This window comes from Pseudomonas chlororaphis (genome assembly GCA_001023535.1).
GTDB classification, from domain to species: Bacteria; Pseudomonadota; Gammaproteobacteria; order Pseudomonadales; family Pseudomonadaceae; genus Aquipseudomonas; species Aquipseudomonas chlororaphis_E.
This window is the reverse complement of record CP011020.1, coordinates 918,961-976,631: the sequence shown is the minus strand read 5'-3', so window position 1 is coordinate 976,631 and position 57,671 is coordinate 918,961. Positions and strand designations below refer to the sequence as shown.

Here is a 57,671-nt window from a genome sequence, read left to right as displayed (position 1 = left end):
AAGCTGCGGGTGGTTATCGAGAAGAAAATGTTCTCCAACACCGAGGACTTGCTGCCGGTCATCAGCTTCAACGCCAAGGCCAGCAAGGAGGACCAGCAAAAACACAACGACTTCGTCACACGCATGGTCGAACGTGGCTACACCGACAAACAGGTACGGCTGCTCTCCGAGTGGTACCTGCGGGTCCGCAAATCGCAGTAAAACAGCTGCAAGCCACAAGCTACAAGCTGCAAGGAGAAGCGCGTTAGCCCTGGCAACCGGGTAACTGCTTCTACTTGAAGCTTGTAGCTCATCACTTGAAGCTGCCCGGAGGGCCCCATGAGCTATGTGATCGACCGACGCCTTAATGGCAAGAACAAGAGCACGGTAAACCGCCAGCGGTTTCTGCGGCGCTACCGTGACCACATCAAGAAGGCCGTCGAAGAGGCGGTCAGCCGGCGTTCCATTACCGACATGGAACACGGCGAGCAGATCAGCATTCCCGGTCGCGACATCGATGAACCGGTGCTTCACCACGGCCGTGGTGGCAAGCAGACCGTCGTGCACCCCGGCAACAAGGAATTCACCAGCGGCGAGCACATCCCCAGGCCACAGGGCGGCGGCGGTGGCAAGGGGCCCGGCAAGGCGGGGAACTCCGGCGAAGGCATGGATGAGTTCGTGTTCCAGATCACCCAGGAGGAATTCCTGGAGTTCATGTTCGAGGACCTGGAACTGCCCAACCTGGTCAAGCGCAACCTGACCGGCACCGACACCTTCAAGACCGTGCGCGCCGGTATCAGCAACGAAGGCAACCCATCACGCATCAACATCATCCGCACCCTGCGCTCCGCCCACGCCCGGCGCATCGCACTGTCGGGCAGCAGCCGCGCCAAGCTGCGCGAAGCCAAGGAAGAGCTGGCCCGCCTGAAGCGCGAGGAGCCGGACAACTTCGGTGACATCCAGGACCTGGAAGCGGAAATCGAAAAACTCAGTGCGCGCATCCACCGCGTGCCGTTCCTCGACACCTTCGACCTCAAGTACAACCTGCTGGTGAAACAGCCCAATCCCAGCTCCAAGGCGGTGATGTTCTGCCTGATGGACGTGTCCGGTTCCATGACCCAGGCCACCAAGGACATCGCCAAGCGTTTCTTCATCCTGTTGTACCTGTTCCTGAAGCGCAACTACGACAAGATCGACGTAGTGTTCATCCGCCACCACACCAGCGCCCGGGAAGTCGACGAGGAAGAATTCTTCTATTCCAGGGAAACCGGCGGCACCATCGTTTCCAGCGCCCTGAAGCTGATGCAGGAAATCATGGCCGAACGCTACCCGGCCAACGAGTGGAACATCTACGCGGCCCAGGCGTCGGACGGCGACAACTGGAACGACGATTCGCCGATCTGCCGCGACATCCTGATCAACCAGATCATGCCGTTCGTCCAGTACTACACCTATGTGGAAATCACACCACGGGAACACCAGGCCTTGTGGTATGAATACGAACGGATTGCCGAAGCGTTTTCCGACACATTTGCCCAACAGCAACTGGTCTCGGCCGGGGATATCTACCCGGTCTTCCGTGAACTCTTCCAGCGCAGGTTAGTGACATGACCGCCAAAAAAGAGCAGAAGCGCCAGCCCATCTCCACCGGCTCCGAATGGACGTTCGAGCTGATCCAGGCCTACGACCGCGAAATCAGCCGTATCGCGGACCGCTATGCCCTCGACACCTACCCGAACCAGATCGAGGTGATCACCGCCGAGCAGATGATGGACGCCTACGCGTCGGTCGGCATGCCGCTGGGTTATCACCACTGGTCCTACGGCAAGCATTTCCTCAGCACCGAGAAGTCCTACAGCCGAGGCCAGATGGGGTTGGCCTATGAAATCGTGATCAACTCCGACCCGTGCATCGCCTACCTGATGGAAGAAAACACCATCTGCATGCAGGCGTTGGTGGTCGCCCACGCCTGCTACGGGCACAACAGCTTCTTCAAGGGCAACTACCTGTTCCGCACCTGGACCGACGCCAGCTCCATTATCGATTACCTGGTGTTTGCCAAGCAGTACATCATGCAATGCGAGGAGCGCCACGGCATCGATGCCGTCGAAGACCTGCTGGATTCCTGCCACGCCCTGATGAACTACGGCGTCGACCGCTACAAGCGCCCGTATCCGATTTCCGCCGAAGAAGAGCGCCGGCGCCAGAAGGATCGCGAAGAGCACTTGCAGAAGCAGATCAACGATCTGTGGCGCACCATTCCCAAGGGCGCGGACAAGTACAACGAGAAGGACAACGCGCGGTTCCCAGCAGAGCCTCAGGAGAACATCCTCTATTTCATTGAAAAACACGCGCCGCTGCTGGAGCCGTGGCAGCGGGAAATCGTGCGCATCGTGCGCAAGATCGCCCAGTACTTTTATCCACAACGCCAGACCCAGGTCATGAACGAAGGCTGGGCGACCTTCTGGCACTACACGCTGATGAACGACCTGTACGATGAAGGCCTGGTCACCGACGGCTTCATGATGGAGTTCCTGACGTCCCACACCAGCGTGGTGTTCCAGCCCGGTTTCGACAGCCCGTACTACAGCGGCATCAACCCTTACGCCTTGGGCTTTGCCATGTACCGCGATATCCGGCGCATGTGCGAGGACCCTACCGAAGAGGATCGCCGCTGGTTCCCCGAAATCGCCGGCTCGGACTGGCTATCGACGATCAAGTTCGCCATGAGCAGCTTCAAGGACGAAAGCTTCATCCTGCAGTACCTGTCGCCCAAGGTGATCCGCGACCTGAAGCTGTTCAGCATCCTCGATGACGACCAGAAGGACGACCTGCTGGTGCCGGCCATCCACGACGAAAGCGGCTATCGCATCATCCGCGAAACCCTGGCGGCGCAATACAATCTGGGCAATCGCGAGCCCAATGTGCAGATCTACAGCATCGACCGCCGTGGCGATCGCTCCCTGACCCTGCGACACCAGGCCCACAACCGCAAACCGTTGGGCGATTCCACCGACGAGGTGCTCAAGCACTTGCATCGCCTCTGGGGCTTCGACATTCACCTGGAAACCCTGCAGGGCGACCAAGTGATGAAAACCCACCATGTGCCGCCCCGCAACGAACAAGGCGAAGGGGACTACGGCCGCCTGGACCTGGCCGTCGTCCATCTCTGATCCCGTTTTCACCTCCGGAAGTCCGACGTAAAGGGTTATCCTGTCGGGCCAACGGAGGTTTTTTATGCAGATCTACAAAGTCGGCGGCGCAGTGCGCGACCGCTTGCTGGGCATTCCCGTCACTGACGTCGACCGAGTCGTGGTAGGGGCCACTGCCGATGAAATGCTCGCCAGGGGGTTTCGCCCCGTGGGAGCCGATTTTCCGGTATTCCTCGACCCGAAGACGGGCGAGGAATACGCCCTTGCCCGCACTGAACGCAAGAGCGGCCGGGGCTACGGCGGCTTCGTGTTCCATGCCAGTCCCGAGGTCACCCTCGAAGAAGACCTGATCCGCAGGGACTTGACGATCAACGCCATGGCCGAGGATGACCACGGCAACCTGACCGATCCATACCACGGCCAGCAAGACCTTGAAGCCCGCATACTGCGCCACGTTTCCCCCGCATTCGCCGAAGATCCGCTCCGTGTCCTGCGCGTCGCCCGCTTTGCCGCGCGGTACGCGCCGCTGGGTTTCAAAGTGGCGGAGCAGACCCTCGGGCTGATGCGCCAGCTCAGCGAATCCGGAGAGCTCGAAGCGCTGACGCCCGAGCGCAGCTGGAAGGAAATTTCCCGGGCACTCATGGAAGACCAGCCACAGGTGTTCATCCAGGTACTGCGCGACTGCACCGCCCTCAAGGTCTTGATGCCCGAAGTCGATGCGCTGTTCGGCGTCCCCCAGCCCGAAGCCCATCACCCGGAAATCGACACCGGCATCCACACCCTGGGCGTGCTGGAGCAGGCCGCCCGTCACAGCCAACCGCTGACCGTGCGCTGGGCTTGCCTGCTCCATGACCTGGGGAAAGGCCTGACACCCGAACACGAATGGCCCCGCCACATCGCCCATGAACACAAGGGGCTGAAGCTGATCAAGGCCGTCAACGAGCGCTTCAAGGTGCCGCGCGACTGCCAGGAACTGGCGCTATTGGTAGGGCAATATCACACCCACGGTCATCGCGCGCTGGAGTTGAAGGCATCCACGCTGCTCGAACTGCTGCAAAGCTTTGATGTGTACCGTCGGCCCCAGCGCTTTGAAGAGTTCATTGCGGCCTGCGAGATGGACGCGCGAGGACGCAAAGGGTTTGAGCGGCGCAGTTATCCACAGGCTGATTATCTACGGGGCGCGGCGGCAGCGGCTCGCGCAGTGGCGGTCCAGCCCTTGCTGGAAAAAGGCTTCAAGGGACCAGAACTGGGCGAAGCAATCAAGCGCGAGCGGCTCAGGACGTTGAAGGCGTACAAGGACGCGGCGAGCTGAGGGAAGTGGTGTATCAGTTGAATCTCTAGCAGATGTACGCCGCCATCGCGAGCAAGCCCGCTCCCACAAGAGAATCTGCGGCAAAGCCAAACGCCGTGGACACGACCCATCGCTGTGGGAGCGAGTTTGCTCGCGATGACGCTATCAGGAACGCAGCAGGGCTGAAGGCGTAAGCGGCTGCCCTCGCCATTCGAAGGCCACCGGCGCCAGTACCTGGTCGATCCGAGCTTCGTCCCACAGCGTGGCGAAACTCTTGCCGACACCAGGGTGCACCCGATCCGGCGCAATCAACGACAGGGGCCAGAGGACAAAGGCATTCTTGAGGATTTCCGCCCGCGGTAGCACCAGGCCATCGAAGTTGCCGACCTGTTCGCCATAGAGCAACACGTCGATGTCCAGCGGCAGTCCCTTGCGATCGGGGGCATAACGGCCGTTGTCAGCCTCGATGAACTTGAGGCGGCGATCCAGCTCCATCAGCGGCAAATCGGTGAAGGCCGACACGACGAAGTTGAAGAATGGCCCACTCTTGATACCCACCGGCTGGCTCTCGAACACGGCCGAACAATGAATATCCACCAGAAAACCCGCCAGGGCTTCGAGACCGGCGCGCAAATGGGTCTCACGCTCGATATTGCTGCCGAGCCCGAGAAAAACCTGAGTCAGCGACATCCGCGCTCGATCTCCACGCCAACACCGCTGGCCGCCGGGACGGCGCCAGGCTTGGTCACTTTCAGCCGCAGCCAGGTGATCTTGAATTCGTCCATGAGCGCCTGAGCCAGTCGTTCGGCAAAGGTTTCAACCAGTTGGAACTGGGCTTGCTCGGCAAACGCCTGGATACGCGACGATACGCTGGCGTAGTCGAGCGCCAGGGTCAGGTCATCGCCTGCGGCGGCCGGACGGTTATCCCAGGCAAAACTCAGGTCGAGTCGCAGACACTGCCGGATGCCTCGCTCCCAGTCGTAGGCACCGATTACCGTGTCGACTTCCAGGCCCTCGATAAACACTCTGTCCAAGCACTCTTCTCCGCAGCACGACAAGGGCGCAATGCGCCGTTAGAATCAGGGCGTCCTCGCCCGGAATAGTTAGCATGTTTTGGTTACTGGCGATTCTCGCCTACCTGCTCGGCTCGCTGTCCTTCGCCATTTTGCTCAGCCGCCTCACCGGTCGCCCGGATCCGCGAATGAGTGGCTCAGGCAATGCCGGCGCCACCAACATGCTGCGCCTGGCCGGACGCAAACTCGCCATCCTGACCCTGCTTGGCGACCTCTGCAAAGGCCTTGTACCCGTACTGATTGCCAGCCTTGCAGGGCTCTCGTTGCAACAACAGGCCTGGATCGGCGTGTGCGCCGTGATCGGCCACCTGTTCCCGCTGTATTTTCGCTTTCGCGGCGGCAAGGGTGTCGCCACCGCCGCCGGCATGCTGCTGGGCCTGTACCCGCCCGCGGCCCTGCTGGCGGTGTGCGCTTGGCTGTTGACGTTCTACCTGACCCGCACCAGCTCCCTGGCGGCATTGATCGCTACACCGCTGACCCTGCCGCTGCTGGCCTGGCAGGAACCGGCCGCGTTGCTGCCAATGACAGCGCTGGTGGCACTGATCGTCTGGCGTCACCGGGGCAATCTACGCGACCTGTTCGCCGGGCGCGAACGACATTTCTAGGCGGTGCAGGAAAAAACCCGCGGGTTCTTCCACACCCTCCTCCCCGACGCCCTACAACGGCGACAACTGCTCCATCGGCCAACGCGCCTGCACACTGATCGCCAGGCTTTCCTGCTGGCCGACCTGCAGGCGTTGACAGCCGGCAAAGGCGATCATCGCGCCGTTATCGGTGCAGAACTCCGGCCGGGCGTAGTAAACGTCGCCCTTCATGTCGCCAAGCATTTTCTCCAGCGACGTGCGCAAGGCCTTGTTCGCACTCACCCCGCCGGCGATCACCAGCCGCTTGAGCCCGGCCTGCTTCAGGGCACGCTTGCACTTGATGGTCAAAGTCTCTACCACGGCCTGCTGGAACGCCAGCGAGATGTCGCAACGGGCTTGTTCGCCGTCGTCACCAGCGCTGACGCATTGCTGCCAGGTGTTCAGGGCAAAGGTTTTCAGGCCACTGAAACTGAAATCGAGGCCGGGCCGGTCGCACATAGGGCGCGGGAATACGAAACGTCCGTCGACACCCTGGGCCGCCAGGCGGGAGATTTCCGGGCCACCGGGGTAATTGAGGCCCATCATTTTCGCGGTTTTGTCGAAGGCTTCGCCGGCGGCGTCGTCGAGGGTCTCGCCGAGCAGCTCATAGTGGCCGATGCCATCGACCCGGATCAGTTGCGTATGACCGCCCGATACCAACAAAGCGACGAACGGAAACTCTGGCGGCTGCGCCTCCAGCATCGGAGCCAGCAAATGGCCTTCCATGTGGTGCACGCCCAGGGCCGGAATACCCCAGGCAAAGGCCAGCGCCTGGGCACAGGACGCGCCCACCAGCAGCGCCCCCACCAGCCCCGGGCCGGCGGTGTAGGCAATGGCGTCGATCTCGGTCGGCACGCAATCGGCTTCGGCCAGGACCTGGCGGATCAAGGGCAGCATGCGCTTGACGTGGTCGCGCGAAGCAAGCTCGGGCACCACCCCGCCGTAGGCGCGGTGCAGGTCGATCTGGCTGAACAATGCATCGGCCAGCAGGCCGCGCTCACTGTCGTAGAGGGCGACACCGGTTTCGTCGCAGGAAGTTTCCAGTCCCAGTACTAGCATGGGTTTGCGCCTTGTAGCGGCTGAATTCGAAGGCGCGCATAATAGTCGCCGCGTTGTGCCCCGACCAGCGGTTTTCGATCAGAGGCTTTGCATTCCGAGCGTTGAGGGGTTAACATCCGCAACCCTTAAAAACCGACGTCTTCAAGTGCTCTTTTGCCGCGAGGATGTTGACCCCGGTAATGAATGAAGGTAGCTCTGGATGCCAGCCGTCAAAGTAAAAGAGAACGAACCCTTCGACGTAGCTCTGCGTCGTTTCAAGCGCTCCTGCGAAAAAGCCGGTGTTCTGGCTGAAGTTCGTAGCCGCGAATTCTACGAGAAGCCGACTTCTGAGCGTAAGCGCAAGGCAGCAGCCGCTGTTAAGCGTCACGCCAAGAAAGTTCAGCGCGAACAGCGCCGCGCCGTACGTCTGTACTAATACACAGACGTTCGTAGCAAGCTTCTGCCAAGCCCGGCCCTCAAGCCGGGCTTATGGCATTTGCGGAAAACGCTTGATGCTTCACCGTCAAAGCCGCAGACGCGACCGCGACAACCTGCTTCACCGCGTCAGACCTGGCTCTTTTGCCAGCGGTGCACGTCTCTTCTGACGAGCCTTCCAAGGCTACTGACGAGCACACCCTGATTCCTCTAACGACGATCAGCCCAAGGCACCTGCTTGCGTGCCCGCTTCATGAGCTATCCGAGGCCTGACCGGCCGTTACCGGACTCAGCACACTTATTCAAACCGTCAGATACTGATTGCCATTAACGTCAGTGGATTTTCGGCAGATACACTTCCCAACAGCGATGATGCAGACAACCCGGTCGAGCCACCGATTTACCGTGTCTCAAACCAAGCCCCGGTTACGCCTGTTGATTCCGGGCTCCTATTTCGCGCAGTGATGATGAGAACGCCATGGCCGGGCTGATTCCCCAGAGCTTTATTGACGACCTCCTGAACCGCACCGACATCGTCGATGTGGTCAGCTCTCGCGTGCAAATGAAGAAAGCAGGCAAGAACTACACGGCCTGCTGCCCGTTCCACAAGGAAAAAACCCCGTCCTTCAGCGTCAGCCCCGACAAGCAGTTCTACTACTGCTTCGGCTGTGGCGCGGGCGGCAATGCCCTCGGCTTCCTGATGGACCACGACAACCTGGAGTTCCCCCAGGCCGTCGAGGAACTGGCCAAGGCCGCCGGCATGGAAATTCCTCGCGAGGAAAGCGGCCGGCAGCACAAGCCCCGCCAACCGACCGATTCGCCGCTGTATCCCCTGCTGACAGCGGCGGCCGAGTTCTATCGCCAGGCGCTCAAGAGCCATCCCGCGCGCAAGGCGGCGGTGGACTATCTCAAGGGACGCGGCCTGACCGGCGAGATCGCCCGGGACTTTGGCCTCGGCTTTGCCCCGCCGGGCTGGGACAACCTGTACAAGCACCTGAGCAGCGACACGTTGCAGCAACGTGCCATGATCGACGCCGGCCTGCTGATCGAAAACGCCGAGACCGGCAAGCGCTATGACCGCTTCCGCGACCGGGTGATGTTTCCGATCCGCGACACCCGCGGGCGGATCATCGCCTTTGGCGGCCGGGTCCTGGGCGACGACAAGCCCAAGTACCTGAACTCCCCGGAAACCCCGGTCTTCCATAAAGGCCAGGAACTCTATGGCCTGTACGAAGCTCGCAAGAACAACCGCAACCTCGACGAAATCATCGTCGTCGAAGGCTACATGGACGTGATCGCGCTGGCCCAGCAAGGCCTGCGTAACGCCGTCGCGACCCTGGGCACGGCCACCAGCGAAGAACACATGAAGCGCCTGTTCCGCGTCGTGCCCAACGTGCTGTTCTGCTTCGACGGCGACCAGGCCGGTCGTAACGCCGCCTGGCGCGCGCTGGAGGCTACCCTGCCCTGCCTGCAGGACGGACGGCGTGCCCGCTTCCTGTTCCTGCCCGAAGGCGAGGACCCGGACACCCTGGTGCGTTCCGAAGGTACGGATGCCTTCCGCGCGCGGATCAACCAGCACGCCCAGCCGCTGGCCGATTATTTTTTCCAGCAACTGACAGAAGAAGCCGACCCGCGCTCCCTCGAAGGCAAGGCCCACATGGCCACCCTCGCGGCGCCACTGATCGACAAGGTGCCAGGGGCCAACCTGCGCATCCTGATGCGCCAGCGCCTGACCGAGATCACCGGCCTCAACAGCGAGGCGGTCAATCAACTGGTCCACAGCGCGCCCCAGGAGGCCCCGCCGGCCTACGACCCGGGCATCGACTACGACGCGATGCCGGACTTCGCCGACTATCATCAACCCCAGCAGGATTACGCTCCCCAGCAGGAGTGGACGCCGAAGAAGCCCGGCAGCGGCGGCAAGAAATGGGACAAAAAACCCTGGGACAAGAACGGCAAGCGTGGCGATCGCGACCAGCCACGTGCCCCGCGGGTCCCGGCCGCCGTCGAACCACCAACACTGGCCGCGTTGCGCACCTTGCTGCATCACCCGCAACTGGCCGAAAAAGTCGAGGATGCCGGGCATTTCGCCGCCGAGGACCACAGCAATACGCAATTGCTGGTCGCCCTTCTCGAGGCCGTGCAGAAGAACCCCAGGCTAAACTCTTTCCAGTTGATCGCGAGGTGGCACGGCACCGAGCAGGGGCGCCTGTTGAAGGCCCTGGCCGAGAAGGAGTGGCTGATTGACGGAGACAACCTTGAACAACAGTTTTTCGACACCATTACTAGCTTGTCCGCCCGCCAACGCGAGCGAAACCTGGAACAACTTCTGCGAAAAGCTCGCCAGAGCGAGCTGACCAGCGAAGAGAAAAACCAATTGCGCGACTTACTCAGCCGCAATGTTTGCGCATCAAACCCGACCTCAACTGGCGCGTGAGGTCACAGCTCAGGTATAATCCTCGGCTTGTTTTTTGCCCGCCAAGACCTTCAGTGGATAGGGTGTTATGTCCGGAAAAGCGCAACAGCAGTCTCGTATCAAAGAGTTGATCCTATTGGGTCGTGAGCAGGGCTACCTGACTTACGCGGAGGTCAACGACCACCTGCCGGAGGATATTTCAGATCCGGAACAGGTGGAAGACATCATCCGCATGATCAACGACATGGGGATCAACGTATTCGAGGTTGCGCCAGATAAGGATGCCCTTATGCTGGCCGACGCCGATACCGACGAGGCGGCCGCTGAAGAAGCAGCCGCAGCGCTGGCGGCGGTCGAGACCGACATTGGTCGCACCACCGACCCGGTGCGCATGTACATGCGCGAAATGGGTACGGTAGAACTCCTCACACGTGAAGGCGAGATCGAAATCGCCAAGCGTATTGAAGAAGGCATCCGTGAAGTGATGGGCGCAATCGCGCACTTCCCTGGCACGGTTGACCATATTCTTTCCGAGTACAACCGCGTCACCACCGAAGGTGGTCGCCTGTCCGACGTCCTGAGCGGCTACATCGACCCGGACGACGGCATCGCGCCGCCTGCCGCCGAAGTACCGCCACCGATCGACGCGAAAGCCGCCAAGGCCGACGACGACAACGATGACGAAGACGCCGAAGCCGGTGACGACGAAGAAGAAGCCGAAAGCGGTCCGGATCCGATCATCGCTGCACAGCGTTTCGGCGCTGTGGCCGACCAGATGGAAATCACCCGCAAGGCGCTGAAGAAGCACGGTCGCAACAACAAGGCGGCGATTGCCGAACTGTTGGCCCTGGCCGAGCTGTTCATGCCGATCAAGCTGGTGCCCAAGCAATTCGAAGGCCTGGTCGAGCGTGTTCGCAGCGCCCTGGATCGCCTGCGTCAGCAAGAGCGCGCGATCATGCAGCTGTGCGTGCGTGATGCCCGCATGCCGCGTGCCGACTTCCTGCGTCAGTTCCCCGGCAACGAAGTCGACGAAAGCTGGACCGACGCACTGGCCAAAGGCAAGAGCAAGTACGCCGAAGCCATTGCCCGCCTGCAACCGGACATCGTGCGTTGCCAGCAGAAACTGAGCGCGCTGGAAACCGAGACCGGCCTGAGCATTGCGGAAATCAAGGACATCAACCGTCGCATGTCCATCGGTGAGGCCAAGGCCCGCCGTGCGAAGAAAGAGATGGTTGAAGCGAACTTGCGTCTGGTGATCTCCATCGCCAAGAAGTACACCAACCGTGGCCTGCAATTCCTCGACCTGATCCAGGAAGGCAACATCGGCCTGATGAAAGCGGTGGACAAGTTCGAATACCGTCGCGGCTACAAGTTCTCGACCTATGCCACCTGGTGGATTCGTCAGGCGATCACTCGCTCGATCGCCGACCAGGCCCGCACCATCCGTATCCCGGTGCACATGATCGAGACGATCAACAAGCTCAACCGTATTTCCCGGCAGATGCTGCAGGAAATGGGTCGCGAACCGACGCCGGAAGAGCTGGGCGAACGCATGGAAATGCCTGAGGACAAGATCCGCAAGGTACTGAAGATCGCCAAAGAGCCGATCTCCATGGAAACCCCGATCGGTGATGACGAAGACTCCCATCTGGGTGACTTCATCGAAGACTCCACCATGCAGTCGCCGATAGATGTCGCCACCGTAGAGAGCCTCAAGGAAGCGACCCGCGAAGTACTCTCGGGCCTCACCGCACGTGAAGCCAAGGTACTGCGCATGCGCTTCGGCATCGACATGAATACCGACCACACCCTTGAGGAAGTCGGTAAGCAGTTCGATGTGACCCGTGAGCGGATCCGTCAGATCGAAGCCAAGGCGTTGCGCAAACTGCGCCACCCGACGCGAAGCGAACATCTGCGCTCCTTCCTCGACGAGTGACCCCCAAAACCCCCGGCCCTGCCGGGGGTTTTGCCATGTGTCGATAAAAACCCTCCGTTACGCCCTCCCCGCCCTGTTGGCCGTCTACACTCGAAACATCCTCCCCGAACCATTGACGAGACAGTGATGCCCAGACTGACGGCCGCGCTTTTGTTGTCATTGATGACATGGACCGCAACAGCTGGCGCGTTCACGCTCACCGACGAGGAGCAACGCTGGCTCAAGGACCATCCCGACCTGCGACTGGGCATCGATGCCTCCTGGCCGCCGTTTGAGTTTCGCGACGACCAGGGTCGTTACCAGGGCCTGGCCGCCGACTACGTCGACATCCTCCGCGAGCGGCTGGCCATCAAGATCGTCCCGATCGAGCCGGCCACCTGGACGGAGGTGCTGGAGCAGGTCGTACAGGGCAAGATCGACCTTCTGCCGGGCATCATGTCCACCCCCGAACGCCAGAATTACCTGGCCTTCACCCGTCCCTACCTCGACTTCCCCATTGTCATCCTGGCCCACCGCGGCGGCGCCCAACCCCATAAACTGGAAGACCTGTACGGGTTGAAAATCGCCGTGGTGGAGAACTACGCTCCCCACGAGCTGTTGCGCAATCATCACCCCGACCTGAATCTGGTGGCGCTGCCCAACGTCAGCTCAGCCCTGCAAGCCCTGGCGACCGACGAAGTGGACGCCGTGGTCGGCGACCTGGCCTCCAGCGTCTGGAGCCTGCGCCAACTCAAGCTCGAAGGCCTTTATGTCAGCGGGGAAACGCCCTACCGCTACCAATTGGCGATGGCCGTCCCACGGGACAGCAAGATCCTGGTGGGCATCCTGGACAAGGTCCTGGCTGACATGAGCCCGGCCCAGGTCAGCGAGATCCAGGCGAAATGGGTCGGCAATGTACATGACTACCGCCAGTTCTGGTCGGACCTGGTGGTCTACGGCCTGCCGGCTCTGCTGCTCCTGGTGGGCATCCTGGCGGTGGTGATTCGCATCAACCGTCGTCTCAGCTCGGAGATCGCCCGGCGCGTCGAGCTGGAGCAGGAGTTGCGCAGCAGCGAATATCATTACCGCGGACTGGTGGAAAGCCTGTCGGCCATTGCCTGGGAGGCCCGGGTCAGCGACTTCACCTACAGCTACGTGTCACCCCACGCCGAAGAACTGCTGGGCTACCCACTCGCCCACTGGCTGATCCCGGGGTTCTGGCGCAATATCATTCACCCGGCCGACCTGACCAGGGCCGAGACCTATTGCAACCAGGAAGTGCTCGCCGGCCGCGACCATTGCATCGATTACCGCGTACTCACCGCCGACGGCCGCTGCCTGTGGGTGCGCGACATCGTCAGCCTGATCGAACATGCCCATGAACCCGTGATGCGCGGGCTGATGATCGACATCAGCGAGGCCAAGCGCACCGAGGAAGCCTTGCGCCTGTCCGAACAGAAATTCGCCTCGGTGTTCCGCCAGTGCCCGGACATTCTGGTGATTGCGCGCCTGCTCGACGGCTGCCTGCTGGAGGTCAACAGCGCTTTCGAGGAGCAGATCGGCCTGAGCGCCGCCGAGGTGGTGGGTCGGACCGCGACCGACCTCGACATCTGGGGCATCCAGGGGGTGGGGCCGAGCCTGTTGCAACGTCTGCAGGCCGGAAGCATCCGCAACCTGGAGATGCCCTTCCGCCGCAGCAACGGCCAGGCGTTCACCGGGCTGATTTCCGCCGAGCCGTTTGACCTCGACACCACGCCGGCCCTGGTCGTGGTAGTGCGCGACATCAGCCAGTTGAAGGAAACCCAGCAACAGTTGCAGACCTCCGAAGAGAAGTTTGCCAAGGCGTTCCACGCGTCACCGGATGGCTTGCTGCTGTCCCGGCAAAGCGACGGCCTGCTGATCGAGGTCAACGAAGGCTTCAGCCGCATCACCGGCTTCAACAGTGCCTTATCGGTGGACCGCTCGACCCTGGACCTCGGCATCTGGGTCAATCTCAACGAACGCAAACAGATGCTCGACCTGTTGCAGCGCGACGGTTTCGTGCGGGATTTCAGTTGCCATATCCGGCGCAATGACGGGCAGATCCGGCTCTGCGAAGTGTCCAGCCGACCGCTGCCCATCGGCGACGAAGACTGCATGCTGACCATCGCCCGGGACATCACCGAACGCCACTTGATGCAGGAAAAGCTGCAACAGGCGGCCACCGTGTTCGAAAGCACCGCCGAAGGCGTGTTGATCACCGATACGCAACAACACATCAGCGCCGTGAACCGCGCCTTCACCGAAATCACCGGCTACAGCGAGACCGAAGCCTTGGGCCATACACCGCGCCTGCTGGCTTCCGGCCTGCATGACAGCGCGTTCTACGCCGCGATGTGGCACCAGTTGACGGCGGAGGGGCACTGGCAGGGGGAGATCTCCAACCGGCGCAAGAACGGCGAGCTGTACCCCAGCTGGCTGACCATCAGCGCGGTGCGCAACCGGGAACAACAGATCACCCATTTCGTGGCGGTGTTTGCCGACATCTCCAGCCTCAAGCATGCCCAGGCCCGGCTTGATTACCAGGCTCACCACGACCCGCTTACCGGCCTGCCGAATCGCACCCTGTTCGAAAGCCGCCTGCTGACAGCCTTGACCAGCCAGCAGGAGCAAGGCGGCCAGGGCGCGGTGCTGTTTCTCGACCTGGACCGTTTCAAGCACATCAACGACAGCCTCGGGCACCCGGTCGGCGACCTACTGCTCAAGGGCATCGCCGTGCGCTTGCGCGAGCAACTGCGTGATATCGACACCGTGGCTCGCCTGGGCGGCGACGAGTTCATCATCCTGCTGCCCGGCTTGCAGCAACCCAGCGACGCCGAGCACATCGCCCAGAAGCTGTTGAACTGTTTTACCGCGCCATTCCAGGCCGGCGAACACGAGTTCTTCATCAGCGCCAGCATCGGCACCAGTCTTTATCCACAGGACGGTTGCGACGTTGCCACGCTGGTCAAGAACGCCGACGCGGCGATGTACCGCTCCAAGGCCAAGGGCCGCAACCGGGTGGAAAGCTACACTCGCGACCTCACTGCCCAGGCCAGCGAGCGCGTGGCCCTGGAGCACGAGCTGCGCCGGGCGATCGAGCGCAATGAACTGTCGCTGTCCTTCCAGCCGAAAATCAGCCTCGCCGACAACCGACTGGTGGGGGCCGAGGCGCTGATTCGCTGGTACCACCCGACGTTTGGCGACGTGCCGCCGGAGCACTTCATTCCCCTGGCCGAAGAAAACGGCATGATCCTGCAGATCGGCGATTGGGTACTGGAGCGCGCGTGTCGGCAACTGTGCGAATGGAACAGCACCTACGAAAGCCTCGGCCCGTTGTCGGTCAACCTGGCCGGCGCCCAGCTACGCCAACCCAACCTGCTGGGGCGCATCGAACAATTGTTGCGGGAGAACCAGCTCGAACCGGGTCTGTTGCAACTGGAAATTACCGAAAACTTCATCATGAGCCAGGCTGAAGAAGCCCTGATGGTGCTGCACCAACTGAAAAAACTCGGCGTGCAACTGGCCATCGACGACTTCGGCACCGGTTATTCCTCCCTGAGCTACCTCAAGCGTCTGCCGCTGGACATCCTCAAGATCGACCAGTCCTTCGTCCGCGGCCTGCCCGACGACCCCCACGACGCCGCCATCGTACGGGCCATCATCGCCCTGGGCCGCAGCATGCAATTCACCATCATCGCCGAGGGCGTCGAGACCCTGGCCCAACAGCAGTTCCTCACCGAAGAAGGTTGCGAACAAATCCAGGGCTACATCGTCAGCCTGCCGCTGTGCGCCGCCGAGTTCGCCGCCACGTTTCTGCGTGTGACCGTATCGGATTATTCGGATAGCACAGCCGAGAAACCGTCGCTATAATCCGCGGCCTACTGAGGGCCTATAGCTCAGTTGGTTAGAGCAGAGGACTCATAATCCTTTGGTCCACGGTTCAAGTCCGTGTGGGCCCACCAAATTGAAAGCCGCGCATTGCGCGGCTTTTGCGTTTTTGAGAGGGTGGTTGCCTCGTTCCTCCCTCCCCTCCCAGAGACGTCCATCATCGCCAGCCCCAGCCTCCCCCGACTGTTTCTCGATCTGTTCTGGCAACTGGGCATCCTGGTGGTGCCGGCCTTTTTCGTCACGGTGATGCCGCCGGTGTTGGCCTTGCTGACGGTGCTGTTGCTCGGCGTGTCGATGGGTCTGGCGGTGCGCCTGGGCTTTCGATCGACCGCCCGAGGCCTGGCCCGATTGACAATTGGCGCGGTGTTTGGCCTGGGCTTCAGCCTGGGCAGGGCGCTGCCCGAGTGGTGGGGCATCCTGGCGGCGATCGCCGCGATCATCGGCGGGCTCGCGGGCGTCAGCACGTGGGAGCGGCGCCTTGGCCTGGTGGTGGAACCGGTCAAGGGCCCGAGTGCCTGGGGTGGCGGCGAGCCGCAGTTGACGCCCGAGGGCGAGCCGATCCGGACGTTCAATCACAGTGAAATCGCGATGGGGGGCCCGACCTATTGCGACTACCTGTTCCCCGACGGTGTGCTGTTACAAGGTCTCGGGTCTTCGGCGGTGTTCTCGGCGGATGGACGTTACTTTGCGGCAACCGCACCGTCCCGGCAGGCTTGGGGGTTAGTCGTGCTTGACCGCCAGCAGCGGCGGGTCTATCGCTGCGACAACAGCGAGTTCTGGGAATTGGACACGCTGGACCTCAACGGGCTGGCGGGTCGCCACAGCCCGCTGGTGGACGATGGCGCCCGCCAGGCCCGGCTCGATGAATTGCTGCAAACCGCCCGCGTTGCCGAACTGGTACCCGTCGCCGACCTCTGGCTGGAACCTGGCAGTTACCCGGACGCTATCGCGCACACCATCGAGTGCCGCTCTGCCGACGGGCAACACTGCCTGACGGGCAGGCTTTCACTGCCTCCGGCGTTTCGCGACCTGCCCCAACCCCTGGCGCCGCTGGTGTCACCGCGCTATGCCATCAGCGTCAATGAGCAGCCCTCCGGCCTGTTGATGGCCGCCGATCCGGCCATTGTCTGGAGCTCCGATCAGCGCGCTCTGGTGTGCCAGGCCCAGGAGCAGGGCGACAGTTCCGAGGGCGACCGGTACTGGTTGTGGCACGCCGACCAGGGCTGGCGCGCCCTTCCCTCGCCTTGGGTGAAGCATGACGTTGAGCCATCCTTTTACTGGAGTGACGTGCTCGGTCTCGACGCCCATCATGTGCGCATAGGTGCGTACCTGGATTACCCACGCCCGTCCCTTGGCCGGCATGGTTATCGCCTCGACAGCATCCACGGCGATACCGAAATCCAGGCAGGTCACGATGCCCAGGGTCGCGTGCAGGTGGCCGAGTTTCAGTTGACCCGGATGAGCATCGTGCTGCCGTTGGACAGTGAGGGCCGACGAGGTGACGCGTTCATCGAGACACAGCCGTTGCTGGGTGGCCTCTGCGCCCACCTGACCTGGCTGACCGACAATCACGCCGGCATGGGCGCTTATCGTTGCCAGATCGGTGACTGGCAACTGCCTGGGCGCTGGCTGCTGGATCATCGGGTGTCGGACTGCGGACGGTATCTGGCGCTGTTGCCTTTTGCCGAAACAATGACGTTGGCCACCCATGCGGTGGTGGTCGATGTGCCGGCACGCAGCCTGTTGCAAGGACCGCCCCTGTGGGTGGCCCGCGTGCTTGATTTCCGTAATGGCGTGCTGAGCCTGGCGACGATTGCCGGCCGCCTGGGCCAGGACCTTGAAGGCAATGCACTGCAACGCTTCGACATCCCTGCGCCACCGGTCGGCAGCGATCCGTCGTTCTTTCATCCCGACGAGCGATCCCGGCTGTTCTACAACGCCGTAGAGCTGCGCGTGACCGGCTCTCAGCTACACAGCGTCGACCCCTGGCGCCAAGTGGATCGCCCCCAGGTGGCCAATGCCGACGGCGATTTTATCCAGCCCGCACCGGGAGGCCAGGACGCCGCCTGGCTGTTCGGCAGTGAAACGGAGTACGGCGACAGCTGGATCCGCGCCAGCTCGCCACGGCTCGGCGGCCACCTGCTGACAGCCTCTGGCTGCGCGCTGAACGAGCTGGCGCCTTCAATGATCTGGTCACCGAAAGGCCGCTATCTCGCCCTGACCCGCATGGCGACAGATGTAACCGAGCTTTGTGGCCACTATCGAGGCTGGCAGTTGCTGCTGCTCGATGTCCAGGAACACACGCTGCGGGTGCACCCGCAATGGCTGGGCAACCGTCCGCTGTTCGAACGCTTCGGCAACGATCATGTGCAAGTCCGGTGTTTCGAACGGGATTGGGCAGCCGAGGACGATGATGACCCGGGCTCCGTGCGGTCCTTGCCGCTGGCCGCGCTGCTGCAATTGCCGGTTGAACCGCTGGTCTGCCAGGACGGTATCTGGCTCAGGGCCACGCAAACACACTTGGCACCTGCCTGGCGCGCGCTGACATTACCGGCCATCGGCTATTTCCAGCCAGAGAACCTGTAACATGTTCGCCCACAACGCCCACGCCGGAGCCCGCCTTGGCTGACACCCGTCCCCCCGTCCTCGACGAAATCGACCGCCAACTGATCGCGGCCCTGCAAATCAATGCCCGGGAAAGCGTCGCCATGCTCGCCCGGCAACTGGGCATCGCCCGGACGACCGTGACCTCACGACTGGCGCGCCTGGAAAAGACCAAGGTCATCACCGGATACGGCGTGCGCCTCGGCCAGCGGCTGATTGATGGCGGCTTGCAGGCCTACGTCGGCATCAAGGTCCAGCCGCGCTCCGGCAAGGACGTGCTACGGCGCCTGAGCGCCATGGCCCAGGTCCAGCAGTTGTGTGCCGTCAGTGGCGAGTTCGATTATGTGGCCTGGCTGCGCACCGACTCGCCAGAACAGCTGGATCAGTTGCTGGACCAGATCGGCAGCGTGGACGGCGTGGAAAAGACCACCACCTCGATCATCCTCAGCAGCAAGATCGACCGGGGCCAGCCGCTCTAGAACCCGCACTTGTGAGCGCGCGGCTGCTCGTGATTGCGTGAGACCAGGCAGTGCCTGCATCGCAGACATACGCCCTTCGTGAGCAGGCTCGTTCCCACGGGAAGGATTTTTGTCATTAAGACTGTCAAATACGTCAAATCGACTCATCACACATAAAAATGACGACATATTGTGTCTTATTAACGTATCTCCCACTCCCTAGAATGGCTGGCATCTTTCCTATACTCAGACGCGAGCTTTGCGTCGAGTCGCCCATCAAGGTCCGCCATGAACAAGCACAATCGCCATCCAGCAGACGGTAAGAAACCCATCACTATCTTCGGGCCGGACTTCCCTTTCGCTTTTGACGACTGGATCGAGCACCCGGCGGGGCTGGGCAGCATTCCTGCCGAGAACCTGGGTGCGGAGGTGGCGATTGTCGGGGCCGGGATCGCCGGGCTGGTGGCGGCGTACGAATTGATGAAGCTGGGCCTCAAGCCCGTGGTCTATGAAGCGTCGAAAATGGGTGGGCGGCTGCGCTCCCAACCATTCAATGGCGCCGAAGGGGTGATCGCCGAGTTGGGCGGCATGCGTTTCCCGGTGTCTTCCACGGCGTTCTACCACTACGTCGACAAGCTGGGCCTGGAAACCAAGCCGTTTCCCAACCCGTTGACCCCAGCCTCGGGCAGCACGGTCATCGACCTCGAGGGCCAGACCTACTACGCCGAGAAAATGGCCGACCTGCCGGCCTTGTTTCAGGAAGTGGCGGACGCCTGGGCCGACGCCCTGGAGGATCGCTCGCGCTTCGGCGAGATCCAGCAGGCGATCCGCGACCGCGACGTGCCGCGCCTAAAGGCACTGTGGAACACCCTCGTCCCCCTGTGGGATGACCGCACGTTCTACGACTTCGTGGCCACTTCCAAGGCCTTCGCCAAACTCTCTTTCCAACACCGCGAGGTGTTCGGCCAGGTCGGTTTCGGCACGGGTGGCTGGGATTCGGACTTCCCCAACTCGATGCTGGAAATTTTCCGCGTGGTGATGACCAACTGCGACGATCACCAGCACCTGGTCGTCGGTGGCGTCGAGCAAGTGCCCTACGGCATCTGGAAGCACGTGCCGGAACGCTGCGCGCACTGGCCCCAGGGCACCAGCCTGAGTTCGTTGCACCTGGGCGCTCCGCGCAGCGGCGTGAAGCGCATCGCCCAGGCCGCCGACGATCGCTTCAGCGTGACGGACGTCTGGGGCGACACCCGCGAATATGCCGCCGTACTGGTCACCTGCCAGAGCTGGCTGCTGACCACCCAGATCGAATGCGAAGAGGCGCTGTTCTCGCAGAAGATGTGGATGGCCCTGGACCGCACCCGCTACATGCAATCGTCGAAGACGTTCGTGATGGTCGACCGGCCGTTCTGGAAGGACAAGGACCCGGAAACCGGCCGCGACCTGATGAGCATGACCCTGACCGATCGCCTGACCCGCGGCACGTACCTGTTCGACAACGGCGACGACAAGCCGGGGGTGATTTGCCTGTCCTACTCCTGGATGAGCGATGCGCTGAAAATGCTCCCGCACCCGGTGGAGAAACGGGTGAAGCTGGCCCTCGACGCGCTGAAAAAAATCTACCCCAAGGTGGACATCGCCGCGCGGATCATCGGCGACCCGATCACCGTGTCCTGGGAAGCCGACCCGCATTTCCTCGGTGCCTTCAAGGGCGCCCTGCCCGGCCACTATCGCTACAACCAGCGCATGTACGCGCATTTCATGCAGGACGACATGCCGGCTGAACAACGCGGGATCTTTATCGCCGGCGATGACGTCTCATGGACACCCGCCTGGGTTGAAGGCGCGGTACAGACCTCGCTCAATGCCGTGTGGGGAATCATGAAGCACTTCGGCGGAAAGACCCACGCCGAGAACCCGGGGCCAGGCGATGTGTTCCATGAGATCGGTCCGATCGCCCTGCCTGAATAAAAGGAGTTGTCGATGCGCGTAGCCCTCTATCAATGCCCACCGTTGCCACTGGATCCGGCCGCTAACCTGCAACGCCTGCACCAGATCGCGCTGGAAGCCAGGGGCGCCGATGTGCTGGTGCTGCCGGAGATGTTCCTGACCGGCTACAACATCGGCGTCGACGCGGTGAACGTATTGGCCGAGGTCTATAACGGCGAATGGGCGCAACAGGTCGGCCGCATTGCCAAGGCGGCCGGGCTGGCGATTGTCTATGGCTACCCCGAACGCAGCGAAGACGGGCAGATCTACAACGCGGTGCAATTGATCGACGCCCAGGGCGAACGCCTGGCCAACTACCGCAAAAGCCACTTGTTCGGCGATCTCGATCACGCGATGTTCAGCGCCGGGGACAATGCGCTGCCGATCGTGGAGCTCAATGGCTGGAAGCTCGGCATGTTGATCTGCTACGACCTGGAGTTCCCGGAGAACGCCCGGCGCCTGGCCCTGGCCGGTGCCGAACTGATCCTGGTGCCGACCGCCAATATGCAGCCTTATGACTTCATCGCCGATGTCACCGTGCGCGCCCGGGCCATCGAGAACCAGTGTTTCGTGGCCTACGCCAACTACTGCGGCCACGAGGGTGAACTGCAGTACTGCGGCCAAAGCAGCATTGCCGCGCCGGATGGCAGCCGGGCCGCGTTGGCGGGGTTGGACGAGGCCTTGATCGTGGGGGAACTGGATCGGCAAGTGATGGACGACGCTCGCACAGCCTACAACTACTTGCACGATCGCCGCCCAGAGCTTTACGGCGACTTGCACAAGCACTGACACGGTCTAATCCGCTAGCATGAGCGCATCTCTGTCCTGGAAGCGCTCATGCCGGCCCCCGATTCCCCTCGCCTGACTCCTGAAACCCTGGCCAACGGCCTGCAGGTGACCGTGCGTCACGTCCCTGGCCTGAAGCGCAGCGCCGCCGTGCTGCGGGTGGCGGCCGGCAGCCATGACGAGCCCCTGGCCTGGCCTGGAATGGCGCATCTGCTCGAACATCTGTTCTTCCTGGGTACCCAGCGTTTCCCCGTCGGCGAGAACCTGATGGCCTACGTGCAACGGCACGGCGGTCAGGTCAACGCACGCACCAGCGAACGCACCACCGACTTCTTCTTCGAAGTCCCCCCAGCGGCCTTCAGCGGCGGACTTGAACGGCTCGGGGACATGCTTACGCATCCGCGCCTGGATGAAGCCGATCAGTTGCGCGAACGAGAAGTGCTCCAGGCTGAGTTCGTCGCCTGGTCCCAAGACGCGACCGCCCAGCGACAGCTTGCCCTGCACAATGGGCTGTCGGCGACCCATCCGCTACGCGGCTTTTATGCCGGCAACCGCGACAGCCTGGCGGTTTCTCAAGCCGAATTCCAAGCGGCCTTGCACAGCTTCTACCAACGGTTTTACCAGAGTGGCCAAATGCGCCTGAGCCTGGTGGGCCCGCAGAGCGTCGAGGCGCTGATGGCGCTGGCCGAACAATTCGGTGAGCAACTGCCAAGGGGCGAAGCGGTGCGCAGGCAACTGCCGCCGCCGTTGATGGCAACGGCCCAGCCTCACTATCAACAGCTCGACAATGACAGCCTCGACCTGCTGTTTGCCTTCGAACAACTTCCTGACGCCTCGCCCCAAGCCCTGGCGTTTCTCTGCACGTGGCTGGAATCCAGCAAGCCGGGCGGCCTGCTGGCAGCGTTGCGTCAGCGTGGCCTGGCGGACAGCCTCAAGGCCAGCGTGTTGCATGAATTTGCCGGGCAAGCGCTGTTGCACCTCGAACTCAAGCTCATCGCTGATCAAGCGTCGAACGACATCCAGGCGTTACTCCACGATTGGCTGGGTTTCTTTGCCGCCCAGGATGACTGGGCGTCGTTGCGCAGCGCGTTCAGCGCCCGCTTGCAGCGTCGTCAGGAAACCGGTTCGGCGTTGCAACTCGCTCGCTGGGACAGCGAAGGGCTCGATGTGCCCCTGACGGAGCACGACCTCGCGAGGCTCAGGGAAATCCTCAGGCAATTGCACCCGGCCACTGATGTGATCGGCGAATGGCATTTGCCCGAGCCCAACCCCTTCCTGCAAACACCCGACGAAGCGCCCCGCGCCGGCCTGATACGCGGCCAGACCAGCGCCCATCGCGGGTTGCGCACCTTCGCCCAGGACCGCTCCCGGGGCCGCCGGGAGCGCTCGCCCATGTCGTTCAGCCCGGCGCTGGCGAACCACAACCGCGAAGGCGTGGTGTACCTGCGCTGGCGCTTGACCACCCAGGCACCGCCGGACCTTCAGACCAGGCTCGACCGACATCTGCACGACCTGTACGAGGATGCCCGCCAGGCCGGCGTGGACGTCACCTTCGAGCCGTCCGGCCACCAATGGCTGTTGAAACTGGTGGGCCTGCAAGCGCCCATGCCGTCGGTGCTCGAACATGTGCTGGCGAAACTGGGGGAGCCGCTGCCAACGGCCCGCGCCGCACACGAAGCGCCGCCGATGCCGATTCGACACCTATTGAAGGCCCTGCCGGGGTGTTGCAGCCGTTTATCGGTACCGCCATTGCCCATTGGGGCTCGCGATGAGGACCTCTGGGCAAGCGCCCAGTGGGATGGACTGGCCGTGGGGCTTTCAACGGTGGCTCAAGGGGCAATGGGCCCGGTGCTGGCCCGGGTGCCGGGCATCGGCAGCCAGGACTCCGATCCGCTGAAATGGCCCGCAGGGCGGCGCCTATGGAAAAACCTGCAGACCCATGGCGACGAACACGCCGTGTTGTTGTTTTGTCCGGCACCCACTTCGACGTGGTCGGACGAGGCCGAATGGCGGCTGTTGGCGCAGTTGTGCCAGGCGCCGTTTTATCAGCGCCTGCGGGTCGACCTGCAACTGGGCTATGGCGTGTTCAGTGGCTTGAAACAGCTCGACGGGCACACCGGCCTGCTGTTCGGCGTCCAGTCACCCCATGCGTGCGCCACGACACTGATCGGGCATATCGAGCAGTTCCTCAATGACCTGCCGGACTTGATCGAGCAGACCGAGGACCTGGCCCTGGGCAACTCGCAACGCAGCCTCGCTGCCCAGCTCCAGGGGGATGTCCTGCCGGCTCCGCAAGCGGCCGAGCTGCTCTGGCAAGCCCGGCTGGCCGGCCACCCGTCGGATTACCCCCAACGCTTGCCTGAGGCTCTCCAACAGGTGGATCGGACGCGGTTGATGGCAGCCGCCCAGCGCCTGATCGATGCCGAAGGCAGCTGGTTTTGCCTGGCCAACGGGGCCGGCGGGGGTTCGCCGTGGCAAAGCTGGGACTGATCGTTACCGGCGCTGCAAAGAGCTTTCTCCGAGAATCGCGGCCTGGAAATTGTTTAATTTAGTAACATAGTCGCCTAAGCATCTGAACATCTCCGAACGGAGGTGGACTATATGTATAGATCCCAACCGTCTCACCCCAACCAAAGGAGTATTCCCATGTCCTGGTCCAAACCCGCATATATCGACCTGCGTATCGGTTTCGAAGTCACCATGTACTTCGCCAGCCGTTGATCGTTGCAGGCACTTGAGCACGCAGCACAACGCCTCGGTCAACCGGGGCGTTTTTATTTTGGTTTGCAGATGGAGTGGCCATGTTTGTCCAGATTCTAGGTTCCGCCGCCGGCGGCGGTTTCCCCCAGTGGAACTGCAACTGCGTCAATTGCGCAGGTTTTCGCAACGGCAGCCTGCGGGCCCAGGCGCGCACCCAGTCGTCCATCGCGATTTCCGATGACGGCGTGAGTTGGGTGTTGTGCAACGCTTCCCCGGACATTCGCGCGCAACTCCAAAGCTTCGCCCCGATGCAGCCTGGCCGGGCCCTGCGGGACACCGGCATTGGCGCCATCATCCTGATGGACAGCCAGATCGACCACACCACCGGCCTGCTCAGCCTGCGCGAAGGCTGCCCGCACCAGGTGTGGTGCACCGACATGGTCCATGAGGACCTGAGCACCGGTTTCCCGCTGTTCAACATGCTGACCCACTGGAACGGCGGGTTGAGCTGGAATCGTATCGAGCTCGACCAGAGCTTCACCATCGCCGCCTGCCCGAACCTGCGTTTCACGCCACTGCCCCTGCGCAGCGCCGCGCCGCCCTATTCACCGCACCGCTTCGACCCGCACCCGGGCGATAACATCGGCCTGATCGTCGAAGACCTGCGCACCGGCGGCAAGCTGTTCTACGCTCCGGGCCTGGGCAAGGTCGATGGGCCGCTGCTGGAGATCATGGCCGGCAGCGACTGCCTGCTGGTGGACGGCACAATGTGGGACGACGATGAGATGCAACGCCGTGGCGTCGGCACCCGCACCGGCCGCGAGATGGGGCACCTGGCCCAGAACGGCCCCGGCGGGATGCTGGAGGTGCTGGAACAACTGCCCAATCAGCGCAAGATCCTTATCCATATCAACAACACCAACCCGATCCTCGATGAAGACTCGCCCGAGCGGGCCGAGCTTGTACGCCGAAAGATTGAAGTGTCTTACGACGGAATGAGTATTGAGTTGTAAGAAGGGCGGAACCAATGTGAGGTGAGCTTGCGGTGAGTCAGTCAACGCTTGTGCTGGCTGAGAGGACGCCTTCGCGAGCAAGCTCGCTCCCACACTGGTTTTGCTGTGAATCGGATATCCAATGCAACTCGAATTACTGTGGGAGCGAGCTTGCTCACGATGGGGCCAGCCCTGACGCCACAGACCCCACGGGCATTTCCCGGAGAATCAAAATGACTGACACCCCCCTGTCCCCCGCCGAGTTCGAAGCGGCCCTGCGTGCCAAGGGTGCGTATTACCACATCCATCACCCGTATCACGTGGCGATGTATGAAGGCCGCGCCACTCGCGAGCAGATCCAGGGCTGGGTCGCGAATCGCTTTTACTACCAGGTGAACATCCCGCTCAAGGATGCCGCAATCCTGGCCAATTGCCCGGACCGGGAAATCCGTCGCGAGTGGATCCAGCGCCTGCTCGACCATGATGGCGCGCCCGGCGAAGACGGCGGTATCGAGGCCTGGCTACGGCTGGGCCAGGCCGTGGGCCTGGACCCCGATCAACTGCGCTCCCAGGAGCTGGTGCTGCCGGGGGTGCGCTTCGCCGTGGACGCCTACGTCAACTTTGCCCGCCGGGCCAGTTGGCAAGAAGCCGCCAGCAGCTCGTTGACCGAATTGTTCGCCCCGCAGATCCACCAGTCGCGCCTGGACAGCTGGCCACAGCATTACCCGTGGATCGACCCGGCCGGCTATGAGTACTTCCGCACCCGCCTGGGCCAGGCTCGCCGCGATGTCGAACATGGGCTGGCAATTACCCTGCAGCACTACACCACTCGCGAAGGCCAGGAGCGCATGCTGCAAATCCTCCAGTTCAAACTGGACATCCTCTGGAGCATGCTCGACGCCATGAGCATGGCCTACGAATTGAATCGCCCGCCCTATCACAGCGTGACCGGAGAACGGGTGTGGCACACAGGAATCCCCCTATGAGTTTCGACCGCAGCAAAACCCCTCGCTGGCGTCCCGGCTATCGCTTCCAGTACGAACCGGCACAGAAAGGCCACGTGCTGCTCTATCCTGAAGGCATGATCAAGCTCAACGACAGCGCGGCGCTGATCGGCGGTCTGATCGACGGCGAGCGGGATGTCGCGGCCATCATCGGCGAACTGGCCAAACAGTTCCCGGACGTGCCGGAACTCGGTGACGACATCGAGCAATTCATGGAGGTCGCCCGTGCAGAACACTGGATCGAACTTGCCTGAGGCCAGCGGCCTGCCGGCCAAACCCGAAGTCGGCCTGCCGCTGTGGTTGCTGGCGGAGCTGACTTATCGCTGCCCGCTGCAATGCCCGTACTGCTCCAACCCGCTGGACTTCGCCGAACAAGGCAAGGAGCTGAGCACCGAGCAGTGGTTCAAGGTGTTTCGCGAAGCCCGGGAAATGGGCGCCGCGCAACTGGGTTTTTCCGGTGGCGAGCCGCTGGTACGCCAGGACTTGGCCGAGCTGATCGGCGAGGCCCGCAGGCTGGGCTTCTACACCAACCTGATCACCTCCGGCATCGGCTTGACCGAGCAGAAGATCAGCGACTTCAAGAAGGCCGGCCTGGACCATATCCAGATCAGCTTCCAGGCCAGCGACGAACAGGTGAACAACCTGCTGGCCGGCTCGAAGAAAGCCTTTGCGCAAAAACTCGAAATGGCCCGGGCGGTGAAGGCCCACGGTTATCCGATGGTGCTGAACTTCGTCACCCACCGGCACAACATCGACAGGATCGATCGCATCATCGAGCTGTGCATTGCCCTGGAAGCCGACTTCGTCGAGCTCGCCACGTGCCAGTTCTACGGCTGGGCGCAGCTCAACCGCGTCGGGCTGCTGCCCACCCGGGAACAATTGGTGCGCGCCGAGCGCATTACCAACGAGTATCGCGCCAAGCTTGAGGCCGAAGGCCACCCGTGCAAGTTGATCTTCGTCACCCCGGACTACTACGAGGAACGCCCCAAGGCCTGCATGAATGGCTGGGGCAGCCTCTTCCTGACCGTCACCCCGGACGGCACCGCTTTGCCCTGTCACGGCGCCCGACAGTTGCCGGTGCAGTTTCCCAATGTGCGCGACCACAGCATGCAGCACATCTGGTACGACTCGTTCGGCTTCAACCGCTTTCGCGGCTACGATTGGATGCCCGAGCCCTGCCGTTCCTGCGATGAAAAGGAGGAGGATTTCGGTGGCTGTCGCTGCCAGGCCTTCATGCTCACGGGCGATGCCAGCAACGCCGACCCGGTGTGCAGCAAGTCCGAACATCACGGGGTGATTCTCCAGGCTCGCGAAGACGCCGAGCACGCCACCCAGACCATCGAGCAACTGGCCTTTCGCAATGAACGAAACTCACGCCTCATCGCCAAAAGCTGATCCGTTCAGCGCCGCCCAGGCCGTTGCCGCCGGCACCGACTTCGCCGAGCTGCGGGTAAGCCCGCTGGGCCTGTTCTGGAATGAATACCGGCCTGGCGACGGGGCCTGCCGGATCTGGCATTGGCAAGGCGCCCAGGCACGATGCCTGACCCCGGACGGGTTCAGCGCCAACAGCCGCGTCTACGAATACGGCGGCGGCGCGTTTTGCCTGGACGACGAGGGCGTGGTGTTCGTCAATGAGACCGACCAGCAGATCTATCGCCAGGCACTGGGGGCCGAACGCCCCGCGGCACTGACCTCGGGCGACTGTCGCCATGGAGACCTCAGCGTCGCCCGCGGCCAGGTACTGGCGGTGGAGCAGCAGGCCGATCGGCATCGGCTGGTGGCCATCGGCCTGGCGGACCGTCAGCGTCAATTGCTGGCCGAAGGCGCGGATTTCTACGCCTCGCCGACCGTCAGCGCCGACGGCCAGCGACTGGCGTGGATCGAATGGAGCCGGCCGCATCAGCCCTGGACGGCCACGCGATTGATGCTGGCCGAACGCAAGGGCTCGGGGTGGGGCGAGCCACGCTGTGTGGCCGGCGATGCTGCCGAAGAGTCCATCCAGCAGCCACGTTTCGATGCTTCGAATCGTCTTTACTGCCTGACCGATCGCGGCGGTTACTGGCAGCCCTGGATCGAATCGGCCGACGGCTTGCAACCACTGCCCGCCGCTCAAGCCGATCACGCACCGGCGCCGTGGCAAATGGGTGGTTGCACCTGGCTGCCGCTGGACGAACACACTTACCTGGCGAGTTGGACCGAAGCGGGGGTTGGCCGGCTGGGCCTGTGTTGCAGCGGGAACGCAAGCCAGGACTACACCGGCGCCTACACGCGCTTTCGCAGCCTGGCCCTGGACGAGCAGTTCATCTATGCCATCGCCGCCTCGCCCACCCTACCGTCAGCGGTGATCGCGATCGAGCGGCACAGTGCCGGCGTCGCGGTGCTGGCCGGCGGCGTCGCGCCACTGCCCGCCGCGCAGGTCAGCCGTCCGCGCACGTTGCGCTACCCCAGCGGTGCGGGTCAGGCCCATGGCTTCTTTTACCCGGCCATGGACAGCCAGGAGAAGCCGCCATTGGTGGTGTTCATCCATGGCGGTCCCACCTCGGCCTGCTACCCGGTGTTCGATCCTCGCATTCAGTATTGGACCCACCGCGGCTTCGCCGTTGCCGACCTCAATTACCGTGGCAGCAGCGGCTATGGCCGGGCCTATCGACAAGCCTTGCACCTGAATTGGGGGGTGGTGGATGTCGAGGATGCCTGCGCGGTGGTCGCCTACCTCGCCGAGCAGGGCCTGGTCGACGGTGAGCATGCGTTCATCCGTGGCGGCAGCGCCGGCGGCTACACGGCTCTTTGCGCCCTGGCGTTTCGAGAGGTGTTCCAGGCCGGCGCCAGCCTCTATGGCGTCAGCGATCCTGTCGCCCTGGCGCGCGCCACGCACAAGTTCGAAGGCGATTATCTGGACTGGCTGATTGGCGACCCGCAACGGGACGTCGAACGCTACCGCTCACGCACGCCGCTGCTACACGCGGATCGAATCCGCACACCGGTGATCTTCTTTCAAGGGGAACTGGATGCCGTGGTCGTGCCACAGCAGACCCGCGATATGGTCCGTGCGCTGGAGGACAACGGCGTCACGGTCGAGGCCCATTACTATCCGGATGAACGCCACGGTTTTCGCAAGGCGGTGAACCAGGCCCATGCGCTGGAGCATGAGTGGTTGTTCTATCGCAAGGTGATGGGCGGCGTTGTCTAGGGAAATGAAGAAGTTGTGGGAGCTCGCTCCCACAGGGTTCTCGATGAAATTGTTCAGCGCTTGGCGATGATATAGACCGCGTGAACGATGCCTGGAATGTAGCCCAGCAGCGTCAGCAGGATATTCAGCCAGAAAGCCCCGCCGAAGCCCACTTGCAGGAATACGCCCAGCGGCGGCAGCAGGATGGCGATGATGATACGAATAAAATCCATGGGTTGGCTCCTGGTTGATCATGGCTACGTTGCCATATAGCTCATTGACACCTGACCGCTCGTCAGGGTTCAGAGACAACCGAAAAGAAGCCCCGGATAAAAACGCGGGCAAAAGAAAACCCCGCCGAGGCGGGGCTTTGCAGACTGTTTCCCTGACATCCATTTCACTCCGCCTTCCTGGCAGAATCCTACGTGTCCGTGCTGTAACTTTTGCGCATCCTGCGCGACGTCCATGTGAAGTAGATTAACGGTGGATCCAATCCGCCGGTAGAGGGAAAACGCCAGCACGATGTGTAAGCAAATGCTTACACATCGCCTCCGGGTCAGAACTGTCCGGCGTCCAGCAGGAACAACGATTCGCTACCGGCCTTCACACTGGCGCTCAGGGAATGAATGCGCGGCAGCAGGCGGGCGAAATAGAAACGCGCCGTGCCCAGCTTGCTCGCGTAGAAATCATCCTCGCCTTCCTTGCCCAGGGCGGCCTTGGCCATCAACGCCCACATGTAGGCGTACGCGGTGTAACCGAACGCCTGGAGGTATTCCACCGACGCAGCACCAATTTCATTGGGGTTGGTTTTCGCCTGGTCCAACAGCCATTGGGTCAGCTCGTCCAACGTGCCGAGCGCCGCGTTCAGCGGCTGGGTGAACTCGGCCAGGTCGCCGCTGGCGGTAGCGGTGAAGTGGCGGATCTCATCGGCGAACAGGCGATAGAACGCGCCGCCACTGCCGACGATCTTGCGCCCGACCAGGTCCAGTGCCTGGATACCGTTGGTGCCCTCGTAGATCTGGGTAATGCGCACATCACGCACCAGTTGCTCCTGGCCCCACTCACGAATGTAGCCGTGGCCGCCGAAGATCTGCTGGCCATGGACGGTGGTCTCCAGGCCCAGGTCGGTCAGGAACGCCTTCGCCACCGGTGTCAGCAACGCCACCAGGTCTTCGGCGCGCTTGCGGGTGGCCGCGTCTTCGCTGAATTTGGCGGTGTCCAGTTGCATCGCCACGTAAGTGGAGAATGCCCGGCCGCCCTCGTTCGAGGCTTTCATGGTCAAGAGCATCCGACGCACGTCGGGGTGAACGATGATCGGGTCGGCCGCCTTGTCCTTGTTCTGCGCGCCGGTCGGCGAACGGCTTTGCAGGCGGTCACGGGCGTATTCGATGGCGTTCTGGTAGGAACGCTCACCGGTGGCCAGGCCCTGGATACCCACGCCCAGGCGTTCGTAGTTCATCATGGTGAACATCGCCGCCAGGCCCTTGTTCGGTTCGCCGACCAGGTAACCGACCGCGTCGTCAAAGTTCATCACGCAGGTGGCGGATGCCTGGATGCCCATCTTGTGTTCGATCGAGCCGCAGTGGGCGGCGTTGCGCGCGCCCAGGCTGCCATCGGCATTGACCAGGAACTTGGGCACCAGGAACAACGAAATGCCTTTCGGGCCCGCTGGCGCGTCCGGCAACTTGGCCAGCACCAGGTGGATGATGTTTTCGGTGAGGTCGTGTTCGCCGCCGGTGATGAAGATCTTCGTGCCGCTGACCTTGTAGCGGCCATCCGCCTGAGGTTCGGCCTTGGTGCGGATGATCCCCAGGTCAGTACCGGCGTGCGGCTCGGTCAGGCACATGGAGCCCGCCCAGACGCCGGCGTACATGTTCGGCAGGTAGGCCGCCTTCAGTTCTTCGCTGGCGTGGGCGTTGATCGACAGGCAGGCGCCGGCGGTCAGCATCGGGTACAGGCCGAAAGACAGGCTGGCGGAGTTGACCATTTCCTCGACCTGGGCCGAGACCGCCTTGGGCATGCCCATGCCGCCGTACGCCGGATCACCGCCGACACCGACCCAACCGCCTTCAGCGTACGTCTTGTAGGCCTGTGGGAAACCGGCCGGCGTGGTGACTGTGCCGTCAGCCCAATGGCAGCCTTCTTCGTCTGCGGCACGGCTGAGGGGCGCGATACTTTTGCTGGTGACTTTGCCGGCTTCTTCGAGAATCGCTTCGACGGTTTCGGCGTCGACGGTCTCGGCCAATGCCGGCAACTCGGCCCAGAGTTTTGCGACCTCGAACACTTCATTGAGGACGAAGCGCATATCGCGCAGGGGCGCTTTGTAGTCAGCCATGGCAAACCTCGCAGGATCTAAACAGTTGGTTCGTAAGAAAACGGTTTTTGCAGTGGCCGGAGTGTACCTCAACAACTTTTACGACACATAGGGTCAACGTGTGACTTTATTGTTATTTTTAGTCACTAACGATTCGACGGGCGCAAGCGCCCCCGCCAAGCCTGTTGCTGCCACTCAGAAGGCAAACGACTCCGCCGGCAGCTGCATCAGGCAATCGCTGCCCGCCTCGACTGCGGCCCGATGAGCGGCAGTGCGCGGCAGCAGACGCTTGAAGTAGAACTCGCAGGTCGCCAGTTTGCTGCGGCAGAAATCGCCGTCACCGTCGCCGCGCTCCAGATGCGACTGGGCGACCAAGGCCATGCGCAACCACAGGTAGGCCAGGATGATGTAACCGCTGTACATCAGGTAGTCGACGGACGCGGCGCCCACCTCGTCCGGGTTTTTCATCGCGGCCATGCCCACCTGAGTGGTCAGCTCGCCCCACTGTCGGTTGAGCCCGTCGAGCTGCGCGACGTAATCCTTGAGCTGCGGATGTTCGGCGTTCGCGACACAGAACGTGTGAACGATCTTGGTGAACCCACGCAACAACTTGCCTTGGCTGCCCAACACCTTGCGGCCCAGCAGGTCCAGGGCCTGGATGCCGTTGGTGCCTTCATAGATCGGCGCAATGCGGCAGTCCCGCACCAGTTGCTCCATGCCCCATTCGCGAATGAAGCCATGCCCGCCAAACACCTGCATGCCGTGGTTCGTCACCTCGAGCCCGGTGTCGGTCATGAAGGCCTTGCAGATCGGCGTGAGGAAGGCCAGCAGGTCCTCGGCCTCCTGGCGAGCCGCCTCGTCGGCGCTCAGGTGCGCGGTGTCGAGCAACTGCGCGGTGAAGTACGTCAGCGCCCGGTTACCTTCATTGAAGGCTTTCATGGTTAGCAGCATCCGGCGCACGTCCGGGTGGACGATGATGGGGTCGGCGGGTTTTTCCGGGGCCTTGGGGCCGGTCAGCGAACGCATCTGCAAGCGGTCGTTGGCATAGCCGATGGCGCCCTGGAAGCTGGCCTCGCCCAGGCAGAGGCCCTGCATGCCGGTGCCGAGCCGGGCGTGGTTCATCATGGTGAACATGCAATTGAGGCCTTTGTTCGGCTCGCCGATCAGGAATCCCTTGGCCTCGTCGAAGTTCAACACACAGGTGGCCGACGCCTTGATGCCCATCTTGTGTTCGATCGAGCCACAGGACACGCCATTGCGCTCGCCGGCTTCACCCGTGGCGTCGGGCAGGAACTTGGGCACGATGAACAACGAAATGCCTTTGGTCCCGGCCGGCGCGTCTGGCAGCTTGGCGAGGACCAGATGGACGATGTTCTCGCTCATGTCGTGTTCGCCGGCGGAGATAAAGATCTTGCTGCCGGTGATCCCGTAGCTGCCGTCGGCCTGGGGCACGGCGCGGGTCTTGATGATGCCCAGGTCGGTGCCGCAGTGGGCTTCGGTAAGGCACATGGTGCCGGTCCATTGGCCAGCGGTGAGCTTGCTCAGGTAGGTCTGTTTCTGGGCTTCGGTGCCGTGGGCGTGGATGGCCGACATCGCGCCGTGCGTCAGGCCCGGGTACATGCCCCATGAAGTGTTGCTGGAGCCGACCATCTCGCTGATGACCAGCCCCAGGGAACTGGGCAGGCCCTGGCCGCCATACGCCGGATCCGCCGCGAGCCCGTGCCAGCCGCCTTCCACGTATTGGGCGAACGCCTGCTTGAAACCTGCCGGCGTGGTGACGACACCGTTGTCGAAATGACAGCCCTCTTCATCACCGGAGCGATTAAGAGGCGCCAGCACGTTCTCGCAGAACCGGGCGCCCTCTTCGAGGATCGCGTTGATCATGTCCGGGCTGGCATCGCTGGCTCCCAGTTCGGCGTAACGGCCAGGGAAATCGAAGACGTGATCGATCAGAAAGCGCATGTCGCGCAACGGGGCTTTGTACTCGGGCATGGTGGTGTTCTCCGGTAGCAGATCGTTTCAACCTACTGCCGGCCACCGAGGGCCACAATCACAGTCCAGACGCTGAATGCGCCGTCATCACTCAACCCGCGGCAGTTTCCATGCGCACCGCGCCGCGGCGGTTCTGGCCAAAGGCGACCACGCAATTACGCCCCGCGCCCTTGGCGTTATAGAGTGCCTGGTCGGCAGACTTGAGGACCTCTTCCGGCGTGCGCTGCTCGAGCCGTTCCGCCACACCGATGCTGATGGTCACCGATACGCTGGAGGCACTGCCGCCGGCTCGCCGCTGTCGGCCCTGCTGATCATCCTGGGGACGACTGTCGGGGTTGCGCAACTGGATGCTGTAGCTCTCGATGGATTGGCGGATGACCTCCAGGTGAGGCATGCACTCATCGAGGGTCTTACCGGCAAACACCAGCGCAAATTCCTCGCCGCCATAGCGATAGGCCCTACCGCCGCCACCGATTTTCGACAGTTTGCTGGCCACCAGGCGCAGCACCTGGTCACCCACGTCGTGGCCGTGGGTGTCGTTGAATTTCTTGAAATGGTCGACGTCGCTCATCGCCAGCACATAGTTGCGCCCCAGGCGCTGCATGCGCTCGTTCAGCGCCCGGCGTCCCGGCAAGCCGGTCAGTTCATCGCGGAAGGCCATTTGATAGGCCTCGTGGGCGACGGCGGCGGCGATCATCAACATCACCTGGCTGCACATGATGTTCAGGGTAAACGGCAGGATGAAGGTCTTCGGCAACATCCAGAACAAACCCAGCAACCCCACCAATTGCGCGGCATGCAACGGCCGGGGATTGCGCCAGTATTGCCAGGCCAGCAACGAGAAGGCCGCGATGAACACCGGGTAGGACAACTGGATCAGGCTCATCCAGGCCCCGTGCAGGGCCGGCCAGCGGATCTCCGAAAGCCACAGCAGCAGCGCCTGGGGAAAGCTCTGCTCCAGGGCCAGCGCCACGCTGCCGAAGATCAGCAGCACCGCGAACCGCGCCACCATGTCCTGGAACAGATGGGTGCGCTCCTGCCACGCGGCGAACAGGCCGAACAGCAGCGGCAATAGCAGGCAGACGAGGTGGAACACCAAGGCAGCGTCTTCACGCACCTTGCCGTTATCGCGGTAGAAGTCGGTCTGGGTGTCCAGCAGGAAGTAGGCGATGTACACCGTGACCATCAAAAACAGTTCACGCTGGCGCCGGTACACCGAGCAATACGCCCCGCCCAGCAGCAGCACCAACGTTGGCAGGACATTGAACAGCGAGGTGAAGAAAACGTTGAGGTCCTTGACGTAGGCCGCCGCGAGCCCCGCCAGCAATAGCAGCAATGAGGGTAGGAAATGGCTGAAACGTACAGCGGAAGAACGCGGCAAGGGTAAAGCTCCGACCCGGCTGACCAAAGATGGCATTGTGCCTGCTATTACCGCAACAAGGCACGCAGGATGTGACAGATGTCACACTGCCATCGCTGTAACGGCAGGGGAGAAAGTTTTCTTAAGGTTTGGCTGGATGAATATTGTTTCAGGGTCGCCTTTGATCCTTTGCAGGCGCTCGCTCGCCGGGATATTCATGGCGAACATGAAAAAGCCGCTGCGTCCCGAAGGAGGCAGCGGCTTTTCAGAGGAACCGCGTAAGGCTTAGTAGCCCAGCGCGAAGTCTTCTTCTTTCATGTCCATCAGGTTGTTGGCACCCGACAGCATGGCCGCCACGTGGGTACGGGTACGCGGCAGGATGCGCTGGAAGTAGAAACGCGCAGTCTGCAGCTTGGCGGTGTAGAACGCCTCTTCGGTGGTGCCGGCGGCGAGTTTTTCCGCTGCGAGGCGTGCCATGTCGGCCCAGAAGTAGGCCAGGCAGGCGTAACCGGAGTACATCAGGTAGTCCACCGACGCCGCACCGACTTCCTCGCGGTCTTTCATGGCGGCCATGCCGACCTTCATGGTCAGTTCGCCCCACTCCTTGTTCAACGCAGCCAGAGGCCCTACGAACTCCTTGACCGCTTCGTTGCCTTCGTTGCCCTGGCAGAACTTGTGGACGATCTTGGTGAAGCCCTTGAGCGCTTCGCCCTGGGTCATCAGCACTTTACGGCCCAGCAGGTCGAGGGCCTGGATGCCGGTGGTGCCTTCGTACAGCATCGAGATACGGCTGTCGCGAACGTTCTGCTCCATGCCCCATTCGGCGATGAAGCCGTGGCCGCCATAGATCTGCACGCCGTGGTTGGCCGATTCGAAACCGACCTCGGTCATGAACGCCTTGGCGATCGGCGTCATGAACGCCAGCAGCGCATCGGCCTTTTTCTTCTCTTCCTCATCGACGCCGTACTTGACGATGTCGACCTGCTTGGCGGTGAAGTAGACCATCGCCCGGTTACCTTCGGCGAAGGCTTTCATGGTCAGCAGCATGCGACGCACGTCAGGGTGGACGATGATCGGGTCGGCCGCCTTGTCCGGCGCTTTCGGGCCGGTCAGGGAACGCATTTGCAGGCGGTCACGGGCGTATTTCAGGCCGCCCTGGAAACCGATCTCGGCGTGGGCCAGGCCTTGCAGCGCGGTGCCCAGGCGTGCGGTGTTCATGAAGGTGAACATGCAGTTCAAGCCTTTGTTCGCCGGGCCGATCAGGAAACCGGTGGCCGCGTCGAAGTTCATCACGCAAGTGGCGTTGCCGTGGATGCCCATCTTGTGTTCCAGGGAACCACAGTTCACCGCGTTGCGCTGGCCGAGGGTGCCATCGGCGTTAGGCAGGAACTTCGGCACGATGAACAGCGAGATACCCTTGGTACCGGCCGGTGCGTCCGGCAGGCGTGCCAGTACGATGTGGACGATGTTGTCGGCCATGTCGTGTTCACCGGCCGAAATGAAGATCTTGGTGCCGGTGACCTTGTAGGAACCATCGGCCTGAGGCTCGGCCTTGGTGCGCAGCATGCCCAGGTCGGTGCCGCAATGCGGTTCGGTCAGGCACATGGTGCCGGTCCATTCGCCGGACACCAGCTTGGTCAGGTAGGCCTCTTGCTGCTCGGGCGTACCGTGCTCGGAAATGGTGTTCATCGCGCCATGGGACAGGCCCGGGTACATGCCCCACGACCAGTTGGCTTCACCGACCATCTCGCTGACGGCCAGGCCCAGGGACTCCGGCAGGCCTTGGCCACCGTGCGCCACGTCATGGGCCAGGCTTGGCCAGCCGCCTTCGACGAATTGCTTGTAGGCCTGCTTGAACCCGGTCGGGGTCTTCACGCCGGACTCGCTCCAGGTGCAGCCTTCGAGGTCGCCCACACGGTTCAGCGGTGCCAGCACCTGCTCACAAAACTTGGCGCCTTCTTCGAGAATGGCGTCAACCATGTCCGGAGTTGCGTCCTGGCAAGCCGGAAGGCTCTGATAATGCGCCTCGTAACCGAGCAGTTCGTCACGTACGAAGCGAATATCACGCAAGGGGGCCTTGTAGTCAGGCATAGCGATAAACCTCTGCTGATGTAACCGGGAATGAACGACCGCGTGGATTTGTTGTGACGGTCAAACAGTTGTTTGAAACATACGTTTACGCCCAAACCTTGTCAAGGCCCGATCTTTTGCCATTCGTCATCGGCTGTGGAAAATCTCGGGCACGGGCATTCGGTGACGCGGAAGAACCCGCGACACGCCTGGGAAAAGATTAGTTGAGTAAGAAGACCTTAGAGACAAAAACGCCGCGAATCATCGCGGCGTTCCGGTCAATCCAAGGGACAGAATCAGGCGAAGGTGTCGATCAACGTCCCGAGCATTTCGTCGGAAGCCTTGGCGACGTTCACGCCCAGTTGCACCTGGAACTTGCCTTGGGACATTTCCACCATGTTGGCGGCCACATCCGACTGCTGGCTGCGATCGACCGACCGCAGGCGATCCACCTGGACTTCGGATGACTGGCTGGTGACCGAGCGCTCGATCGTGTTGTTGGCGACCTGGCCGGCTGCCAGATCGACACGGTTCTGCCCTGTCTGAATCGTGCTCAGACCGGCATAGAACGCGGTATTTCCTGAGATTTGCATGACAGAACTCGTCTTCTTGAAGGGTCGACAATGGCCATTGAATCAGAAGGGCGCGGAAAAGGCCCGACAAAAACACTAATGGCACACTGCCTTATCATAGGGAAAACCCTAATCCAACAGGTCGAGGTGCAAGTGATCGGCGACGATTTCGGCCGTCACGCCCTTGATTTTCGGGACCCGCCCCAGGCACGGCGCGGGGAGGCGCTCGGCCAGGGTGGCGAGGTTTTCTTCCAGGCGCGAGGTCTTGGGGTCGATGATGTTCGCCACCCAGCCGGCCAGTTGCAGGCCGTCCCGGGCGATGGCCTCGGCGGTCAGCAACGCATGGCTGATGCAGCCCAGGCGCACGCCCACCACCAGGATCACCGGCAGGCCCAAGGCCATGGCCAGGTCCGAGAGATTATCCTGGTCGGCCAGCGGCACGCGCCAGCCACCGGCGCCTTCGATCAGGGTGAAATCGGCGCCCAGGGCCAGCACGTCACGCATCGGCCCCAGCAACGATTGAACGGTCAAGGCCACGCCCGCCTCCCGCGCCGCCAGATGCGGCGCGATGGCCGGTTCGAACGCCACCGGATTGACCTGCGCATAAGCAAGCGGCACCGAGCACTCGGCCAGCAATGTTAGGGCGTCGGCATTGCGCAGGCCTTTGGGCGTGACCTCGCAACCGGACGCCACGGGCTTGCCGGCGGCGGTGCTCCTGCCGGCCTGTCGCGCCGCGTGCAGCAGCCCCGCCGCGACAGTGGTCTTGCCCACGTCGGTGTCAGTGCCGGTGATGAAATAGGCCTGGCTCATAGCGGTTTCTCCAAAACGGCGTAGACCACCTGGTAAGTCGCCGGCAGCCCTTGCGCCTGGCGAAACTGCTCATACGCCTCGACCAGCGCCAGGATCCGCGCCCTGCCCGTCAGGCCTCCGGGTCGACCTGGGTTCAGATTGTGCGCACCCAACGCTTTCAGTTCGTGGGTCAGGCTGCGCACATCAGGGTAGTGCAGGACATGGGGACGGCTTTCAAGGCTGAGCACATTCAGGCCGCTGGCGGCGCACAGCTGCTGGTAGGTGTCGAACCCGCGGAAACGGTTGACGTGCACCAGGCCATCCACCTGACGCCAGCTGTCGCGCAGTTCGTACAACGTACCGACACACAGGCTGGTAAAGGCCAGCACACCGCCGGGTTTCAGGACACGTCGGGCCTCACTCAACACCGACGCGAAATCCGCACACCATTGCACCGCCAGGCTGGAGAACACCAGCTCGCAACTCGATGCCTGCAAGGGTAGCCGCTCGGCGTCAGCGGCGACAAAATGCGCGGCGCCGCCTTGTGGGCGGGCGTGGTTCAGCATGCCTTCGGCAATGTCCAGCGCCAGCCCGCCCGCCTCGCCAAAGCGCGCCGCCAGCGCCCGGGTGAAATACCCGGTGCCACAGCCCAGGTCTACCCAACGCGGTGGGGTGAGCGATGGCGGCAACCGCTCCAGCAACTGTTCGCCCACGTCACGCTGCAACGCTGCAACGCTGTCATAGCTCGTCGCCGCCCGGGAGAACGAAGCCGCCACCTGACGCTTGTCCGGTAAGGCACCGGGTAATGTCACGAGAGACAAATCAGTCATCACCGCACTCGTGCAAAAAAGCCTGGATAGCCCCCGCCACACCGTGGGGGTCTTCCAGGAGGAATCCATGGCCGGCCTGTTCGATCAGGCCGATTTCGACATCCGGCAACAGCGCGAGCAATTCACCCGCCGCTTCGGCCGGCACCAAGGCATCGAGCCCGGCGAACAGGTGCAGTTGCGGCCCCCGAAAGCCCTGCAACGCGGCGCGGGTATCCAGTTGCGCCAGCACCTGCAACCCGGCGATCAAGACCTCGGGCGAGGTGTTCGGTGCACCGGCCAGCAGCAAGCGCGACAACCCGCGCGGGTCGCTGCACCCCTGGGCGCACAGCATGCTGAAGCGCTTGAGGGTCTGGCGCGGATCGTCGGCACACCCGGCCACAAACCCATTGAAAGTGTCTGCCGCCATCGCGTTCGACCACTGCTCTTGGGCGACGAACGCGGCGTTGCTGGCCAGGGTCAGCAGGCCACAGCAGCGCTCGCCGCGCCGCGCCGCCAGTGCCGAGGCGAGCATGCCGCCAAGGGACCAGCCGCCGAGCCAGGCATCCTCGGGGATGGCGGCGTCCAGCTCGTCGAGCCATTCGTCAGGATCACTCGACGCCAGCGCTGGCAACGGTTCGATCTCCACCCGCAGGTGCTCATCGAGCCCTTGCAGCGCAGCCGCCACCGGCTCCAGCGGTGAAATGCCCAGGCCCCAACCGGGCAGCAGGATCAGTCGATCACGCATGGCTGGGCTCCTTTCGCAATTGGGCAAAACAATCGGCCAGGGCTTCGAGCAGGCGCTGCACCTGAACCTCGCTGTGGGCGGCCGTCAAGGTCACGCGCAAACGGGCGCTGCCGGCCGGCACGGTAGGGGGACGGATGGCGGTGACCATCAGCCCGCGCTCACGCAACATTTGCGACAGGCGCAGCGCGTGTCCCGCATCGCCCACCAGAATCGGCTGGATCGGCGTGAAGCTGTCCATCAACTGCAGGTCGATCTGCTCGGCCCCCTGGCGGAACTGGCGGATCAGCACCTGCAAGTGCTCGCGTCGCCAATGCTCGCTGCGCAGCAACTCAAGGCTCTTGAGCGTGGCGCAGGCCAGGGCCGGCGGTTGGCTGGTGGTGTAGATGTAGGGGCGGGCGAACTGGATCAGGCTCTCGATCAGCTCTTCACTGCCGGCGACGAACGCCCCGGCGGTGCCGAACGCCTTGCCCAGGGTACCCACCAGCACGGGGACGTCGTCCTGGCTCAAGCCGAAGTGCTCGACGACGCCGCCGCCCTGGGCGCCCAACGGGCCGAAACCGTGGGCATCGTCGACCATCAGCCAGGCGCCCCTGGCCTTGGCTTCACGGGCCAGGGCCGGCAGGTCGGCAATGTCGCCGTCCATGCTGAACACGCCGTCGGTGACCACCAGGGTATTGCCGGTGGCTTTCTCCAGGCGAGTGGCCAGGCTCCGGGCGTCGTTGTGCAGGTAACGGTTGAACCGTGCGCCGGACAACAACCCGGCGTCGAGCAACGAGGCGTGATTGAGCCGGTCTTCCAGCACCGTGTCGCCCTGCCCCACCAGCGCGGTCACCGCGCCGAGGTTGGCCATGTAGCCGGTGGTGAACAGCAAGGCCCGGGGCCGGCCGGTCAAGTCAGCCAGGGCTTCCTCTAGGGCGTGGTGCGGGCCGCTGTGGCCGATCACCAGGTGGGAAGCCCCGCCACCGACGCCCCAACGGGTCGCACCGGCGCGCCAGGCTTCGATCACCTGCGGGTGGTTCGCCAGACCCAGGTAGTCGTTGTTGCAGAACGCCAGCAACGGCTGGCCGTCCACCAGCACCTCCGGCCCCTGCGGACTTTCGAGTAATGGGCGCTGGCGATAGAGGTTTTCGGCACGACGGGCAGCCAGGCGTGCGGCGAGATCAAAGGACATGCAGGCCTCAACTGTTTAAAGACTGGCCAAAGCCCCTTGTGGGAGCGAGCTTGCTCGCGATAGCGGTGTGTCAGTCGACATAAATGTGAATGTTCCATCGCCATCGCGAGCAAGCTCGCTCCCACAGGGTCTTGCATTCCAATCCGGGTATCGGAGAGTGGTCAAACCGCCGCGTTGTAGAACTGCTCGCTGCTCTTGTGCTCCACCAGCGCCTGTTCAATCGCGGCCTGGTGCACTTCGTCGGCGTGCTCTTCACGGGCTTCGGGCTGGATGCCGAGGCGGGCGAACAGTTGCATGTCCTTGTCGGCCTGCGGGTTGGCGGTGGTCAGCAGTTTGTCGCCGTAGAAAATCGAGTTCGCGCCGGCCAGGAAGGCCAGGGCCTGCATCTGCTCGTTCATCGCTTCACGGCCGGCAGACAGGCGCACATGGGACTTGGGCATCAGGATCCGCGCCACGGCAAGCATGCGGATGAAGTCGAACGGATCGACGTCCTCGGCGTTTTCCAGCGGCGTGCCGGCGACCTTGACCAGCATGTTGATCGGCACCGATTCAGGGTGCTCCGGCAGGTTGGCCAGCTGGATCAGCAGGTTGGCGCGATCGTCCAGGGACTCGCCCATGCCGAGGATGCCACCGGAGCAGATCTTCATCCCCGAGTCACGCACGTAGGCCAGGGTTTGCAGGCGCTCGCTGTAGGTGCGGGTGGTGATGATGCTGGTGTAGAACTCCGGGGAGGTGTCGAGGTTGTGGTTGTAGTAGTCCAGGCCAGCCTGGGCCAGCGCCTGGGTCTGCTCTTGGTCGAGCCGGCCCAGGGTCATGCAGGTTTCCAGGCCCATGGCCTTCACGCCCTTGACCATCTCCAGCACGTAAGGCATGTCCTTGGCCGAAGGATGCTTCCAGGCCGCGCCCATGCAGAAACGGGTCGAACCAATGGCCTTGGCGCGCGCGGCCTCTTCGAGGACCTTCTGCACTTCCAGCAACTTCTCTTTATCCAGCCCGGTGTTGTAGTGGCCGGACTGCGGACAATATTTGCAATCTTCCGGGCACGCGCCGGTCTTGATCGACAGCAGCGTGGAAACCTGGACGCGGTTGGCGTCGAAGTGTGCGCGGTGCACGGTCTGCGCCTGGAACAGCAGGTCGTTGAATGGCTGGACGAAGAGTGCTTTGACTTCGGCCAAAGACCAGTCATGACGCAGGTTGGCAGTGGTGCTGGCGCTCATGGGCAATTCCTTGATTATGCTTGGCTGGCGCCTTGGGTTTACGCAATACCCACAGGCGCGACACGGATGTTCGGCATATTTAAGGAAGAGTCATGCGCTGTCAACCACGATACGAAGACCAGGTTTACATCTGGTTAAAAAACAAACAATTCTGCCTGTTATGCGGGGATACCACTGACACACCGCAGCCGATCTGCACGCCGTGCGAAGCCGACCTGCCCTGGCTTGGTGATCAATGCAGTGTCTGCGCTTTGCCGTTGCCCATGGCCGGGCTGCGTTGTGGACAGTGTGCCGCACAGCCGCCAGCATTCGAGCGGGTACTGGCGCCCTGGGCCTATGACTTCCCGGTGGACAGTTTGATCACCCGCTTCAAGCATCAAGCGAAATGGCCCCTGGGCCGGCTGATGGGCGAGCTGTTGGCGCAGTCGCTGCAACACCAGTTCGACGAAGGCCTGGAGCGCCCCGACGCGCTGCTGCCGGTGCCCCTGGCCGCGCCGCGCCTGCGCCAGCGGGGCTTCAACCAGGCTGCTCTGCTGGCTCGCTGGCTCAGCCAGCCGTTGGGCCTTGCGTGCGAAGAACACTGGCTGCGCCGCGTCCAGGACACTCCCGCACAGCAGGCGCTCGATGCCAAGGCACGGCGGCAAAACCTGCTCCGGGCCTTTGCCTTGTCCCCCGAGGCGCAACTGCGCAACCGTCACCTGGCACTGGTGGACGATGTGCTCACCACCGGTGCTACCGCCCAGGCCCTGGCGCGCCTGCTGCTAGAGGCCGGCGCGGCGCGGGTGGACGTGTATTGCCTGGCGCGCACGCCGAAAGCGGCGGAGCCGGCTTGACGCGCGGCGCCCAAGCCGCCAACGTCGGCCCATCACTCCTGCACGCAGTTTTTCGTCATGTCATTGCCTACGCTCCTGACCCAACACATTGCCCGCCGCCCACAACGCATCGCCTTGCTTCAGCACATCGCCGAACAAGGCTCGATCACCCGCGCCGCCAAGAGCGCGGGCCTGAGCTACAAGGCGGCGTGGGACGCCATCGATGAATTGAACAACCTGGCGGACCAACCGCTGGTGGAGCGCAGTGTCGGCGGCAAGGGCGGTGGCGGCGCCAGGTTGTCCGAGGAAGGGCAACGGGTGTTGCGCCTGTACCTGCGCCTGCAAACCTTGCAGGCGCAATTGCTCGAAGCAAGCGAAGACGCCGCAGACCTGGGCCTGCTGGGCCGCCTGATGTTGCGCACCAGCGCGCGCAACCAGTTGCACGGCAAAGTCATCGGGATCGAAGCCATCGGCCACAACGACCGGATACGCCTGGAGCTGGCCCGGGGGCTGGTCATCGAGGCACGGATCACCCACGACAGCACGGTCCGCCTGGAACTGGCGATCGGCACCGAAGTGGTCGCCCTGATCAAGGCCGGCTGGCTGGAGCTGCACCCCGCCGGGCAGCCGGCCATGGCGGGTGACAATGCCCTGCAAGGTCTGATCGAGCAGGTCGCCGCCGCTGAAAACGGCCCCAGCGAGGTGCGGATCGGCTTGCCCAACGGCCAGACCCTCTGCGCCCTGGCCGATCCGCTGCAATTGCGTGAACGACAGCTGGAGGTCGGCGGCGCGGTGCAAGTGAGGTTTTCGCCCACGAATGTGCTGCTCGGCACACCGCTGTAGCGCGCTGCAACAATAGCTTCATCGACCCGCTTTAAGGTGACTGCCAAAACCAGCAGGGAGCCTGAAATGAGCCTACTAGAAGAAAACCAATCCACCGACCTGGAAAAGATCGTCGGCCTCAGCCGTCGTGGTTTCATCAGCGCCGGCGCCCTGTGTGGCGCCGCCATGTTCCTGGGCGGCAACCTGCTGAGTCGCAGCGTCATGGCCGCCGCCGTGAGCGAAGGCAACAGCAGGCTGCTGGGTTTCAACAGCATCGCCGCCGCGACCACCGACACCATCACCCTGCCGCCAGGCTACAAGTCCTCGGTGCTGATCAGTTGGGGCCAGCCGCTGCAGAAAAACGCACCGGCGTTCGACCCCAGCGGCAACGGCACCGCCCGCGCCCAGGAAATGCAGTTCGGCGACAACAACGACGGCATGAGCCTGTTCCCGTTCCCCGGTGACAACAACCGGGCGCTGATGGCGATCAACAACGAATACACCAACTACCGCTACCTGTTCGCCCACGGCGGCCAGCCGCAATCGGCCGAGGACGTGCACAAGGCCCAGGCCAGCGAAGGCGTCTCGGTGATCGAGGTCCAGCGCCGTCGCGGCGGCCAGTGGCAGTTCGTCCAGGAGTCGCGCTACAACCGCCGGATCCACGGCAATACGCCGATTCGCCTGCGCGGCCCGGCGGCCGGTCACGAGTTGCTCAAGACCAGCGCCGACAAGAGCGGCAAGAAAGTGCTGGGCACGTTCCAGAACTGCGCCAACGGCATGACGCCGTGGGGCACTTACCTGACCTGCGAAGAGAATTTCACCGATTGCTTCGGCAGCAGCCAATCCGACTTGCAGTTCGATGAGGCGCAAAAACGCTACGGCGCCACCGTCACCAGCCGCGAGATCAACTGGCACCTGTTCGATCCGCGCTTCGACCTGGCGAAAAACCCCAACGAACTCAACCGTCATGGCTGGGTGGTGGAAATCGACCCGTTCGATCCAGACTCCACCCCGGTCAAGCGCACCGCCCTGGGCCGCTTCAAGCATGAAAACGCCGCGCTGGCGCAAACCAATGACGGTCGCGCCGTGGTGTACATGGGCGACGATGAACGCGGTGAGTTCATCTACAAGTTCGTCAGCCGCGAGCGCATCAACCCCCGCAACGCCAAGGCCAACCGCAACCTGCTGGACCATGGCACCCTGTATGTGGCGCGCTTCGACGCCGGCGACGCCAACCCCGATCATCCCAAAGGCAAGGGCCAGTGGATCGAGCTGACCCACGGCAAGAACGGCCTGGACGCCAGCAGCGGTTTCGCCGACCAGGCCGAAGTGCTGATCCATGCCCGCCTGGCCGCCAGCGCCGTGGGCGCCACGCGCATGGACCGTCCGGAGTGGATCGTGGTGAGCCCGAAAGACGGCCAGGTCTACTGCACCCTGACCAACAACTCCAAGCGCGGCGAAGATGGCCAGCCGGTGGGCGGGCCGAACCCGCGGGCCAAGAACGTCTACGGGCAGATCCTGCGCTGGCGCACCAGCCGCGACGACCACGCCTCCAAGACCTTCGACTGGGACCTGTTCGTGGTCGCAGGCAACCCGACGGTCCATGCCGGTACGCCAAAAGCCGGGTCGTCGAACATCACCCCGCAGAACATGTTCAACAGCCCCGATGGCCTGGGCTTCGACAAAGCGGGTCGGCTGTGGATCCTCACCGACGGTGACGTCAGCAACACCGGCGACTTCGCCGGCATGGGCAACAACCAGATGCTCTGCGCCGACCCCAACAGCGGAGAGATCCGCCGCTTCATGGTCGGGCCGGTGGGTTGCGAAGTGACCGGCATCAGCTTCGCGCCGGACCACAGGAGCCTGTTCGTCGGGATCCAGCACCCTGGCGAAAACGGCGGTTCGACCTTTCCCGAGCACCTGCCCAACGGCAAGCCGCGTTCATCGGTGATGGTGATTACCCGTGAGGACGGCGGGGTGATCGGCGCGGTCTGACATTTGCTTTTGTGGCGAGGGAGCTTGCTCCCGCTTGGGTGTGCAGCGCCCATAAATATCTGGGGTCGCTGCGCAACCCAGCGGGAGCAAGCTCCCTCGCCACGAAGCTGATTCAGGACTGACAATCAATCCAGACTGCTTTGCGCTACCATGCTGGGCCGGACGCGGCAGCCCTGCCGCTGCGCAGGAGTCAGCATGTCCCATCCGTTTGAAACCCTCACCCCCGATCTCGTACTCGACGCCGTTGAAAGCCTGGGCTTGCTCAGTGATGCCCGGGTGTTGGCACTCAACAGTTATGAGAACCGTGTCTATCAGGTCGGTATCGAGGACGGCGAGCCGCTGATCGCCAAGTTCTATCGCCCTGCGCGCTGGACCAATGAAGCGATCCTGGAAGAACACCGTTTCACGTTCGAACTGGCCGATTGCGACGTGCCGGTGGTGGCGCCATTGGTTCATGACGGCGTCAGCCTGCACGAACACGCAGGCTTTCGCTTCACCCTGTTTCCCCGTCGTGGCGGCCGTGCGCCGGAGCCGGGTAACCTCGACCAACTCTACCGCCTCGGGCAACTGCTCGGACGCCTGCACGCCGTGGGCGCCAGCCGCCCGTTCGAGCACCGCGAAGCCTTGGGCGTGAAGAACTTCGGCCACGATTCCCTGGCCACGGTGCTGGACAGCGGCTTCGTCCCGCGCAGTCTGTTGCCGGCCTACGAGTCGGTCGCCAGGGACCTGCTCAAGCGTGTCGAAGAGGCCTACGCCGCCACACCCCACCAGACCATCCGCATGCACGGCGACTGTCATCCCGGCAACATGATGTGCCGCGATGAAGTGTTTCACATCGTCGACCTCGACGATTGCCGCATGGGCCCCGCGGTCCAGGACCTGTGGATGATGCTCGCCGGCGACCGCCAGGCCTGCCTGGGGCAGTTGTCGGAATTGATGGACGGTTACCAGGAGTTCCACGACTTCGACCCTCGGGAACTGGCGCTGATCGAACCTTTGCGCGCCCTGCGCCTGATGCACTACAGCGCCTGGCTCGCACGCCGCTGGGACGACCCGGCCTTCCCCCGCAGCTTTCCGTGGTTCGGCAGTGAACGCTACTGGGGCGACCAGGTGCTGGCCTTGCGCGAGCAACTGGCGGCACTGAATGAAGAGCCGTTGAAGTTGTTCTGATGGGTTTCAGCTGTCACCGCGCCCCGTGTGGGAGCGGGCTTGCTCGCGACGCCGGAGGAACATTCAATATCCATCTCGACTGACCCACCGCTTTCGCGAGCGAGCCCGCTCCCACAGAAGGATCTGTGGCGGGGCCAGGACGTTCACAAAGGTTCACACCCAACCTGACAAATCTCCTTACAATCACTTCTTTGTTAGCTGCCTAAGCAAGGATTCTGCATGCAAGCCGCCAACCCGCGTCGCGGGTACATCCTGGGCCTGACCGCCTATATCGTCTGGGGATTGTTCCCCATCTATTTCAAAGCCATCGCCAGCGTGCCAGCCGTGGAGATCATCATCCACCGCGTCCTGTGGTCGGCGCTGTTCGGCGCGGCATTGCTGCTGGTCTGGAAGCATCCGGGCTGGTGGCGCGAACTGCGGGACAACCCACGCCGACTGGCGATCCTGGCCCTGAGCGGTACGCTGATCGCGGTCAACTGGCTGACCTACGTCTGGGCGGTGAACAATGGGCGGATGCTCGAAGCGAGCCTGGGCTATTACATCAATCCTCTGGTGAACGTGCTGCTGGGCATGCTGATCCTGGGTGAACGGCTGCGGCCCATGCAATGGGTGGCGGTGGGGTTGGCGGCGGTGGGCGTGGCGCAGCAGGTCTGGCAAGTGGGCAACCTGCCATGGGTATCGCTGGCGTTGGCGCTGACCTTCGGTTTCTATGGATTGATCCGCAAGCAGGCGCCGGTCAAGGCCCTGCCGGGGTTGGTGGTGGAAACCTGGATGCTGGTGCCGATTGCCGTGGCCTGGCTGCTGCTCAACCCGGCGGCCACCAGTGCCCAGGCTGCTTTCTGGAGCACTTCCGAAGCCTGGTGGCTGGTGGCCGCAGGCCCGGTGACGCTGGTTCCGCTGGTGTGCTTCAACGCCGCGGCCCGGCACCTGCCCTACACCACGCTGGGGTTCCTCCAGTACATCGCCCCGACCTTGGTGCTGCTGCTGGCGGTGACACTGTTCGGCGAGCACCTGTCGTCCAGCACCCTGGTGGCGTTCCTGTTCATCTGGGCGGGGCTCGCGGTGTACAGCATCGATGCCGTGATCAGCCTGCGTCGGCGCAACTGATCAAAAAACGCACAAACGTGCGCAGGCCCCGTGCAACGTGGCCTGCGCTGATTCTTCCCAAGGTTATCCACAGCGTGGTCCCCGCCGTTTGTGCACAAGCCCTTGATAATCGGTGATTTTTTGATCATCGCCGGCTAAGGCCCAGCGGGCCTGGGCTGGCGCCGGGTCTCTACAGGTTATCCACAGGCAGGCTCAGGTTTTCCTTGGATAACCCGCTTCACGCTTCGTCGCTGAGCTTGAGCTCCACCATCAATTCATCGGCCAGGGTCTCCAGGCGTTCCTGCAATGTGTCCAGCGACAAGGCCAGCGGCACGCCAAGGATTGCCTCGGCGTGAAACAGCAACTCGCTGCTCATGGGGGCCGGTCGCACATGGGTGACCAGCCGCTCGACATTGACCCCTTGCTCGCTCAGCAGCCGGGTGATGTCGCGCACGATGCCAGGCCGATCGTTACCCACCAGCTCCATGACAATGGGTTTCCAACTGCACGACGCCTCGGCGGCGCTCTCGGCGATCAGCACGCGGATGCCGTGGACCGATAGCCCCTGCAAGGCCTCGATCAACGCCCCATGGGCCTCGGCGGGGGCGCTGAGGCGCAGGATCCCGGCAAACTGCCCGGCCAGGTGCGACATGCGACTTTCCAGCCAGTTGCCGCCGTGCTCGGCGATGCAATCGGCGATGCGCTCGACCTGCCCGGGCTTGTCCGGGGCAAAAACAGTGATAACCAGATGGTCCATGGCGCAGCCCTCTTGTGGTGAGAAGCAGGAGTATAGAAGTGCACATCAAACTTGTGGCGAGACTTGCCAAGCGAACAATCGTGTACAAGTTTCAAGATTTATCTGGAACAATCCATCTGTTTTTTGAGAACATCCGATGCCTCGTCGTGACTGTACGCCTTTAGTCGGTCGCAGAACGACGCATTTAGTCTGATTTTCACAACCGCAGTTGATCATGTAGTATGCCGCAGCGAGCACTACATAACGTTGGACCGATGTCTGCTTAAGGCGCAGTCGCATCCCTGAAAGCCCCGTCAGCAAGGCCAAGAGCCCTTTGATAGGTCCCACCCAGCCGCCAGCGATGGCATGTACTGGTACCGGGGTTTGTGGTTTAAATGTCCCGAGGCTTCATTGTCAAAATCGAAGAGCTGAAAAGCGAAATAGCTGAGCAGAGTGAGGCAAGCAATGACTGAACACGTTCAAGTCGGTGGCCTGCAGGTCGCCAAAGTCCTGTTCGACTTCGTGAATAACGAAGCCATTCCCGGAACCGGCCTCACCGCCGACGCATTCTGGGCCGGTGCCGACAAGGTCATCCATGACCTGGCACCGAAGAACCAAGCCCTACTCGCCAAACGCGACGACTTCCAGGCACGGATCGATGCCTGGCATCAGGCCCGTGCCGGCCAGGCCCACGACGCCGTGGCTTACAAAGCCTTCCTGCAAGACATCGGATACCTGCTGCCAGAAGCGGCGGATTTCCAGGCCACGACCCAAAACGTCGATGACGAAATCGCCCGCATGGCCGGCCCGCAGCTGGTGGTGCCGGTGATGAACGCCCGCTTCGCCCTCAACGCCTCGAATGCCCGCTGGGGTTCGCTGTACGACGCGCTGTACGGCACCGACGCCATCAGCGAAGCCGACGGCGCACAAAAGGGCAAGGGCTACAACAAGGTTCGCGGCGACAAGGTCATCGCCTTCGCCCGCGCCTTCCTCGACGAAGCAGCCCCCCTGGCGGCCGGCTCCCATGTCGACTCCACCGCCTACAAGATCGTCGACGGCAAACTGGTGGTCACCCTCAAGGGCGGCAGCAACAGTGGCCTGCGTGACGATGCTCAACTGATCGGTTTCCAGGGTGATGCCGCGGCGCCGGCCGCCGTGCTGCTCAAGCACAACGGCCTGCACTTCGAAATCCAGATCGACGCCAGCACCCCGGTCGGCCAGACCGACGCGGCTGGTGTGAAAGACATCCTGATGGAAGCGGCGCTGACCACCATCATGGACTGCGAAGACTCGGTCGCCGCCGTCGACGCCGATGACAAGGTGGTGATCTACCGTAACTGGCTCGGCCTGATGAAGGGTGATCTGTCGGAGCAAGTGACCAAGGGCGACCAGACGTTCACCCGCACCATGAACGCCGACCGCGCCTACACCACCGCCGACGGCTCGGGCCTGACGCTGCACGGTCGCTCGCTGCTGTTCGTGCGTAACGTCGGGCACCTGATGACCATCGACGCGATCCTGGACAAGCACGGCAACGAAGTACCGGAAGGTATCCTCGACGGCCTGATCACCAGCCTGGCGGCGATCCACAGCCTCAACGGCAACACCTCCCGCCGCAACAGCCGCACCGGCTCGGTGTACATCGTCAAGCCGAAGATGCACGGGCCTGAAGAAGCCGCCTTCACCAACGAGCTGTTCGGTCGTATCGAAGACGTGCTGAACCTGCCGCGCAACACCCTCAAGGTCGGGATCATGGACGAGGAGCGCCGCACCACGGTCAACCTCAAGGCCTGCATCAAGGCAGCCAGCGAGCGCGTGGTGTTCATCAACACCGGCTTCCTGGACCGCACCGGCGACGAAATCCACACCTCGATGGAAGCCGGCCCGATGGTGCGCAAGGCCGACATGAAGGCCGAGAAGTGGATCGCCGCGTACGAAAACTGGAACGTCGACATCGGTTTGAGCACCGGCCTGCAAGGTCGCGCACAAATCGGCAAGGGCATGTGGGCCATGCCCGACCTGATGGCGGCGATGCTCGAACAGAAAGTCGCCCACCCAATGGCCGGCGCCAACACCGCCTGGGTGCCGTCGCCGACCGCCGCTGCCCTGCACGCCCTGCACTACCACAAGGTCGACGTATTCGCTCGCCAGGCCGAACTGGCCAAGCGCACCCGCGCGTCGGTGGACGACATCCTGACCATCCCGCTGGCCGCCAACCCGAACTGGACACCGGAGCAGATCAGGAACGAACTGGACAACAACGCCCAGGGCATCCTCGGCTACGTGGTGCGCTGGATCGACCAAGGCGTGGGTTGTTCCAAGGTGCCGGACATCAACGACATCGGCCTGATGGAAGACCGGGCGACGCTGCGCATTTCCAGCCAGCACATCGCCAACTGGCTGCGCCATGGCATCGTCACGCAGGACCAGGTGATGGAAAGCCTCAAGCGCATGGCGCCGGTGGTGGATCGCCAGAACGCCAACGACCCGCTGTACCGCCCGCTGGCGCCGGACTTCGACAGCAACATCGCCTTCCAGGCGGCGGTCGAACTGGTGATCGAAGGCACCCGCCAGCCTAACGGCTACACCGAGCCGGTGCTGCACCGCCGCCGTCGTGAGTTCAAGGCAGCCAATGGGTTGTGATTGAGCGGTAGCGATCAATGAGAAAGGCCCTGATCTTGCGATCAGGGCCTTTTTTGTTTGCCGTGCGGACCGATCGCCACAGGCTAGAGGTCCATCCCCAACTCCCGCTTGACCAACCCCAACAATTTCTCCGTATCGATGGGCTTGAGCAGGAAGTCCACCACGCTCAGGTGCATGGCTTCGATGGCGTCCTTCACGTCGGCGTCTCCGGACACCAGGATGATCGGCAACGCGGCACGCTCGGACTCGCGCACCAGGCGGACCAGTTCCAGGCCATCGACATTGCCCATGCGCAGATCAGTGATTATCAGACCGATCGACGGCTTGGTTTCCAGCATCTTGAGTGCCGTTTCACCGCTGGCGGCGGTCATGCAGTGAATCCCGTCCAGCGCCAGAATTTCCGACAGCAGTTCACGGGCGTCCTTGTCGTCATCGACGATCAAGACTCGCTGCGGCGGCAGGTCGGGTTCCAGCATGACGGCACTCAGCGCCTCGCGCTCGGCGTCACTCAAAATATCGTGGTCGGACATGGGGCTCTCTACGTTCTCGAATCATTCCCTTGGCAAGTGGTCAGACATCGTTGCAAGGCGCTTCAATGTGCACTTCGTCGGATTTTTTTCCAAGAACATTTAATGAAGTTTTTTTAAGGCCCTCACAGGGCATTTCCCCCCGGTTTCGCCCTATCGCGGGCGACCTAGACTTACGTCCAATGGGCACCCCGCGCTCAGGGGCCGACCATGGGAGAACAGATCCGACCACAACAATTCGAAAAAGATTGCGTAATGGCTATGAAAAAAGCGGACGCCTTCACCCAGGCAGGGAAAACCGCGGTGTTGCAAAACATCCAGGGGACACTGCAGTTTCTCCAGCGCTTCCCGCCGTTCAACCACATGGAAAATGCCCACCTGGCGTACCTGGTGGAGCAATGCCTGCTGCGTTTCTACGCCACTGGCGAAACCATCATCAAGCCGGCCGATGGCCCGGTGGAACACTTCTACATCGTCAAGCAGGGCCGGGTAGTGGGCGAGCGTCCGCATTCGGCCAAGGGCGGTACCGAGACCACCTTCGAAATCACCACCGGCGAGTGTTTTCCCCTCGCCGCCTTGCTCGGCGAGCGCGCCACCCGCACCGAACACCGGGCCGGCGAGGACACGTTCTGCCTGCAACTGAACAAACAGGCCTTCATCAAGCTGTTCGCCCTCTCCGGGCCGTTTCGCGACTTCGCCTTGCGCGGGGTCAGCAGCCTCCTGGACCAGGTCAACCAGCAGGTCCAACAGAAATCCGCGCAGACCCTAGGCACGCAGTACTCCCTCAATACGCGCCTGGGTGAACTGGCGATGCGTCACCCAGTGAGTTGCAGCCCCGACACGCCCTTGCGCGAAGCCGTGAAACTGATGCACGAGCAACAGGTTGGCAGCATCGTGGTCGTGACGGAACAGAAGACGCCGGTCGGGATTTTCACCCTGCGCGACCTGCGGCAAGTGGTGGCCGATGGGGCCGGGGATTTCTCCCAGGCCATCGCCGGGCACATGACTCAGGCGCCGTTTTTCCTGTCGCCGGACCACAGCGCCTTCGACGCCGCGATTGCCATGACCGAGCGTCACATCGCCCACGTCTGCCTGGTCAAGGAACAGCGCCTGTGCGGCGTGGTGTCCGAGCGCGATCTGTTTTCCCTGCAACGAGTCGACCTGGTGCACCTGGCCCGTACCATCCGCAGCGCACCGAAGGTGGAAAACCTGGTGGCCCTGCGTGGCGAGATCGGTCAACTGGTGGAGCGCATGCTCGCCCATGGCGCCTCCTCGACCCAGATCACTCACATCATCACGTTGCTCAACGACCACACGGTGTGCCGGATCATCGAACTGACCCTGGCCGACAAGGGCGACCCCGGCGTACCGTTCAGCTGGTTGTGTTTTGGCAGTGAAGGTCGCCGCGAGCAAACCCTGCACACCGACCAGGACAACGGCATCCTCTTCGAAGCCCGGGACGCCGCCCACGCCGCGCAGATCCGAGGCCTGCTGCTGCCCATCGCCCAACAGATCAACCAGAGCCTGGCCCTGTGCGGCTTCACGCTGTGCAAGGGCAACATCATGGCCGGCAACCCCGAGCTGTGTCTGTCCCGCGCCGAATGGGCCCGGCGCTTTGCCGCGTTCATTCGCGAGGCGACGCCGGAGAACCTGTTGGGCTCGAGCATCTATTTCGACCTGCGGGTGGTCTGGGGTGACGAACAAGGTTGCGAACAATTGCGCCAGCAGATCCTCGACCAGGTGGGCGATAACCGTCTGTTCCAGCGCATGATGGCCGACAACGCGTTGCGCCATCGCCCGCCGGTGGGGCGCTTCAGAGAGTTTGTGCTCAGCCGCAAGAACGGTGAAAAAGCCACCCTCGACCTCAAGGTGCAAGGCCTGACGCCTTTCGTGGACGGCGCCCGTTTGCTGGCCCTGGCCAATGGCATCGGCGCCAACAACACCTTGGAGCGCTTGCGGCAACTGGTCGCCCGCCAGGTGATCGAACCCCTCGACGGCGCGGCCTATGAAGAGGCCTATCACTTCATCCAGCAGACCCGCATGCAACAGCATCAACTGCAAACCCGCGAGAACCTGCCGTACTCCAACCGCGTCGACCCCGACAGCCTCAACCATCTGGACCGACGCATCCTGCGCGAATCCCTGCGCCAGGCCCAACGTCTGCAAAGCAGCCTGAGCCTGAGGTATCAGCTGTGAGCCTGTTTTCCTGGCTGCGCCCGGCCCAGCCGTCATTGCCGGACGCCTTGCAGCAACGCCTGGCAGACCTGCCGTCGGCTGCCGCCCTGGGTGAATGCAGCCTGCGGGAACAGCGTTGGGTGGTGCTGGACCTGGAAACCACCGGGCTGAACCTCAACAAGGACCAGGTGCTGTCCATTGGCGCAGTGGCCATCGAAGACGGCGCGATCGATTTCGGCCAGCAGTTCGAACGCACCTTGCAATGCGACAAACAAAAGCTCGGGCCCAGCGTGTTGATCCATGGCCTGGCGCCGAGCACGATTGCCGCTGGCAGCGAACCGGCCGAAGCGTTGCTGGCGTTCATGGAGTACGTCGGCGACAGCCCGTTGCTGGCCTTCCACTCACCCTTCGATGCCCACATGCTCGGGCGCGCATTGAAGGATCACCTGGGCTATCGCTTGCAGCACCCGTTCCTCGACGTCGCGGACCTGGCCCCGATGCTCTGCCCCCAGGTCGCCCTGCGCCAGGCGGGCCTGGACGACTGGATCGACGCGTTCAAGCTGCAGGTGCAGGAGCGCCACAACGCCAGCGCCGACGCCCTGGCCACGGCGGAACTGGCGCTGATCCTGTTCAGCCGCGCCCGCCAGCAACAGATCCCCAGCCCGCTGGCGTTGCAGCAGCGCCTGGGCCAATGGAAACGCCGGCAGCAGGCGCCTTCGATCTAACCCCTGTTCGGAGAACACCATCGGCCCTGTGGGAGCTTGCTCGCGATGGCGTACTGTCGGCCGACACTGATATGAGTTGATCGCTCATCATCGCGAGCAAGCTCGCTCCCACACCCAACAACCCCAGAAGCCCCACCCGACCAGTGCCAATTGCTTTCGCTCTGCCGCCTCTGTCACAATCGCGAACAATTCTCGTTACTTAAAACATCGGTGATGCTCCGTGTCGTCAGTTCCTAGCCCTCACAGTGATCTGGTTGGTGCGTTGTACCGTGACCATCGCGGTTGGCTATTGGCCTGGTTGCGGCGCAACGTGGCCTGTGCACAACGGGCCGAGGACTTGAGCCAGGACACGTTCGTGCGCCTGCTCGGCCGCGACCAACTGACCACGCCTCGCGAGCCGCGGGCGTTCCTGGTGGCGATCGCCAAGGGGCTGCTGTTCGATTATTTCCGCCGGGCAGCCCTGGAGCAGGCCTACCTCACCGAGTTGATGCTGATCCCCGAATGCGAACAGCCGTCGCTGGAAGAACAGCAGATGATCCTCGAAGACCTCAAGCACATCGACCGGCTGCTCGGCCAGTTGTCGAGCAAGGCTCGCGCTGCCTTTCTCTACAACCGCCTCGACGGTCTCGGCCACGCCGAGATCGCCCAGCGCCTGGGGGTTTCGGTGCCACGGGTACGGCAATACCTGGCCCAGGGCATTCGCCAGTGCTACATCGCCCTGTATGGCGAGCCGACATGAACCCAGCCTGCGCCAAACCGGTATCGGCTCGTGTGCTGGATGCCGCCATTGCCTGGCAGTTGTCGCTGGATTCGGGCAGCGCCCAGGAGCGCGAGGCCTTCGCCCGCTGGCATGCCGCCGATGAAGAACATGCCCGCGCCTGGCGGCAGTTGGGCATGCTCGACCAGCGTTTCAGCGTCGCCAGCGGGCCGGCGCGGGCCGCATTGTTGCAATCGCGCACGACCCTCCGGCGACGGTTGCGCAAGATGGGCAGCGGCCTGGCCAGCCTGGTCGCAGTCGTCGGCCTGACGCTGTTCGTCGCCGAGCGCTACCTGTCGCTGGACTATTGGCTGGCCGACCAGCGCACCGCCACGGGCGAACAACGCACCCTGCGCCTGGCCGACGGAACGGTGGTCAACCTCAACACCCACAGCGCGCTGGACGTGCGCTTCGATGCCCGGCAGCGACGCATTGTCCTGCAGGAAGGCGAGATCCTGGTGGAAACCGGCCACAACGACCCGCGTCCCTTCATCGTCGAAACCCGCGAAGGCCGCCTGCGTGCCTTGGGCACGCGGTTCCTGGTCAAGCGAGAAGACCAGGGCACGCGCCTGAGCGTGTTGCAATCGGCCGTGGCCGCGCACCCCCAGGCAACGGACGAAGAGCAGGTCCTGCGCGAAGGCCAGCAAGTGCTGATGCGCCGCGACGGGCTCGGGCCGACGTTGGCGCTGGGTCCCGGCGCAGACGCCTGGACCCGCGGCATGTTGGTGGTCGACAACGCCCGCCTGGAGGATCTGGTGCACGAACTGGGGCGCTATCGGCGCGGCTACCTGGGCGTCGAGCCGCAGGTCGCGGACCTGCGCATCACCGGCAGCTTCCCGCTGCACGACACCGACCTGGCCTTGGCGGCGCTGCTGCCGACCTTGCCGGTGCAGGTCGAGCACATTACCCCCTGGTGGACCCAGTTAAAGCACCACGAAAAATCAACATCACCTTTATAAGCGCTCGTTTTTAGGCCCAATCGTTCTTACGACCTGTCAGAGTTCCCAGTTGGCATGGATCTGAAGGGGCTATCCAATATTCCAGGATCGAAATCAACAAACCCTTCTCCCCAAGCGGTACCGGAGTTTTGGTTCGGACTGGAAGCCGTCATGTCACCTTCAACAAGTACCCCCTGTGTGTTCATGTTTCCCGGGCAAGGAAGCGACCCGAGCGGCTCGCTCCTCAATTTGTATCGGACGGGCGCTGACACCCGACGTTGCATCGATGACGTTTTTACAGCGGTGGAGGCTGGTTTCTCCTGCCTGGAACCGGACGCAGGGGTTCATTTCGGTGAACTGCACCGATTGCTGCTGACCAAGTCTCACCCGGCCTCCCTGCCATATGGCCTCAACCCGTTCGGACAGTTTGTCGCTTCGGTGTCGCTGTTCCAGGTACTCGGCACGCTCGGTTTGCGCCCTCATGCCTTGGTCGGGCACAGCCTCGGGGAAATCGCTGCGACGGTATGTGCGGGGAGCTTCGATATCGCCCAGGGTCTCCAAGCGGTCAATGCGCTGAATCATGCCTGTCGGGAGCTGCAGGGGCGAGGAGCAATGGTGTGGGTGGCTGCATCGGCACAGGACACTCATCGCTTGATCGAGGACAGCGGCCTGCAGGAGCTTGCCATCGCCTGCATCAACACCGCGAACCAAAC

45 protein-coding genes, 1 tRNA gene and 1 pseudogene (2 of these 47 only partly in view) are annotated in these 57,671 nt (G+C 62.8%); 31 read left to right on the top strand and 16 right to left on the bottom strand.

What is annotated here, in order from left to right:
* From VM99_04195 to cca, 4 genes are all read left to right on the top strand, one after another.
* On the top strand, window positions 1–201 hold the 3' end of the coding sequence (locus VM99_04195; protein ID AKJ97288.1) for a serine/threonine protein kinase. It extends 1,722 nt beyond the left edge of the window; the window shows 201 of its 1,923 coding nt (coding positions 1,723–1,923); its start codon lies beyond the left edge, outside the window; the stop codon is at window positions 199–201.
* Window positions 202–318: 117 nt separating this feature from the next.
* A complete protein-coding gene (locus VM99_04190; GenBank protein ID AKJ97287.1) occupies window positions 319–1,590 on the top strand; it encodes a hypothetical protein in 1,272 nt (423 codons plus the stop codon).
* Window positions 1,587–3,152 (top strand): SpoVR family protein, encoded by a 1,566-nt coding sequence (locus VM99_04185; protein ID AKJ97286.1) that lies wholly within the window; start codon window positions 1,587–1,589, stop codon window positions 3,150–3,152. The genes VM99_04190 and VM99_04185 overlap by 4 nt, the downstream gene beginning before the upstream one ends.
* 64 nt (window positions 3,153–3,216) lie before the next feature.
* Window positions 3,217–4,443 carry a 2', 3'-cyclic nucleotide 2'-phosphodiesterase gene (cca, locus tag VM99_04180; protein AKJ97285.1) on the top strand — a complete coding sequence of 409 codons (1,227 nt, stop codon included), beginning with the start codon at window positions 3,217–3,219 and terminating at the stop codon, window positions 4,441–4,443.
* A gap of 144 nt (window positions 4,444–4,587) precedes the next feature.
* On the opposite strand, the gene VM99_04175 is transcribed toward cca, so the two are convergent.
* Both VM99_04175 and VM99_04170 read right to left on the bottom strand, forming a co-directional pair.
* The gene (locus tag VM99_04175) at window positions 4,588–5,112 is read right to left on the bottom strand and encodes a 2-amino-4-hydroxy-6-hydroxymethyldihydropteridine pyrophosphokinase (GenBank protein AKJ97284.1); all 525 of its coding nucleotides are present in this window, start codon (window positions 5,110–5,112) and stop codon (window positions 4,588–4,590) included.
* Window positions 5,103–5,456 carry a dihydroneopterin aldolase gene (locus tag VM99_04170; protein AKJ97283.1) on the bottom strand — a complete coding sequence of 118 codons (354 nt, stop codon included), beginning with the start codon at window positions 5,454–5,456 and terminating at the stop codon, window positions 5,103–5,105. Before VM99_04170 ends, VM99_04175 begins: the two co-directional genes overlap by 10 nt.
* 74 nt (window positions 5,457–5,530) lie before the next feature.
* Here VM99_04170 and VM99_04165 point away from each other — a divergent pair, with 74 nt between their 5' ends.
* Complete coding sequence (locus VM99_04165) at window positions 5,531–6,100, top strand: glycerol-3-phosphate acyltransferase (GenBank protein ID AKJ97282.1); 570 nt, start codon at window positions 5,531–5,533, stop codon at window positions 6,098–6,100.
* Between the two features lie 51 nt (window positions 6,101–6,151).
* On the opposite strand, the gene VM99_04160 is transcribed toward VM99_04165, so the two are convergent.
* Window positions 6,152–7,177, bottom strand: a complete 1,026-nt coding sequence (locus VM99_04160; protein AKJ97281.1) for a UGMP family protein — start codon at window positions 7,175–7,177, stop codon at window positions 6,152–6,154.
* Window positions 7,178–7,376: 199 nt separating this feature from the next.
* On the opposite strand from VM99_04160, the gene rpsU reads away from it, so the two are divergent.
* The 15 genes from rpsU (at window position 7,377) to VM99_04085 (ending at window position 29,554) form a co-directional block, all read left to right on the top strand.
* On the top strand, window positions 7,377–7,592 hold the full coding sequence (gene rpsU, locus VM99_04155; protein AKJ97280.1) for a 30S ribosomal protein S21: 216 nt from the start codon (window positions 7,377–7,379) through the stop codon (window positions 7,590–7,592).
* A 477-nt stretch (window positions 7,593–8,069) separates the two neighbouring features.
* Window positions 8,070–10,028: a DNA primase gene (locus tag VM99_04150; protein AKJ97279.1), complete on the top strand. Its 1,959-nt coding sequence runs from the start codon at window positions 8,070–8,072 to the stop codon at window positions 10,026–10,028.
* A gap of 67 nt (window positions 10,029–10,095) precedes the next feature.
* Window positions 10,096–11,943, top strand: coding sequence for an RNA polymerase subunit sigma-70 (locus tag VM99_04145; protein AKJ97278.1), 1,848 nt, complete (start codon window positions 10,096–10,098; stop codon window positions 11,941–11,943).
* 126 nt (window positions 11,944–12,069) lie between these two features.
* A complete protein-coding gene (locus tag VM99_04140; protein ID AKJ97277.1) occupies window positions 12,070–15,813 on the top strand; it encodes a diguanylate cyclase in 3,744 nt (1,247 codons plus the stop codon).
* Window positions 15,814–15,828: 15 nt separating this feature from the next.
* Window positions 15,829–15,905, top strand: a tRNA-Met gene (locus tag VM99_04135).
* 43 nt (window positions 15,906–15,948) lie between these two features.
* Window positions 15,949–18,417, top strand: a complete 2,469-nt coding sequence (locus VM99_04130) for a hypothetical protein (protein ID AKK01693.1) — start codon at window positions 15,949–15,951, stop codon at window positions 18,415–18,417.
* A 35-nt stretch (window positions 18,418–18,452) separates the two neighbouring features.
* Entirely contained in the window at window positions 18,453–18,914 is a 462-nt protein-coding gene (locus VM99_04125; GenBank protein AKJ97276.1) for an AsnC family transcriptional regulator, read from the top strand.
* Window positions 18,915–19,181: 267 nt separating this feature from the next.
* A complete protein-coding gene (locus VM99_04120; GenBank protein AKJ97275.1) occupies window positions 19,182–20,864 on the top strand; it encodes an amine oxidase in 1,683 nt (560 codons plus the stop codon).
* 12 nt (window positions 20,865–20,876) lie between these two features.
* Entirely contained in the window at window positions 20,877–21,671 is a 795-nt protein-coding gene (locus VM99_04115) for a carbon-nitrogen hydrolase (GenBank protein ID AKJ97274.1), read from the top strand.
* A gap of 48 nt (window positions 21,672–21,719) precedes the next feature.
* A complete protein-coding gene (locus tag VM99_04110) occupies window positions 21,720–24,158 on the top strand; it encodes a pyrroloquinoline quinone biosynthesis protein PqqF (GenBank protein AKJ97273.1) in 2,439 nt (812 codons plus the stop codon).
* Window positions 24,159–24,469: 311 nt separating this feature from the next.
* Window positions 24,470–25,381: a pyrroloquinoline quinone biosynthesis protein PqqB gene (locus VM99_04105; protein AKJ97272.1), complete on the top strand. Its 912-nt coding sequence runs from the start codon at window positions 24,470–24,472 to the stop codon at window positions 25,379–25,381.
* Between the two features lie 212 nt (window positions 25,382–25,593).
* Entirely contained in the window at window positions 25,594–26,346 is a 753-nt protein-coding gene (locus VM99_04100) for a pyrroloquinoline quinone biosynthesis protein PqqC (protein ID AKJ97271.1), read from the top strand.
* On the top strand, window positions 26,343–26,618 hold the full coding sequence (locus VM99_04095; GenBank protein ID AKJ97270.1) for a pyrroloquinoline quinone biosynthesis protein PqqD: 276 nt from the start codon (window positions 26,343–26,345) through the stop codon (window positions 26,616–26,618). Before VM99_04100 ends, VM99_04095 begins: the two co-directional genes overlap by 4 nt.
* Window positions 26,590–27,759 carry a pyrroloquinoline quinone biosynthesis protein PqqE gene (locus VM99_04090; GenBank protein AKJ97269.1) on the top strand — a complete coding sequence of 390 codons (1,170 nt, stop codon included), beginning with the start codon at window positions 26,590–26,592 and terminating at the stop codon, window positions 27,757–27,759. The genes VM99_04095 and VM99_04090 overlap by 29 nt, the downstream gene beginning before the upstream one ends.
* Window positions 27,725–29,554 (top strand): peptidase S9, encoded by a 1,830-nt coding sequence (locus VM99_04085; protein ID AKJ97268.1) that lies wholly within the window; start codon window positions 27,725–27,727, stop codon window positions 29,552–29,554. Before VM99_04090 ends, VM99_04085 begins: the two co-directional genes overlap by 35 nt.
* Before the next feature lie 53 nt (window positions 29,555–29,607).
* On the opposite strand, the gene VM99_04080 is transcribed toward VM99_04085, so the two are convergent.
* From VM99_04080 to VM99_04030, 11 genes are all read right to left on the bottom strand, one after another.
* Window positions 29,608–29,766, bottom strand: a complete 159-nt coding sequence (locus tag VM99_04080) for a membrane protein (GenBank protein AKJ97267.1) — start codon at window positions 29,764–29,766, stop codon at window positions 29,608–29,610.
* 323 nt (window positions 29,767–30,089) lie between these two features.
* The gene (locus VM99_04075; GenBank protein AKJ97266.1) at window positions 30,090–31,868 is read right to left on the bottom strand and encodes an acyl-CoA dehydrogenase; all 1,779 of its coding nucleotides are present in this window, start codon (window positions 31,866–31,868) and stop codon (window positions 30,090–30,092) included.
* Between the two features lie 174 nt (window positions 31,869–32,042).
* On the bottom strand, window positions 32,043–33,839 hold the full coding sequence (locus tag VM99_04070) for an acyl-CoA dehydrogenase (GenBank protein ID AKJ97265.1): 1,797 nt from the start codon (window positions 33,837–33,839) through the stop codon (window positions 32,043–32,045).
* Window positions 33,840–33,930: 91 nt separating this feature from the next.
* Entirely contained in the window at window positions 33,931–35,220 is a 1,290-nt protein-coding gene (locus VM99_04065; protein ID AKJ97264.1) for a diguanylate cyclase, read from the bottom strand.
* A 264-nt stretch (window positions 35,221–35,484) separates the two neighbouring features.
* The gene (locus VM99_04060) at window positions 35,485–37,290 is read right to left on the bottom strand and encodes an acyl-CoA dehydrogenase (protein AKJ97263.1); all 1,806 of its coding nucleotides are present in this window, start codon (window positions 37,288–37,290) and stop codon (window positions 35,485–35,487) included.
* Between the two features lie 275 nt (window positions 37,291–37,565).
* Window positions 37,566–37,862 carry a pyrroloquinoline quinone biosynthesis protein PqqE gene (locus tag VM99_04055; GenBank protein AKJ97262.1) on the bottom strand — a complete coding sequence of 99 codons (297 nt, stop codon included), beginning with the start codon at window positions 37,860–37,862 and terminating at the stop codon, window positions 37,566–37,568.
* A gap of 108 nt (window positions 37,863–37,970) precedes the next feature.
* A complete protein-coding gene (locus VM99_04050) occupies window positions 37,971–38,651 on the bottom strand; it encodes a dethiobiotin synthetase (GenBank protein ID AKJ97261.1) in 681 nt (226 codons plus the stop codon).
* Entirely contained in the window at window positions 38,648–39,460 is an 813-nt protein-coding gene (locus tag VM99_04045) for a malonyl-CoA O-methyltransferase (protein AKJ97260.1), read from the bottom strand. Before VM99_04045 ends, VM99_04050 begins: the two co-directional genes overlap by 4 nt.
* On the bottom strand, window positions 39,453–40,184 hold the full coding sequence (locus VM99_04040) for a transporter (GenBank protein ID AKJ97259.1): 732 nt from the start codon (window positions 40,182–40,184) through the stop codon (window positions 39,453–39,455). The genes VM99_04045 and VM99_04040 overlap by 8 nt, the downstream gene beginning before the upstream one ends.
* Complete coding sequence (locus VM99_04035) at window positions 40,177–41,355, bottom strand: 8-amino-7-oxononanoate synthase (GenBank protein AKJ97258.1); 1,179 nt, start codon at window positions 41,353–41,355, stop codon at window positions 40,177–40,179. The genes VM99_04040 and VM99_04035 overlap by 8 nt, the downstream gene beginning before the upstream one ends.
* Window positions 41,356–41,516: 161 nt before the next feature.
* Window positions 41,517–42,572, bottom strand: a complete 1,056-nt coding sequence (locus tag VM99_04030) for a biotin synthase (GenBank protein ID AKJ97257.1) — start codon at window positions 42,570–42,572, stop codon at window positions 41,517–41,519.
* Window positions 42,573–42,664: 92 nt separating this feature from the next.
* Here VM99_04030 and VM99_04025 point away from each other — a divergent pair, with 92 nt between their 5' ends.
* From VM99_04025 to VM99_04005, 5 genes are all read left to right on the top strand, one after another.
* On the top strand, window positions 42,665–43,405 hold the full coding sequence (locus tag VM99_04025; GenBank protein ID AKJ97256.1) for an amidophosphoribosyltransferase: 741 nt from the start codon (window positions 42,665–42,667) through the stop codon (window positions 43,403–43,405).
* Between the two features lie 57 nt (window positions 43,406–43,462).
* Window positions 43,463–44,227 carry a ModE family transcriptional regulator gene (locus VM99_04020; protein ID AKJ97255.1) on the top strand — a complete coding sequence of 255 codons (765 nt, stop codon included), beginning with the start codon at window positions 43,463–43,465 and terminating at the stop codon, window positions 44,225–44,227.
* Window positions 44,228–44,293: 66 nt separating this feature from the next.
* Window positions 44,294–46,201, top strand: a complete 1,908-nt coding sequence (locus tag VM99_04015) for a transcriptional initiation protein Tat (protein AKJ97254.1) — start codon at window positions 44,294–44,296, stop codon at window positions 46,199–46,201.
* A 195-nt stretch (window positions 46,202–46,396) separates the two neighbouring features.
* Complete coding sequence (locus tag VM99_04010) at window positions 46,397–47,371, top strand: serine/threonine protein kinase (protein ID AKJ97253.1); 975 nt, start codon at window positions 46,397–46,399, stop codon at window positions 47,369–47,371.
* Between the two features lie 219 nt (window positions 47,372–47,590).
* Entirely contained in the window at window positions 47,591–48,478 is an 888-nt protein-coding gene (locus VM99_04005) for a chloramphenical resistance permease RarD (protein ID AKJ97252.1), read from the top strand.
* Between the two features lie 217 nt (window positions 48,479–48,695).
* On the opposite strand, the gene VM99_04000 is transcribed toward VM99_04005, so the two are convergent.
* Complete coding sequence (locus VM99_04000) at window positions 48,696–49,214, bottom strand: glycine cleavage system protein R (GenBank protein AKJ97251.1); 519 nt, start codon at window positions 49,212–49,214, stop codon at window positions 48,696–48,698.
* 444 nt (window positions 49,215–49,658) lie between these two features.
* Here VM99_04000 and VM99_03995 point away from each other — a divergent pair, with 444 nt between their 5' ends.
* Window positions 49,659–51,836, top strand: coding sequence for a malate synthase (locus VM99_03995; GenBank protein ID AKJ97250.1), 2,178 nt, complete (start codon window positions 49,659–49,661; stop codon window positions 51,834–51,836).
* 83 nt (window positions 51,837–51,919) lie between these two features.
* Here the strand turns inward: VM99_03995 and VM99_03990 are convergent, their stop codons facing one another.
* Window positions 51,920–52,366 carry a response regulator gene (locus VM99_03990; GenBank protein ID AKJ97249.1) on the bottom strand — a complete coding sequence of 149 codons (447 nt, stop codon included), beginning with the start codon at window positions 52,364–52,366 and terminating at the stop codon, window positions 51,920–51,922.
* A 252-nt stretch (window positions 52,367–52,618) separates the two neighbouring features.
* Between VM99_03990 and VM99_03985 the strand changes: the two genes are divergently transcribed.
* The 5 genes and pseudogenes from VM99_03985 to VM99_03965 form a co-directional block, all read left to right on the top strand.
* On the top strand, window positions 52,619–54,559 hold the full coding sequence (locus tag VM99_03985; GenBank protein ID AKJ97248.1) for a cyclic nucleotide-binding protein: 1,941 nt from the start codon (window positions 52,619–52,621) through the stop codon (window positions 54,557–54,559).
* Window positions 54,556–55,263, top strand: a complete 708-nt coding sequence (locus VM99_03980; protein ID AKJ97247.1) for a DNA polymerase III subunit epsilon — start codon at window positions 54,556–54,558, stop codon at window positions 55,261–55,263. Before VM99_03985 ends, VM99_03980 begins: the two co-directional genes overlap by 4 nt.
* Window positions 55,264–55,483: 220 nt before the next feature.
* Window positions 55,484–56,002: an RNA polymerase sigma factor gene (locus tag VM99_03975; GenBank protein AKJ97246.1), complete on the top strand. Its 519-nt coding sequence runs from the start codon at window positions 55,484–55,486 to the stop codon at window positions 56,000–56,002.
* Window positions 55,999–56,979: an amino acid ABC transporter substrate-binding protein gene (locus VM99_03970; GenBank protein AKJ97245.1), complete on the top strand. Its 981-nt coding sequence runs from the start codon at window positions 55,999–56,001 to the stop codon at window positions 56,977–56,979. Before VM99_03975 ends, VM99_03970 begins: the two co-directional genes overlap by 4 nt.
* Before the next feature lie 150 nt (window positions 56,980–57,129).
* Window positions 57,130–57,671: pseudogene (locus VM99_03965) on the top strand (hypothetical protein); it runs 361 nt beyond the window's last position.

Bases quoted from the DNA above. Each gene is read 5' to 3' on its own strand.
- VM99_04080 (AKJ97267.1), bottom strand. From the start codon at position 29,766: ATGGATTTTATTCGTATCATCATCGCCATCCTGCTGCCGCCGCTGGGC.
- VM99_03990 (AKJ97249.1), bottom strand. From the start codon at position 52,366: ATGTCCGACCACGATATTTTGAGTGACGCCGAGCGCGAGGCGCTGAGT.
- VM99_04175 (AKJ97284.1), bottom strand. From the start codon at position 5,112: ATGTCGCTGACTCAGGTTTTTCTCGGGCTCGGCAGCAATATCGAGCGT.
- VM99_03995 (AKJ97250.1), top strand. From the start codon at position 49,659: ATGACTGAACACGTTCAAGTCGGTGGCCTGCAGGTCGCCAAAGTCCTG.
- VM99_04100 (AKJ97271.1), top strand. From the start codon at position 25,594: ATGACTGACACCCCCCTGTCCCCCGCCGAGTTCGAAGCGGCCCTGCGT.
- VM99_04060 (AKJ97263.1), bottom strand. From the start codon at position 37,290: ATGCCTGACTACAAGGCCCCCTTGCGTGATATTCGCTTCGTACGTGAC.
- VM99_04030 (AKJ97257.1), bottom strand. From the start codon at position 42,572: ATGAGCGCCAGCACCACTGCCAACCTGCGTCATGACTGGTCTTTGGCC.
- VM99_04035 (AKJ97258.1), bottom strand. From the start codon at position 41,355: ATGTCCTTTGATCTCGCCGCACGCCTGGCTGCCCGTCGTGCCGAAAAC.
- VM99_03970 (AKJ97245.1), top strand. From the start codon at position 55,999: ATGAACCCAGCCTGCGCCAAACCGGTATCGGCTCGTGTGCTGGATGCC.
- VM99_04040 (AKJ97259.1), bottom strand. From the start codon at position 40,184: ATGCGTGATCGACTGATCCTGCTGCCCGGTTGGGGCCTGGGCATTTCA.
- VM99_04055 (AKJ97262.1), bottom strand. From the start codon at position 37,862: ATGCAAATCTCAGGAAATACCGCGTTCTATGCCGGTCTGAGCACGATT.
- VM99_04020 (AKJ97255.1), top strand. From the start codon at position 43,463: ATGTCATTGCCTACGCTCCTGACCCAACACATTGCCCGCCGCCCACAA.
- VM99_04015 (AKJ97254.1), top strand. From the start codon at position 44,294: ATGAGCCTACTAGAAGAAAACCAATCCACCGACCTGGAAAAGATCGTC.
- VM99_04185 (AKJ97286.1), top strand. From the start codon at position 1,587: ATGACCGCCAAAAAAGAGCAGAAGCGCCAGCCCATCTCCACCGGCTCC.
- VM99_04150 (AKJ97279.1), top strand. From the start codon at position 8,070: ATGGCCGGGCTGATTCCCCAGAGCTTTATTGACGACCTCCTGAACCGC.
- VM99_04165 (AKJ97282.1), top strand. From the start codon at position 5,531: ATGTTTTGGTTACTGGCGATTCTCGCCTACCTGCTCGGCTCGCTGTCC.
- VM99_04145 (AKJ97278.1), top strand. From the start codon at position 10,096: ATGTCCGGAAAAGCGCAACAGCAGTCTCGTATCAAAGAGTTGATCCTA.
- VM99_04140 (AKJ97277.1), top strand. From the start codon at position 12,070: ATGCCCAGACTGACGGCCGCGCTTTTGTTGTCATTGATGACATGGACC.
- VM99_04115 (AKJ97274.1), top strand. From the start codon at position 20,877: ATGCGCGTAGCCCTCTATCAATGCCCACCGTTGCCACTGGATCCGGCC.
- VM99_04025 (AKJ97256.1), top strand. From the start codon at position 42,665: ATGCGCTGTCAACCACGATACGAAGACCAGGTTTACATCTGGTTAAAA.
- VM99_04005 (AKJ97252.1), top strand. From the start codon at position 47,591: ATGCAAGCCGCCAACCCGCGTCGCGGGTACATCCTGGGCCTGACCGCC.
- VM99_04000 (AKJ97251.1), bottom strand. From the start codon at position 49,214: ATGGACCATCTGGTTATCACTGTTTTTGCCCCGGACAAGCCCGGGCAG.
- VM99_04105 (AKJ97272.1), top strand. From the start codon at position 24,470: ATGTTTGTCCAGATTCTAGGTTCCGCCGCCGGCGGCGGTTTCCCCCAG.
- VM99_04120 (AKJ97275.1), top strand. From the start codon at position 19,182: ATGAACAAGCACAATCGCCATCCAGCAGACGGTAAGAAACCCATCACT.
- VM99_04075 (AKJ97266.1), bottom strand. From the start codon at position 31,868: ATGGCTGACTACAAAGCGCCCCTGCGCGATATGCGCTTCGTCCTCAAT.
- VM99_04050 (AKJ97261.1), bottom strand. From the start codon at position 38,651: ATGAGCCAGGCCTATTTCATCACCGGCACTGACACCGACGTGGGCAAG.
- VM99_04085 (AKJ97268.1), top strand. From the start codon at position 27,725: ATGAACGAAACTCACGCCTCATCGCCAAAAGCTGATCCGTTCAGCGCC.
- VM99_04010 (AKJ97253.1), top strand. From the start codon at position 46,397: ATGTCCCATCCGTTTGAAACCCTCACCCCCGATCTCGTACTCGACGCC.
- VM99_04095 (AKJ97270.1), top strand. From the start codon at position 26,343: ATGAGTTTCGACCGCAGCAAAACCCCTCGCTGGCGTCCCGGCTATCGC.
- VM99_04190 (AKJ97287.1), top strand. From the start codon at position 319: ATGAGCTATGTGATCGACCGACGCCTTAATGGCAAGAACAAGAGCACG.
- VM99_04160 (AKJ97281.1), bottom strand. From the start codon at position 7,177: ATGCTAGTACTGGGACTGGAAACTTCCTGCGACGAAACCGGTGTCGCC.
- VM99_03985 (AKJ97248.1), top strand. From the start codon at position 52,619: ATGGCTATGAAAAAAGCGGACGCCTTCACCCAGGCAGGGAAAACCGCG.
- cca (AKJ97285.1), top strand. From the start codon at position 3,217: ATGCAGATCTACAAAGTCGGCGGCGCAGTGCGCGACCGCTTGCTGGGC.
- VM99_04045 (AKJ97260.1), bottom strand. From the start codon at position 39,460: ATGACTGATTTGTCTCTCGTGACATTACCCGGTGCCTTACCGGACAAG.
- VM99_04070 (AKJ97265.1), bottom strand. From the start codon at position 33,839: ATGCCCGAGTACAAAGCCCCGTTGCGCGACATGCGCTTTCTGATCGAT.
- rpsU (AKJ97280.1), top strand. From the start codon at position 7,377: ATGCCAGCCGTCAAAGTAAAAGAGAACGAACCCTTCGACGTAGCTCTG.
- VM99_04110 (AKJ97273.1), top strand. From the start codon at position 21,720: ATGCCGGCCCCCGATTCCCCTCGCCTGACTCCTGAAACCCTGGCCAAC.